The sequence below is a fragment of the Kitasatospora sp. SC0581 genome (genome assembly GCF_048159585.1).
Taxonomy (GTDB): domain Bacteria; phylum Actinomycetota; class Actinomycetes; order Streptomycetales; family Streptomycetaceae; genus Kitasatospora.
Map to the genome: position 1 here is coordinate 1 of NZ_JBLRWA010000005.1, position 57671 is coordinate 57671.

Here is a 57671-nt window from a genome sequence, read left to right on the forward strand (position 1 = left end):
TGCATCGAGGTAGCCCCCGGATTCCCCGGTCTCGTCCCCGTGCGTGACTCCAAGGACCCGCGCGGCCCGGCGCTCGTCTTCCCCTCCGCTGCCTGGGGCTCCTTCATTGCCGCGATTCAGGAGGGTAAGTTCCCTGCATGAGTCTGGTCTGGCGCAAGAGCAGCTACAGCGGGGGCAACGGCGGCGACTGCATCGAGGTAGCCCCCGGATTCCCCGGTCTCGTCCCCGTGCGTGACTCCAAGGACCCGCGCGGCCCGGCGCTCGTTTTCCGGGCTGCCGCTTGGGAAGCCTTCGTGGTGGCTGTCCGTTCGTGCGAGTTTCCGGCGTAGACCTCTTCAGGGAGTTGGCCGTGTTGATCTGGCGCAAGAGCAGCTACAGCGGGGACGACGGGGCCGAGTGCATCGAGGTGGCCCCTGGCTTCCTCCCCGGCACCGTCCCGGTGCGTGACTCCAAGGACCCGCACGGCCCGGCCCTCCTCTTTCCGTCCGCCGCCTGGGGCTCCTTCATCGCCGCGATCCGTTCCGGTGACTTCCCTGAGTGAACCCGCTGTGGCGCCTCCGGGGGCCGTCGGGGTCGGGGCCCTGCCCAGGTCGTAGCTGCCTTGTCCAAGGGGTCCGACCTGGTAACGAGAAGGGGTCGATCCCAGGGTCGACGCTCCGCCGCCACTTGGCTGGAACAGTGTCAACCACCTGACCAAGAGCGGGAGTTGGCGACAACTTCCGATGGGATCGCGGAGGTTGCCATGGTGGGTGCATCGATGCACGGATTTGTCCGCATAGCGACGGTCGTGCTGGCGGGAGCGGGCCTGGTGACGGGCGTGGCCCCTTCGGCGGGTGCGGATCCGGCGCGGCGGGTCGACCGGGCGGCGCTGGACGCCGGCCTGCGGGCCGTGGTGGCGCCGGGCGGTGCCACCGCCGCGCTCGGCCTGGTGCGCGAGGACGGCCGCACCCTCTGGAAGGGTGCGGCCGGAACCGCCAACCTCGCTACCGGGGAGCCCGCCGCACCCCGTGACCGCTACCGGATCGGCAGCTCGACCAAGACCTTCGTCGCCACCGTCGTCCTCCAACTCGTCGCGGAGCAGCGGATCAGCCTGGACGACCCGGTCGAGAAGCACCTGCCAGGCGTTCTGCGCAACGGCGCCGCCATCAGCATCCGCCAACTGCTCAACCACACCGGCGGCCTCTACAACTACACCTCGGACCCTGCCTTCTCCTACGACGACGACGCCTCGTTCCAGACCTGGCTCAGCACCGACCGCTGGAAGTCGCGGACGATGGCGGAACTCGTCGCCGTCGCCGAGAGCCACCCGCCGTACTTCCCGCCCGGGCAGGACTGGTACTACTCCAACACCGACTACATCCTGCTCGGCATGCTCATCGAGCGGACCACCGGCCGCAGTTGGCAGCAGGAGGTCGAACGCCGCATCATCCGGCCGCTCGGCCTGCACGAGACCACCATGCCGGAGAACGACCCCACCGTCCCCGGCCGCCACACCCGCGCCTATGCCAGCACGCCCGGCGGCCCGGTGGACATCACGCAGTTCAACCCGACCATCGCCGGCCCGTCCGGCGCCGGCATCTCCACCACCGCCGACCTCGCCACCTTCCTCTCCGCCCTGCTCGGCGGACGACTCCTCGGGCCTGCCGAACTCGCCGAGATGAAGCACACCACAGGCCTCGGACGCGGCGCCGACTACGGCCTCGGCCTGGAGCGCACCCTCACCCCGTGCGGAGACTTCTGGGGCCACCGCGGCGACAGCATCGGCTACAGCAGCACCATGCTCACCGACGACACCGGACAGCGCCAGGTCGTGCTCTCCCGCAATCCGTACGACCCTGCCGGGATGCCCGCCTCCGCGGCTGCCTTCAATGCCCTCGTCACTGCCGCGGCCTGCGCCGGCCGGACGGCCCAGGATTCCTGACCGGGCGTCGGGCCCCGACGGTCCTCACATCCGGGCTTTCAGCGCGTCGACCTCGCAGCCCGGCGCGAAGGGGTCGAAGCCGTGCTCGATCAGCCAGCGGACCGCCAGCAGGCTCCGCAGCGACCACCACGCGTGGATCACGTCGAGGTCGACGTCGACATCGGTGCCATAGCCGGCGATGACGTCGTCGAGGTGCTCCTCGTGGCCGAGCGTGAAGGTGGCGAGGTCGTACAGGGCGTCGCCCTGCCCGGCCTCGGACCAGTCGATGATGCCCGTGACCTCGTCGCCGTCGACGAAGACGTGCGCGATCTGCAGGTCGCCGTGCGTGAAAGCCGGGGTCCACGGCCGGAACGCGGCCTCGGCGACCTGGCGGTTGCGGGTGACCAGGTCGACGGGCAGGATGCCGTTCGTCACCAACACCCCGCACTCCTCGTCGAGTTCAGCCTCCAGCGCGGCGACGCTCCGGCCCGCCCGGCCGGGCCGGGGCGGCAGTGGCGCGTCGTGCAGCTTCCGGATGGCGGCGCCCGCCGCCGCCCACGCGGCCGGTGACCCGGTCGACGGCCCGCCGAGGCGCCCGAGCGTCGTCCCGGGGACCGCGGCGAGCGCGAGTACGGGCGGCTTGCGCCACAGCACCTCGGGCGTCGGGACCGGCGCGAGGGACATCGCCTCGACCTCGCGGTCGATGCGCGTCTGATCGGCGTCCACCTTCAGGAACACGTCGCCGACGCGCAGGGTCGCGCGTTCGGAATGGGCGACGACGACTTCGACCTCATCCATGGGCGACCAGTATTCCGGGGATCACCGCCGCCGTCGCCGGATTTACCACGTCGGCTCGGCCAACGTCCGCCCTGGTGCCCGAGTGTGACGAGCCGTCCGGGAGATGCTCCGGACGGTGCATGCGGGTCGGACCTCGATCCCTGTCGGCCTCCCGCGAGCGCCGAGACGAGCGCGAACACGATCAACGCCGGGAACGGCCCCCGGCGAACCGGGACGGCCGGTCGATCTTCGGATCGACCGGCCGTTTCGTCTTCCGTGGACGCCGGTCAGGTGGCGACGACGGTCGCCGCGGCCCCGCCGCGGTCGAGCTCGGCGTCGTAGATGTGCACGACCACGTTCACCGAGGACCTGATCCAGGTGTCACCGGGCGAGGTGACGCCCACGGGAATGCTCACGGTCTCCCCGCCGGTGCAGGGGAGCTGGACCGAGCCGACGCCCGACACGGCGGATTGCGTGGCCTGGACGGTGATCTTGACCCAGTCGAATATCGGGAGGCACCGGTAGGTGACGGAGACGTTCAGCGTCCGCCCGGCATCCGCGACGGTGGCGCCGTTGACGCCTATGGAGAGTCCTCCGGCGCTCGCGGGTGCGGCTGCGAGGACCGTGCTCGCCATGGCAAGGGCGGGGACGGCCAGGAAACGGGCGAACTTGGTACGGGTAGGTGCGCTCATGACAACCTTCTCTCCGGCAGTGGCAACGGACGGGATGGGGTGATCCAGGGGAGCTTCCGAGCCCCCCATGCTGCGGTTCGCCACTGACCCGGGAGCCAGAAGAGTTGTGGATGTCCGGAATGACACCGCGATGTGGCGTGGAGCCGCCCACACGCTCAGGATGACTCGATGAACGTCCGTTGCTCGTCGGCGAGTTGATCACGGCATCAGACGGCCTGAGCCTCGATCGGTGCGGCCGACCTGGCGGCCTGCTCGATCTTCGCGAAGTAGGCCGCACGGGCTTGCCCGTCGATCCGCTTCGCGTGTTCGGGGCGCATGCCGGTCCGGCCGTCGAGGCTCTCGCGGAGGATGTCGGCGTGCCCGGCATGGCGGTTGGACTCGCCGAGGACATGGACCATGACGGCGAACAGGTTCGTGCCGGCATGAGGCTCCGGCCACCACGGCACGTGGCCCGGGGCGTCGAGGGGGAGTTCGTTGATCGTCGCGTCCGAGTGTTCCCATGTGCGCTGGTAGAACCCGGTGATCTGCTCGCGGGTCTCGTCCTCGGTCGCCCACAGGTCGCTGCCGTCGGAGTCCTGCCACCGGGGCAGCGGTTCCGGGGAAGGGCGGTCGAAGACCTCGCCGAAGTACCTGGCCTCGACGGTGGCCACGTGTTTGACCAGGCCGAGGAGGTTGGTCCCGGACGCTGTCAGAGGTCGGCGGGCGTCGTATTCGGACAGGCCGTCGAGTTTCCAGAGCAGTGCCTCGCGGTCCCGCCGCAGTCGCCCGTGCAGGTTGTCCTTCGCGAATTCATCGATCATGCGCCATGAGGCTGCCATGGACTGCTCGTGGTCTCAAGATCCCGTACGCCCGGCAGCGCCGAGGCCTGGCCCTGGCCGCGGCCCTGACCTGCTGCAAGAAGCCTGCGAGACGTGCCACCTGAGATAATGTCCGTACACCCGGGACGGTCGTCGAACAGGCGGCGCGGAACGGCCGAGTCGGAACACCGAAGGCGCGTCCCGCTGTTAGCTTGCTGCCATGGCTCTCAACAGTGCGTACGAAGAACTCGGTACACGGTTCGTGCAGCAGTACTACGACTACTTCGACAAGCGAAGCTCGTCCAGTGCCGAGCTGGCCGCGCTGTACGCGGACGAAGCGATGCTCACCTTCGACGGCGAGCTGCGCCTGGGGCGGCAGGCCATCATGACGAAGCTCCTGGGGCTTTCCTTCACCACGGACGCTCGTCTCCTGACCAGCGTCGACAGCCAGCCCTTGCCCGACGAGGGAGTCCTCGTCACCGTCATCGGCAAGCTCTCGGTCGACGACTCGGTCATCAACTACAGCGACACCTTCGTACTGGCGTACGTCGGAAAGGGTCTCGCCATCACCCAGCACATCTTCCGCACCGTCACGGCCTGAGACGATGCGCGACGGACGACGAGCCGGCGGGGCCCGGCCCGCCCCGGCTACCCCCCGCTGACGTACACCGTCAGCGGGAGCGACCTGCTGCCGCCCGTCTGACCGTGAGGGGAGCATCGGGGGTGAGTCGGTCGGCGAGTCGGCGGCGGGTGGGGAAACCGGGCACCGGCGTGGCGATGAGTTTTCCGGCCCCGGAAGGTCTACATCTCGACCGGGACGACCACCTCACCCCCCACCGGGAGCACAGACATGGGCCTCATCCAGATCGAACTGTTCGCGACCCTCGACCTCGTCGGGCAGGCGCCCGGCGGACCCGACGAGGATCCGGAGGGGTTCCCGTACGGCGGCTGGCAGGCACCCCTGCTGAACGAGGTCACCGGCGCGCAGATCCTCGCCGCGTACGAGGGCACGGACGCCCTCCTGCTCGGCCGGCGGACGTACGACCTCTTCGCCTCGTACTGGCCGCAGCAGAAGGAGGGCGAGATCGCCGAACTCTTCAACCGCGTCCCGAAGTACGTGGCCTCCCGGGGCACCCCCGAGCTCCCGTGGGCCGGATCCACGCTGCTCGGCCCGGACCTGGCCGGCGCGGTGCGCGAGGTCCGCGACCGGCACCGGAACGTGAAGGTCGTCGGGAGCCTGAACCTGGTGCAGACCCTCCTGCGCGAGAAGCTCTTCGACCGGCTCGACCTGTGGGTGCACCCCATCGTGCTCGGCGTCGGGAAGAAGGTCTTCGACGACGGCGCGGTGCCCACCAACCTCACGCTCCTCGAACCGCCGGTGGCGGGCGCGCAGGGCACCGTGTACCTGCGCTACGGGCTCGCCGACGGCACGCCGAGGACCGGCGACATGAGCCTGCCCGACCGGGGCCTCGGGCACGACGACGACGCCCGGTGACCCGGGATGGCCACCGTCTCCGTCAACGGGACCGCCCTGGGCGTCGAGTCGTTCGGTGACGAGGGCGCGCCGCTCGTCCTGCTCGCGGGCGGGCCGACGATGCTCTCCTGGCCCGACGCGCTCTGCGAACGCCTCGCCGCCGGCGGGCGCCGCGCCGTGCGCTACGACCTGCGCGACAGCGGGGAGTCGACGACGACCGACCCGCGGGCACCCGGCTACACCCTGCGCGACCTCGCCGCCGATGCCGCGGCCCTCGCCGAGGCGCTCGGCGGGGCGCCCGCGCACCTCGCCGGGACCGGCGTCGGCGGGATGGTCGCCCAGGTGGCCGCGCTCGACCACCCGGGCGTGTTCTCCGCGCTCACCCTGGTCAACACCCGCGCCGTCGCCCCCGGCCCGCCCGACGACGACCTCCCCGACCACGACCGGGCGACGATGAGCCGCCTGTTCGCCCGCCCGGCGCCCGACTGGACCGACCGTACGGCGGTCGCGGAGTTCGCCGCCACCGGCGCGGAGATCCTCGGCGACGACCCGATCACGGCACGCGCCGTCGCCGCGCGTATCTGGGACCGCACGCCCGGCACCGCGCCCCCGGTCCAGACGGCCAACCACCTGGGCACCGTGTTCGCCGGGCTGGACTGCACACCCCGCTGGCGCGAGCGCCTGCCCGGGATCGGGGTACCCACCCTCGTCGTCCACGGCCGCCGCAACCGGTTCTTCCCCGTCGGCAACGGCGAGGCGATCGCGCGCGCCGTCCCCGGGGCGCGGCTGCTCGTCCTCGACGGGGCCGCCACCGCGATCCCCGACGCGGCGGTCGCCTCGGTCGCCGAGGCGATGCTCGCGCTCGGGTAGCGGATAGCGGATAGCGGGTAGCGGACGGCGGTTGGTGGGCGGTGCCCCCGCGGAGCGGCTGCGCCAGGCGCGGGAGGGGACCGGCGGGCCGATCGGCCGAGGCGGGCCGGAGGATCCGTACGGGCGCGCGTGGACGGCGGGCGCCGGAGCGATCATCCCGGGCGGAAGGGCGGGATGACGGTCCATCGGGGGTGCTAGAACCGTCGACGGCTGTGAACGCCCACCGGCGAACGCCGCCCCCCGTACCGTGCAACTCCTCGACGAGGGAGAAGACATGTCCGTCGCACGAACCGTACGTACCGCACGCACCGCGCTGCTCGCCGCCTTCGCCGCGCTCACCCTGCTGCTCAGCGGGGCCGTCACCGCGGCACCGGCCACCGCCGCCACCACGGGGCTCGACGACACCTGGGCCTGCTCCGTCCCCTCCGGCTACGTCTACGAGGGGGTCGTCTTCAGCCGGACGTGTAGCGGCGGCGGCAGCTGGAACTCGCCGCAGTACCACCTGCGCACGCCCGTCGACGGCCTCACCGCCTGCTCGACCGCCCCGGGCTTCACCTACGACGCCGCCGGCTCGTCCACCACGTGCAGCCTGACCCAGGGCGTCCCGTCCACCACCTTCCACCTGCGCGTCCCGGTCAGCGGCATGTGGGCGTGCAGCGTCCCGAGCGGCTTCACCTACAGCGCCACCACGTCGAGCCTGGACTGCGCCACCGTCCGCAACGTGCCGACCACCAAGTTCCTCCTGGCCCGCTGACCCCAGGCCCGCCGACCGGCTGACCGGCTGACCCGCTGACCCGGACCGTCCGTGGGTGGCGGTCCGTGCCGCACGTGCACGAGGTGATCCGGTCGGCGAGGACGTGCTCTCGCCGACCGGATCACCTCAGTGGTCCGTGCTCAGGGGGCCGTGCTCGGTGCGGGGGCGGTCAGAAGATGAGCTTCCAGCCGTCGAGGTGGCCGGAGTCGCCGCGGTACGTGTCCTGCATGCGGAGGCGCCAGGTGCCCTTGGCGGGCTGGGCGGAGGCGTCCACCGTGTAGGTCTCGATGACGTTCTCGCCCGAGTCGCTGAAGCTGCCCTTCTTCAGCGAGTACACCGTGCCGTCCGGGCCGACCAGGTCGATGACCAGGTCGCCGCGCCAGGTGTGCTTGATGTCCACGCTCACCTTGAGGTCGCTCGGCGCCTGGCCCTGGAGCCGGTCGACGACGATGTCGGAGAAGACCGCCGGGCCGCCGTCCGGGATCGGCAGGGAGGTGCTGTTCGCGAAGATGCCCGGGGAGACCCGCCAGGTGAACGTCGTCGACGTCCTGCCGCGGTGGGAGCTCTGGGCGGTCACGGTGACCGTGTAGGTGCCCGGGAGGGCCGGGACGCCGGTGACGCGGCCGGTGACCGGGTGGAGCGTCAGGCCCAGCGGGAGGCCGGTCGCGTGGTAGGTGACGATGCCGGGGTTGAGGTTCGAGGCCTCGATCCCGAGGTCGGCGGAGGTGCCGATCGCGGTGATCTGGTTGGTGACGGGCTCCAGCAGGAGGCCGTCGACGACGCGCGGGCCGACGTTGATGGCCGCCCAGGCGTTGGCGGTGTTCTGGTACGTCGTGCTGTTCTTCCCGTACAGGTCGGAGGCGGCCTGGAGGGTGGCGGTGCGGGCGGCCGCGTAGTTGGTCGACGAGGTCATGTAGGTGGTGAGCGCCCGGTACCAGATCTTGGCCGCCGCGTCCCGGCCGATGCCGGTCACCGGCAGGCCGTCGGAGGTCGGGGAGTCGTAGGCCACGCCGTTGACGGTCTTGGCGCCGCTGCCCTCGGAGGCCAGGTAGAACCAGTGGTTGGCCGGGCCGGAGGAGTAGTGGACGTCGACGGAGCCGACGTCGGCCGACCAGTAGTCCCTGGAGCGGCCGTCCTTGGAGGGCTTGTCCATGTAGCGCAGCGGGCTGCCGTCGCCCCGGATGTCGATCTTCTCGCCGACCAGGTAGTCGCCCTTGTCCTCGGGGTTGTCGGCCCAGAACTCGATCGCGGCGGCCATGATGTCGGAGGTGGCCTCGTTCAGGCCGCCGGACTCGCCGCTGTAGACCAGCTTCGCGGTGGCGGAGGTGACGCCGTGGGTCATCTCGTGGGCGCCGACGTCGATCGAGGTCAGCGGCTTGACGTTGCCCGCGCCGTCGCCGTAGGTCATGCAGAAGCAGGCGTCGGACCAGAACGCGTTGACGTAGTTCTTGCCGTAGTGGACCCGGGTGTAGGCGCCTACGCCGTCGTCCTTGATGCCGTTGCGGCCGTGGACGTTCTTGTAGTAGTCCCAGGTGAGTTGGGCGCCGTAGGCGGCGTCGACGGCCGCGGTCTGCCGGTTGGCGACGGTGCCGTCGCCCCAGGTGTCGGTCGGGTTGGTGAACAGCGTCCTGGTGCCGCTGGTGCCGTTCAGGTCGTAGGTGCTGTGGCCGCCGCGGGTGTTGTCGGTCATCGCGAAGCCGCCGGCGACCGCCGAGGTGCCGATGGTGACCTGGCCCGAGTACTTGCTGGTGCCGACGCCGGTCTCGATGCCCTGGTACTCGAAGATCTTCTTGCCCGTGTCGGCGTCGGTGATGACGTGCAGTTCGGACGGCGTGCCGTCCTCCTGCGTACCGGTGACCACCGTCTCCCAGGCGAGCCGCGGGGTGCCGGACGCGGCCCAGACCACCTTGCGGGCGTCGTCGGCCGCCGCCTCCGTGACCTTCGCGCTCCCGGCGCTGTCGAGCGCGAGGCCCTTCGCCGCGTCGGCGCTCTCCTTGGGGGTGGTGTCGACGGCGATGTCCGCCTCGGTGGCCTTGGTGACGCCCCTGGTGGTGCCGTCGGGGGCGGTGTGGACGACCAGGTCGCCGCCGAGCACCGGGAGTCCGTCGAAGGTCCGCTCGTAGCGGGTGTGCAGGCTGCCGTCCGCGTCCTTGGTGACGCCCTTGACGACCAGCGCCTCCTTCGCGTCCAGGTTCAGCGACCTCGCGGTCTTCGCCAGGGACGCGTCCGCGGAGGCCAGCAGCTCGCCGCGCTGCTCGGGCGACAGCTGCACCGGCATCGCGCCGGCGAAGGCCTGGACCCCGGCGGGGGCCTCGGCGGGAGTCCCGGCAGGAGTGTCGGCGGCGGCGACGCCGGGCGTCAGAGCGGCCACGACCATCGCGGCGCCGACTAGCAACGCGCCCGCGGCGGTGGACTTTCGGGGGGATCGAGTCACACGGAACTCCTTCTGCGACGGCCCGGGTTCGGGGGCCGGAGTCAGCCGGGCGGCCTGGGGTGACGCCGCCCGGTAGAGCTGGTGGTTCGAATGAGATGGGAAGGAACAGTGTCATTTTTGGTCTGAACGCGTCACCCTTTGTGCAACAAGTTGGCCGAATACCTTCGCCAATGACGTAATGGGGAGGTAATTCTTCGCCAGAAGGCGAGCAATGCGGGGGGAAAACCGGTGCACCGCGCTGTCGTGGGTACCGGCACGACGCCGTGGCAGACTCGGCCCATGACGATCTCCCTGCCCGAGCCCGACCAGCAACTCTCCGACCCCAGTGAGCTGTTGCTCGACTACCTCGACTACTACCGCTCCGTGATCGGCGCCAAGACCGAGGGGATGTCCGACGCGGAGCTGCGTGCCAGCCGGCTCCCCTCCGGATGGACCATGCTCGAACTGCTGAAGCACCTCGTCCACATGGAGCAGCGCTGGCTGCGCTGGGGCTTCCGCGCCGAGCAGGTCCCGGCGCCCTGGGGCGACCGGGGCCCGGAGGACCGCTGGTACGTCGGACCGGAGGAAACGGCCGCCGAACTCCTCGCCGCGCTGCACGCGGGCGGCGAGCACACCCGGGCCGTGGTGTCGGGCACGCCCCTGTCCACCGTCGCCGCACCCGGCGGCCGCTTCCCCGACGACGGCACCCCGCGGCCCACCCTGGGCTGGATCCTGTTCCACGTCCTCCAGGAGTACGCCCGCCACGCGGGGCACCTGGACATCGTCCGCGAGCTCACCGACGGGGCCACCGGCTGACGCCCGCCACCGGCTGACAGTCGCAGCCGGCGGGCGGGGTGCGCCCGCCGGCTCAGCCGGCCAGGTGGGCGAGCAGCGCGTCGCCCGCCGGGTAGGGGCGTTCGGCGGGGAGGAGCTGCCGGGCGGCCTCCAACTCCCCCTCCCGCACCCGGTCGTGGACCGCGTGCGCGAGCGCGGTGACGTCCTCGACCGCGACGATCCACTCCTCCGCGTACCGCGCGGCCGCCTCCCCGGTCAGGCCGAGCTGGAGCGACCGGTGGGGCAGTGGCCGAAGGTGCAGATCGCGCTCCGGATCCCACTGCACCCGCGCCGGGGACCTCTGTGTCAGCGATTTTCCCAGCTCGGCGGGGGTGTGTGCCCGTCAACCGCCCGCCGCGTACGGCCAGTTCGCAAACTGATCTCTGGACGCAATCGGTTTGTCATGCAAACCTGGTCCTCATGGCGACTCAACCCGTTCAGCCCTCAAGCGACCCCCGGCACCTCCTGGCAGCGACCGGGGCCGTGATCCAGCGCGTCCGCCGTGAGCAACGCGGCGCGTGGTTCCCGCTCCTGGCCTTCGCCGCCGTGAGGTTCGGCGCGATACCGGTCGTGCGGTACGGCCAGGGCCCCTGCGACGCGCCCCGCTACGGCCTGGGCGGAGTCTGCGTCAACTCCCTTCCCCCTGCCATGTGGTACTGGCCGGTGACGCTGCTGCTCGCCTACGCCGCGATCAGCTGGTTCTACCTCCGCCGGTCCGCCCGGCTCGGCCTGGGCACCCGGATCCGGCCGTACCTGGTGCTGGGCGTCGTCCTCGCCCTGCTCATGACCGCCGACCAGGTGTGGACGGTGTCCCACCCGGGCTTCCTCGCCGACCTCTACGGGCAGCCGGGACCGCTCTCCGCGGTCGCCGACACGCTGATGAGCCCGGCCGGCACGATCGGTCTGGCGCTGCTGCTGCTCGCCTGGATCGAGCGCAGCCGGCCGCTCCTCGCCGTGACCTGCGGATACCTGATCGCCATGCTCTCCTCCGACGACCTTCCCGGCCTGTCCCCGTGGTCCTTCCTCCCCGGCGTGCTGCTGGAAGGCGGCGTGCTGCTGCTCGGCGGCGTCGCCCTCGCCCTGCTGCACCACCGGGCCCAGGGACGGTCGGCCGAATGACCGAGCACCCCACCAGCGGCCTCGACGACGTCGTCCACCAGCGCGTCCGCCTGGGCATCCTCGCCGTGGCCAAAGAGGCCCGGAAGGTGGAGTTCACCTTCCTGCGCACCACCCTCGGCCTCACCGCCGGCAACCTCTCCCAGCACCTCGGCGTCCTGGAGAAGGCCGGCCTGGTCACGATCGACAAGGGCTACGAGGGCAAACGCGCCCGCACCTGGATCCAGCTCACCAAGGCCGGCAAGAAGGCCCTGCACGACGAGATCGCGGCACTCCGGAGCCTGATCCACCGCCTCGAAGGAGCCGAGGAACCCGACGGGGGAGCCACCGGGACGACCGACCCCGGCCCCGTGGCCGCCCCGGCGCCCCACTGAGATCACCCCGGGAGGACCCCCGGACATGCCGCAGGGCGGCAGCACCGGCCGAACCGGTGCTGCCGCCCTGTGTGTTCCCGTCCGGTCAGCCGAGCGGGGTCAGCTCCACCTCGTAGCGGTAGAGCCGGTCGTTCACCCAGCACGCCAGGTCGGCGCCGGCGGTGTGCCGGGCGAGTTCGGCGAGCAGGCGCTCGGTGAACCCGTCCAGCTGCCGGGCGTCGACCGGGGCGGCGCCGGAGCGGGCCCCTGCGGCGAAGGGGAGTTCCTCCGCACGGGACGACACGGTGTAGGTCACCGAGTCACCCGCGTCCTCCGACGGGGCGAGGTGCCGGCCGGGCTCGTCCTCGGCGAAGACCAGCCCGGTGCCCGAGGCGGCGCGGTTGGCCGCCTCGACCAGGGAGAAGCCCGGTGCGGTCAGTGGAGCCTCGCTCCCGAGCCGCAGGTCGACTACGGCCTCCGACAGCCCCGGCGGATCGATCCGGTAGCTGTAGTTCCCGTCGGCGTCGATGTAGGAGGCCGTCTCCAGGCCGCCCAGTGCCGCGTGCAGCCGGGCGGTCGCGAAGCGGCAGTAGGAGCGGAGCGCGGTGACCTCGTCCTCGCCTGCCAGATCCGCGACGCCGACGTGGAGTTGGCAGTCGTACAGGCGCTCCGCGTACCCGATGTCGTGGGTCACGCCCACGGCCGGGCCCGACACGTCACCGGGTTCGGCGGTCAGCCAGAGAGTGAGCCGTGAACCGTCCGGTCCCACCGTCTCGTGCCAGGTTCGCGCCGCCGGACCGCCCGGGAGGCCGAGGGTCGAGGCGATCTCCTCCGCCGTGAGGGAGGGCTCGTCAAGGCGTCGGATGGAGACCACCGCATTGACCGACATGCTCAGCACCCCCCGCCACGGCACTTGGGTTCACTGCCGATCTTACCGCTGATCACCCAGCCGCCCCGGAGGTCGCCCCGGGCCCAGATCTGGTACTCCTGGAAGTGGGCCGTGTTGTTGGTCAGGAACTTGTTGAGACTGGCCATGGCCGTCTTGGCGCTGTATCCATCCGCGACGGTCACATAGGCCCGGACGGCTCCCTTGCCTTCCGTCACGCCCCTGAGCTGGTCCCTGACGACGTCATCGCTCTTACCGGTAGATGCCTTGAACTCTGAGGGCACGCCGTCCACGTAGGCGTCCGATGTCTTGCCCGCTGCCTCGGGGATCGCCACCACCTTGTGGCCTCCCTGCGCCAGGTCGAACGCGATCCGGTACTCGCCGAGACTGAATCCGCCCTGGGAGATCTTGCCCTTCGCCAGCCGCGTGAAGGTCTTGGGGTCGAACGGGGAGGCGCTTTCGTCGATCCGGCCGGCGGCCTCCTCGACCATGTTCTTGTCGAGGATGTCCTGGGCCATGTTGGCGAACTGGCAGCCGTCCTTGGCGGAGGGGCGGCAGTACTTCTTGTTGATCTCCCGGATCTTGTTCAGGTACTCGCCGATGATCGGGTTGTCCTTCTGCATCAGCCAGGCCACCCGGGCCTCGTACCACAGCTTGCGGTTCTCGGGGGTGCCCACGGTGGTCTTGCTCGGGGTCGGCTTCGATCCGCCGCCGCCGCCACCGCCGCCGCCGCCACCACCGCCACCGCCACCGTCGCCGTCGCCGTCATCGGCGGGGGTGTCCGTGACACAGCTGGTGACGCACTGGGGGCCCTTGGTCGGCTCGTGGAACGTGCCGTTCATGCCGACCCAGCCGTGCAACGCCATGTCGTTGCCCGAGCAGTCGTCGGCGCACATCTTGCGGCCGTCGGGGTCGCTGGTGCTGGTCGGGTTGCCGCCCGAGTAGGCGTACCCGTTCAGCTCCTTGGGGCTGGTCGGGTTGAACTCCGGGTCGATGCTGAGGAACCGGCCCAGGGACGGGTCGTAGTCGCGTGCCCCGAGGTGGACCACCCCGGTCGGCTCGTTGACGCCGCCGAGGAAGCCCCGGCTGCCCGCCCACGAGGCCGGCGCGGCGCCGCGCTGCTCGCCGTACGGGGTTGTCCGGCGCTGCGCCGCCGTGCCGGTGGAGGCGTCGACGTTGAGCTCGGAGGTGCCGTGGTGGTCGGTGACCTGGAAGCCGACCTTGTTGTCGTCCGTGCGGACGCCGACCGCCGAGCCCAGCGAGTAGTAGCGCGTGGCGGCGGGCTTGGCGGCGCCCTTGGCCAGGGTCAGCTCGGTGGCGCCGAGGTAGAGCGTCCAGTTCTCGGCGCCCGGGTTGGCGCTGTCCAGGACGTGCGAGGTCAGCCGGCTGCCGCTGGGGTCGTAGAGGTACTCCGTCGTCTTCGTGCTGGTGACGGGCCCGTTCTTGACGGTGTCGACGACCTTGCCGAGCTTGCCCTCGGCGTCCCAGGTCAGCGCCTGGTCGCTGGTGGCTCCGGCGGCGAGGTCCCGGTGGCGGGCGATGGTGTTGCCCGCCGGGTCGTAGCCGGCGGTCTCGGCGAGGACGCCGGTGCCGCTGGTGCCCTTCAGGGTGTGCGGCTGGGCGGCCGTCGCGCCGGGGTAGTTGTACTTGGTGGTGACGTCCTTGGCGGGGTCTCCGGTGGTGTCGTGCCGGGTCTGGGTGTCCCGGGTGCTGTCGGGGTTGAACTGCCAGCTGGTCCAGTACGGGGCCGGGCCGCCGAGCGCCTTGGCGTCGGGCGTGGCCGGGCAGCCGGTGCCGCTCGGGGTGAACGCCTCGGTGAGCCGGGCCAGGTAGTCGTACTGGAAGCACTGCCGGTCGGTGCCGGCGCGCGAGGTGTCGGTGATCGACGTGACGTTGCCGACCTGGTCGTAGGTGTAGGCGGCCGCGCGCAGCGGGCTCGCCACGCCGTACTGGTCGGTGCGGCTGGACGCCAGCCGCTGGGTGCCCCACTCGTAGGCGTTGGTGAGGTAGAGCTGCTTGTTCGCCGTCCCGTCGGACAGCGTGCTCTGCAGCGGCTTGCTGGTCAGGCTGTAGGTCTGGCCGGTGAGGTAGCTGCTCAGACCCTGGGCCGTGGTCATCCGGGTGAGGGCGTCGTAGCCGTAGGCCACCGACTCGGCGGCGAGGTTGCCGGCCGCCGGGTAGCTGGTGCTCTGCGGCTTGCCGTCGAGCCGGTAGACGGTGCCGTTGACGTAGTTCCCGGCGAGCGCCTCCTGGCCCGGGACGGACGGAACGCTGAGCGTGGTCCGGGTCGCGCGGCCCAGCGCGTCGTACAGCGACCAGGTGGTCGTGTACGGGTACGCGGTGCCTCCGACGGTGGAGTACCGGGTCGCCGAGGAGATCAGGCCCTTGTTGCCGGACGGGTCCCAGGTCTGCGAGGTGAGCAGCGGGCCCGACACGGAGCCGGAGCGCAGCTCGGTCTGCCGGTCGAGGTTGTCGTAGACGTACGCCAGGGTCTGGTTGTTGCCGTCCCGGCTGGTGGCCAGCCGGCCGCGGTCGTCGTAGGTCTTGACCGCCGTGCCGGAGTCCGGGTCGACGGTCTTGACCTGGTGGCCCTGCTGGTCGTACGTCCAGCTCCACTGGGTGCCGGACTGGTCCGTCAGCCGGGTGGTGTGCCCGGCCGCGTCGTGGGCGTAGGTGGTGCGGTCGTAGTCACCGGCGGGGGAGCCCCCGCGGTACTGGCGGATCTCGGTGGTCCGGCCGCGGGCGTCGCTGATGGTCGTCGCCGGGGTGCCGCCGGTGGGCGGGGTGACGGTGACCCGGTCGCCGCCGTACTCGGTGAGCGTGGTGGAGATCGGGGTGCCGACGCCGTTGCCCGCCAGGGTGGTGGACTTGACGACGCGGCCGAGGCCGTCATAGCTGTTGGCGGTCTGGGTCTCGACGCCGGTGGCGTCCTCGACCTTGAACAAGGTGGTGGAGGGCGCGCCCGTCGCGTAGTACGGGGCGTAGGCGAGCGCGGCCTGGCCGTGCTCGTCGAAGAAGGAGTCGGTCAGGACGCGGCCGCCGTTGTCGCCCGGGTCCTGGGTCTGCCGGATCCGGCCGAAGCCGTCGTACAAGGTGTACGCGGTGGCCTGGGAGCCGTCGGCGTTGAGCTCCTTCGTCGAGATGACGCGGATCTGGCCGTCGTTGTCGATGTACCCGAACTCGTGGTTCGGGGTCTGGCCGGTCCCCTTGGACCGGTTGGGCAGCCAGACCTTGAGGGTGCGGCCGAGCGCGTCGTACTGGGAGTCGGTGCGGCGGTTGTTGGCGTCGACGGTGTCGACGGCCTGGCCGCGCAGCAGGTCGAGGTCGGTGACGGAGACCATGGCGGTGGCGGGGTTGCCCGCGACCACCGGAGGCCCGGTCGTGGTGACCTTGGTCGGCCGGCCGTTCGCCGGGGCGAAGCCGGTGGTGGTGGTCTGCGCCAGCGGGCTGGCGGTGGTCACCGGTCCCGTGGCGCCCGTGGTGTCGAACACCGTGGTGGACGCCAGCTTGGTGGTGCTGTCGGCACGGCCGTAGGCGTCGTAGTGGGTCGTCCCGTCCAGGTAGGTGGCGCGGTTGCCGGAGCGGGACTTCAGGGTGTGCACGGTGGTGGCGTCGCCCTTGACGGGAGCCGCGCCGTAGGCCTGGCCGTCGTAGCGGGTGCGGATGTCCGACAGGACCGCGGAGGTGCCGTCCGCCTGGGTGTCGCGGTTCATGGCCGCCGAGCAGTTGGCGGCGACCATCTCGATCTGGATGCTGCCGGTGAGGATCCAGGCCGCGGTGTTGTCCGCGTACGTCGTGCGGGTGCAGGTGTCGTCGGTGCCGACCGCGACGTCGCCCAGGTCCTCGCTCTGCGTCGTACGGCCGTAGCCGTCGAACGAGGTCGCGGTGCGGGTCTCGCGCCAGGAGGCTCCGGCGCCCTTGTCGAGGGAGGTGAAGGACCGGGTCGCCTGGGTGCCGGTGAGGTTGGCGGTGGTGGTGCCCCAGTCGTTGGAGCGCTTGGCGGTCTCCTTCTTCCACGGGGTGCTGACGGACTTGGAGAGGATCACGCCGCCGGGCTTGTCGTACTGCTCGCTGCGGTACTCGTAGCCGGCCCAGGCCTGGTCGTCGGTCAGGACGGTGCCCTGGCCGTCGTCCACGGTGACGCCGCGCTTGCTGTTCTTGTCACCGGGGTTGTCGCGGTCCTGGTCCATGCCGCGCAGGAAGTAGTGGTCGGCCTGGGTGGTCATGCCGGTGACGCCGCCGGTCTCGACCCGGGCGTGGGCGTAGCCGCGCCACTGGGACCAGGTCTTGAGCTTGGCCGGGGTCAGGCCGTCCTCGTCGTCGAAGTGCCAGGCGGCGTCGCCGAGGTAGCTGTAGTGGGTGACCATGTCGGGCGCGCCGCCGGTGCGGTCGGTGGCGATGACCGCTTCGACGACGTACTTGTTGAACCACTCCGTGGTGACCGGCACGTCGTTGGACGGCTGGTACATCTGCGGGAAGCAGCGGGTGGTGTTGGACTGCGGCGTGGGCAGGGCGTTCCAGTCGCAGGCCGCGGCCGAGTAGTTGACGTCGAGCTGGCCGCCCTGCTCGTCGGTGATGGTGCCCAGGCGCTGCTTGATGAACGGCATGCGGCCGTCACCGACCTTGTCGAGCCGGTTCGCCAACTGCTTGTAGGCGAAGCCGGTCTTCGGCAGGGTGATCGCCGGGGCGGCGGACGACCCGGTGTGCTGGATGGAGTCCAGCAGCAGCTGGTAGTCGAAGTCGGCGGTGCCCCACTTGTGGTTCAGGGTCCACGTGTCGACCGCGGCGTAGTTCCCGTCGGCTTGGAGCGTCCTGGCGGTGACGGAGGTCAGCCGGGTCCGGGTGAAGTAGGTCGGCGAGGACTGGCCGGTGCAGTCGGTGCCGTCCTTGCAGTTCTGGTCCCACGGGGTGTCGTACCAGTACTGCCGGTTGGCGTCGATCTTCGCCGGGTCGCAGAGCGCGGCGTTGGTCTCCAGGCAGCGTTCGGCGGTGCCGAAGTCGACCCGGCCCATCGGCTTGACGGTGGCCGAGTAGACGTCCTGCTGCTGCTGGCCGTACTCGATGTGGTCCAGACGGCCGCCCCGGATGTACGGGGTGCGGTCGGAGGCCTTCAGGTTGCGGCCGTAGTTGTTGGTCTCGGGGGTGTACCAGTAGGTGATGTCGTTGCCGTGGGCGTCGACCACCAGGTCCAGGTTCCACCGCCAGCCCTGCTGGCACCAGGAGGACGCGAAGTCGGCGCCGTTGCACGGCTCGCCCGCGTTGTTGCCGTACACCGGCACGGTGTAGACGGACTTGGTCTCCGGCTTGCCCGCCGACCAGTTCGGCAGGCGGTTGTAGCCGAAGTAGTAGTTCGTGCCGTCGGCGGTGGTGGCGCGGAAGTACTCGCCGTCGTTGTCGCCGTTGCCCCGGCCGGTGTCGCGCAGGCGGGTGACCTTGGTGTTGTCGTCGCCCTTGATCCGCCACTCGTCGCCGGAGACCGGGATCAGCTCGCCGGAGTGGCCGCCGAAGCTGATGGTGCCGTTGTCGGTGCCCCAGCACAGGTCGCCCGGGCTGTTGGTGCCGGTCTTGGGCGCCCCGTCGTCCGCGCAGGCCTTGTAGCTGCGCTCGACGAAGCCGGGGGAGAGCTCGAAGCCGTCGCCGGCCCAGGAGGCCTGGTTGTTGCTGTTGGCCGTCCGGCCGTCGATCGCGCCGGAGTTGTAGGACAGCCCGATCTTCGGGGTCAGCCCGCCGGGCATCGTGGTCAGCGGCATGTCGTACGACCAGCTGAACGACCCGCTGTTCAGCGAGGTCGACCAGGAGGACGCCGGGGTCAGCGGCGTCGCCTTGTAGTCGCCGCTCGGACCGGCGCTGCCGGCCGTGGCGGCCAGCACCATCGCGCCCGGCGCGGACGCCAGCCGCATCGACCCGGCCGGCGCCGTGGTCAGGGAGTCCGCGGCGACGGTCTGCTTCGCCACGTCGTTGCCGCCCGGCAGCGGGGTCTGCACCCGGCACTCGGGCAGGTCGGGCGTGGTCAGCGCGCACTCGGGCAGGCGGACCAGCTTCAGCCGGGAGCCGAAGCCGGCGCCGGCGGCCTGGGCGAAGGACGAGTAGTCGACGGCCAGGCCGCTGTTCTCGTCGGCGCCGGAGACGGTCAGCAGCAGGCCGTTGATCCCGGCCTTCGCGGCGGCGTCCTGGCCGAGCAGCTCGACCTTCGCCTTGCCCGCCGCGCCGGCGGAGGAGAGGGCGACGGGCAGCTTGCCGGCCTTGACGGCCCTGCCCTTCTCGCCGGGGACGTCGACGGTGGCGCTGCCCGCGCCGGGCAGGGCGCCGTGCTTGCCGTCGACCGTGCTGACGGTGGTGTCGGCCTTGCGGCCCTTGGCCTTCGCGTCCGAGCCCTTGACCGGCTTCTCGGGCGAGACCGCCGAGGGCCTGGTGTACGGTTCCGCGGCCGCCGCGACGGCGGCCAGCGGCAGTGCCGGCAGCAGCGACCCGACCAGCGTGCCCGCGATGATCGCGGACACTCTGGTGCGGGTCGGCCTCGGCACCGACCTCTTCCTGCTCATGTGGGGAACAACTCCTCAGGGGAAAACGGGTGTGACGGACCGTGGGCCGGGCGGCAGGAAGCCGCCCGGCCCACGGAAGGTTGGGGAATCAGACGCCGGTGGAGGTGCCCAGCTCGACGTTGTAGTCGGCCAGCTTGGCGATCTGCGCGGGGCTCAGCACGCCCTGGTACAGCCAGACGTCGTCCAGCTCACCGGAGAAGTACTCGCCCCAGGCGCCGGACGCCCTGGTACGGCCGAACTGCACGCCGCCGCCCGCCTCGTAGGGCTGCGGAGCGCCCGTCCAGGAGATGTGCGGGGTGCAGGACTTGTCACCGTCCGCGCAGCCCTGGTTCTCGACCTGGCCGTTGACGTACAGGGCGAGCCGGTCCGCGAAGGCGTCGTAGCTGACCGCCAGGTGCGTCCAGTTCTCCATGACGGAGGTGGCCGGAGTGTGGGTCGTCAGGGTGCGCGCCGCGCCGTTGGCGTCGGAGTCGCGGACCTCGGCCTGCCACTGACCGGTCGGCTGGCCGTTGGCGTCGTTGCCCAGCGGGTGCCAGCGCAGGGTGACCGCGCTGTTGTTGGCGCCGGCCACGGACAGCACCGTCATGTCCCGGGTCGGGACGCCCGCCGTGTTCGCCCAGCCGGCCAGGGTGAAGCTCTGGCCGGTGTGCAGCGGGACGGAGCCGGTGGCCGCGTAGCCGGTGGAGCCGTTCAGCAGCAGGGTGCCGGGGGTCTGGAACAGGCCGCCGTCGGCCTTGATCGAGGCGCCGCCGCCGAGCTGGGCGCCGGCCTTGGCCGGGCCCTCGTCGGGGGTGACGGCCGGGGCATCGGCCGGGGTGCTGGTGGCGGTGTTGAGCTTCCAGCGGCCGGCCAGCTGCGGGCGCTGCTGGACCATGGCGCCGGCCTCGGGGCCGGTGACGACGCGGTCGTAGATCCGCACGTCGTCGATCTCGCCGCCGAAGAACTCGCCGTTGACGCCCTCGCGGTTGACGGCGCCGATCTGGATCGGGCCGGGGTTGGCCCACGGCGCGTTCTGGGTGTAGTCGGACTGGCCGACGAGGAAGCCGTTGATGTAGAAGCGCAGCTTCTTCGCGGCGGTGTCGGAGACGCCCAGCAGGTGGGTCCACTCACCGGTGGTGCCGGTGAAGCACGGCACGCCGTTGATCTGGCTGCCCGCGGTGCAGGCGTCCTGCCAGGTGCGCACCAGGGTGTCGGCGGAGCTGTCCTCCTTGTAGCGCCCGAAGATCCAGCGGCCCCAGTAGGGCGAGTAGTACAGCGAGAACTCGTTGTTGTGCTGGCCGATCTGGGTGACCGCCATCTTCGGGGTGGTGTCGCCCGGCGTCGGCGCGGGCAGCTTCACCCACGCGGAGACCGAGAAGTCCCGGCTGCCGTCGACCTGCGGGCGGGTGCCGCGCAGGTAGTCGTCCGCGCCGTCCAGGTGGATCGCCTTGTCGGCGATGCCGGGGCGGCCGAGCGCGACGCCGTTGTAGGCGGTCAGGTTGTCGGTCTCGGTGGTGCCGACGGGCTTGGCGGAGCTGCCGTCCAGGTGCCAGACCGCCTTCGCGGGGCGGCCGGTGGCGAGCTGCTTGTCGGCGGCCACGTCGGCGGCCTCGGCCTTGCTCAGGGAGCGGTCCCAGAGCCGGACCTCGTCGACCGAGCCCGTCCACGGGTCGGTCCAGTTGCCGTGCCACTTGGAGCGGCCGAACTCCAGCGGGCCGCGCGCGTCCCAGGCGGCGGTGACGGCCACCGGGGTGCCGGGCACGCCGTTGACGTACAGGGTGCTGGTCCTGGCGGTCGGGTCGTAGACGCCGACCAGGTGGGTCCACTGGCCGAGCACGACCGGGGTGTCCGAGCTCGCGGGCTCCAGGGTGTAGACGGCGTTGGTGTCCTGGGTGGAGGTCCACATCGTCCACTTGCCGTTCATCAGCCCGAGGGCGAAGCGGGCGGCCCAGTTGCCGTTCTCACTGACCGCGACCCGGTTGCGGGTGGTGTCGCCGGTGAGGTTGACCCAGGCGGAGACGGCGAAGCCGCGGGTGGTGTCCAGCACGTTGCCCTGGGTCTCGGCGTAGCCGTTGGCGGTGCCGTCGAGGGCGAGGCCCTCGGCGAGGTGGCCGGGGGCCCCCGCGGTGGCGCCGGAGCCGAGGGTGGCCTCGAAGCCGCCGCCGGTGCCGGTGACGCTGGTGCCGCTCGGGTCGTCCATCGACCAGCCGGTGCGCTGGGCCTGCCCGGTGAGCACGTTGAAGTAGTACGTCTCGGGCTGGGAGGCGTTGCCCGCGCCGTCGACGGCCCGGGCGGAGATGAAGTGGACGCCGGCGGTCTGCGGCTGGATGCGGACGGTCTGTCCGGCGCCGCCGCTGGTGGCGACCTCGTTCGCCGCGGACGGCGAGGTGTCCAGGCCCCACTGGTACTTGACCACATCGGTGGCGGCGGACTTCAGGGTGAACTGGCCGCTCTTGCCGACGCCGTCGGTCCACGGGAGCGCCGCGGTGGCGTCCTTGGAGCCGGGGTAGGCGTCCGAGGTGATCGCCGGGCCGTCCGGTGCGGAGGTGTCGACGATGAAGTAGCAGCCGGTCGGGTCACCGTCGGAGGACCACGGCCCCCACTGCGCGCCGTCCCAGGCGCGGGCCTCCCAGTCGAGCTGGAGGTTCTTCGGCAGGTCGGTCGGCAGCGGCCAGGAGAAGATCGAGCCGGAGGCCTTGAAGGTGTTGCCCCCCGGTGCGGCGTCCTCGGAGCCGGTGGACCACCAGCGCCGGCGCAGGCCGGTGCCGTCGTCCCAGCCGACCGCGAACTGCACGCCGATGGCCTCGCCGTCCGGGTCGGTGGCCCGGGTGGTGACCTGCGGCATCTTGTTGATCTTGATGCCCGGGTACTGGCAGACCGAGCCCGGCGACATCGTCATGTCGGACATCGGGATCTGGTTCGGCCGCAGGTTGTAGTACACCTGCAGGTAGGCGTCGTCGGTGAAGCGCTTCCAGGCGAGGGTGTCGCCCTCGTTCTGGGCCTTCAGGCCGAAGGTGATGGTCGGCCAGCCCCAGTTGGCGGCGTCCTGGACGAGGTTCTTCACCGCGCCGGTCTCGCCGTACTCCAGCCAGCCGCCGGGGCAGTTGCCGCTCCAGCCCTTGGCGGTGTTGATGGTCTGCAGGTAGCGGCTCCAGAACCCGGAGGCGTTCTGGGCGTTCCAGTTCAGGCCGGGGGAGATGTAGCCGGTGCTCCACAGCTCGACGGGCCGGGCGTCGCAGGAGTACGACCAGCTCTCGTAGGTGCCGAAGGTGGCGCCGAGGATCTGCTTGCCGACGAACGGGTTGGACACCTGGAAGAAGGCGCGCTTCACGTCGGTCGGCGCGCAGCGGGAGGTGTCGCCGCAGTAGCCGACGCCCCAGTCGTGGACGTAGCTGCTGTTGTACGTGAAGTGCCAGTACGCCTGGTTCGGGTAGGTGCGCGAGACGCCCGCCCAGTCGCCGGCGTGCGGGGTGTTCCACGCCGGGTCGATCATCACCGGGTAGACCGTGTCCGGCGCGTCCAGCATCGCCTGGTCGGGCGAGAGCAGCAGGGCGTCCTTGGGCAGCTCGACCTTGAGGCGGGTCATCTTGGCGCCCTCGCCGGGCAGGTCGCCGTAGCCGGCGACGGCCGGGTCGGTCGGCGCGGGGGCGGCGGGAGCAGCGGGAGCGGCGGGAGCGGCGGGGGCCGCGGCCTCGGCTTGCGGTGCCGCCTGCGGGGCGGCCTTGAACGCCTTCGGCGCGGCGGGCGCGGCAGGCGCGGTAGGCGCGGCGGCCGGGGCACTCGGAGCGGGCGCGGCGCCGGCCGGCTTGGAGGAGTCCCACATCACCGGGACGGGCGCCTCGAAGACGGTGCCGCCGCCGGAGGGGTCCTTGGCCTTGAGGGTGCCGTCCGCCTCCTGGCTGACCGTCAGGCCGTTGCCCTGGAGGCCGAGCCGGAGCTGGTCCAGCTCGGGGTTCTTGGCGGCCTCTGCGGTGTGCACCACGATGACCTGGGTGAACCCGGTCTTGGTGGCGGACAGCCTCAGGTCGACGTCCGGCAGGATCGACGCGTACTCGGCGGTCGCGCCGTTGACGGTCGGCTTGGGCAGCGGCTTGGGCCAGCTGAGCTTCAGCTCCTTGCCGGCCCGGGCCATGGTGACCAGCGGTGCGGTGCCGCCTCCGGAGAACGTCAGGTCGGCGGTGGAGCCCTTGGGGGCGATCGCGCCGCCGGGCAGCGTCCGGAGGGTGGGGTCGAGGTCGACCCAGGCGCCGTTCTTGCGCACCCGCTTGGGCTGGACGTAGGTGGTGGTCTTCAGCTTGCCGTCGGGCTGGGCGACGGTGTCGCTGGTCTCGCCGCGCTTGGCGAGCACCTCGACCGGCTTGCCGGTGCGGGCGGCCTCCTGGACGGCCAGGGTCTCGGCGGTGTCCTGGGGCTCCGTCACGCCGGGGGGAGGTGTCCCTCCGGCGGCGGCGGCGGGCACCACCGCGGTCGCGGCGAGCGCGACCGCGGCGAGTGCCGCGGCGAGCATGCTGCCCGACCGTCTTGCTGCTGTTCTCACTGTGCGTAAGCTCCGACTTCCGGAATGTGGGCGAAGTTTGAGCGGATCTTTATGGACACCTAAAAGAGCTGTCAACGCTTCATCAGAAATGCATGAGAAAAGAGCCCTTGCTGCGGCCCTGTCAGACGGGGGGCAGCTCGGGTGAAAACGGATGAACCGACCACTAGGGTGTGAGGTAAATCACGCCCCGAAGGGCGGTCGCCAGCCTGCCTCCGAGGCACGTCCGGCGGTCGCGAACGGTGACGCACGGCACCGGGGCGCCGCTCCGGCCGCCGGATCGACGACGCTCCGCCGGGCAATCTCCGCTGGTCACCATGGGTTTCGCGGCGGGATCCGGGCGGCGGGCGCGAGGCGGGACGCTCGGCGGGGCCGTACGGTTCCCGGGATCCGAAAGGTCGTTCTTGCGAGGTTCGGCGCGGGAAATCCGATTCCTGCTGGCTGGCCGTCAGGTCGGATAACCAGGCTTCACCGCAGTCGAGTTGTCGGGAAAATGGGCAGCAGAATTGCCAACTCCGGCTTTCCGAAAGCACAGAGGTGCCCCCGGAGTATCGAACACCCGGGGGCACCTGAGGAGTTGATCGCGGCAATTCGGCCGTCGCGGCGCTACACGGCCCTCACTCGTGCAGCGCCCGCGCGCTGCCGTCGACCCGGACGCTGCCCGGCAGGGCGATGAGTTCGGGCTTGAACAGCGGCTGGGTGTCCATCGCGGGCTCCCAGGTCGCCAGCTTCTCGTCCTGGGGCACCTCGATCCGCCGGTCGGCGGCGAGGTCGTCGACCACCTTGAGCAGCAGTCGCACGCCGAGCGGCGCCAGATGGTCGCGCCACAGGCTCTGCGCGGTCGAGCCCGGGGGTACGAGCAGGTGCTCCTGGGCGGCGAGCGGGCCGCCGTCGGTGCGCTCGGTGAGGTGGTAGACGCTCCCGCCCGTCACCTTGTCGCCGTCGCGGATGGTCCACCGGATCGCGTCCCGGCCGCGGTGCAGCGGCAGCAGGCTGGGGTGGTAGCCGATGGTGGCGAGGCCGGCCCGGGCGCGCGTCCGCCGGCCGAGGAAGGCGTGCGAGTGCGCGGCGAGGATGACGTCCACCCCGTCCGGGATGTGCATCGCCCGCAGTTCGAGCGAGTCCGTCCAGGGGATGTCCCGGGGGAACGCCCAGGCGCGCAGGCGGTCCCAGGACATCGCGTCGCTCTCGTCGGTCCTGCCCTTGCGCAGCCGGGGCGCGGCCGCGCCGACGATCTTGTGCCCCTTGTCCAGGAGGGCTTCCGCGACCTGGACCGCGAACGCCCCCTGTCCTGACATGTAGATGTTCATCCGCACTCTCTCAGTCCGGAGTGGTCGGGCGTGAAGCGCACCGGCATGGTGGAGAACCCGGTCAGGAAGTTGGACCGGATCGGCAGCGCCTCCTCGGTCTGCTCGAACCCGAGGGTGAAGTCCCGCAGGGCCTTGAGCAGTTCGGCGATCTCCACCTTGGCCAGGTACGAGCCGACGCAGAAGTGCGGGCCGTAGCCGAAGGCCAGGTGCTTGTTGGGGGTGCGGCCGAGGTCGAACTCCCCGGGCCGGGCGAAGACCCGTTCGTCCCGGTTGCCGGAGGCGTGCCAGAGCGTGACGATGTCGCCCGGCCGCAGCCGTACGCCGTGCAGTTCGGTCTCCCGCTCGACGCTGCGCCCGAAGTGCATGGTGGGCGACGCCCAGCGCAGCACCTCGTCCACGGCCGTCTCGATCGCGACCTCGCCCCGCTTGAGCCGGCGCCACTGCCCGGGGTGGGCCGCGAGGGTGCGGACGCAGTCGATCATCGTCAGCCGGCTGGTCTCGTCGCCCCCGATGATCAGGCTGTAGCAGTTGAGCACGACGTCCTCGTCGGACAGCGGCACACCGTCGACGGCGCTGCCGATCAGCATGCTGATCACGTCGTCGCCGGGTGCCTCGCGCCGCTCCTCGACGATGTCCATGAAGTACATCAGGATCTCGTTGCGGGCCATCTCGGAGTCGACCTCGTCGACGTCCTCGTCGTCCGCGGACAGCGCGGTCTTGGTGAGGCTGAGCAGGTAGTCCCGGTCCCGCTCGGGGACGCCGAGCAGGTTGGAGATGGTGGTCATCGGGATCCGCGAGGCGATCCGCTCCGCGAAGTCGCAGCCGCCGGAGCCGACGGCCTCGCGGATCCACTGCCGGGTGTTGACCCGGACGGTCCGCGCGACCTCGTCGAGCACCCGCGGCGAGAGCACGCGCTGGAGGATCTTGCGCAGCTCCAGGTGCCGGGGCCCGTCGGTGACGGCCAGCATCCGGCCGGCCCCGGCGTCGCCGCCCTCCAGGAGGGTGACGAGCACGTTGCCGCGCTGGGACGTGAAGTTCACGTTGTCCCGGTAGGTGGCCATGATGTCGTCGTAGCGGGAGAGCACCCAGAACCCCCGGCGGCCGTCGACCGGCGGGTTCCAGTGCATCGGCGCGGTGTCCCGCAGGGTGCGCCAGAACCCGTCGAGGTCGTGGTCGGCGAAGGTGGCCGGGTCGCCCAGGTCCACGGTGTCCAGTGCCGGTGTGCTCATGCCTACCAGTCCGTCCGCCAGAACCGGCGGGGCTGGAAGGGGTAGGCGGGCAGCGGCACGCGGCGGCCGGCCCCGTCCCGGTGCAGGGCGTCGAAGTCCACCTGCAGGCCGGTCACCCAGGCGGCGGCCAGGCCGGTCAGGGCCGGCGCGTCCTGGCCGGACGGCACGATCCCGGTGTTGGTGCGGGAGAAGGAGCCCGGGTCCGTCCGCGGGGCGGCGGCGGTCGAGGCGACCGGGCCGCGGGCGTCGTCGGACAGCGCCGCGATCAGCTCCTCGCGGCTGCGGACCACGGCCGCCCAGCGGCGGCCCATCACCTTGCGGCCGAGGTTGAGGGTGAAGCAGACGTCGTCCAGGCGCAGTTCCGGGCGGGCCTCCAGCCATTCCCGGAGCCGGGTGCGCTGACGGGCCAGCGCGTCGTCGTCCATCGCGGACAGGGTGGCCAGCCGGGGGCGGCCCGCCTCCTCGGGGGCGCGTCCGGCCGGTGTCGGCGGCTCCTCCAGCACCAGGTGGGCGTTGTAGCCGCCGCCGCCGAGGGAGGTGATGCCCGCGCGGCGGATGCCGGCCTCCGGCTCCCAGGCCGCGCCCTCGATCTGCGGGACGAAGGGGGTGCTGGGGAAGTCGAGGTCCTGGTTGACCTCGGTCAGGTTGATGGTGGCCGGGAGCGTCCGGTGGTACAGCGCCAGCGCGGCCTTGACCGCGCCGAAGCCGCCGGACACCACGCCGCCGTGGCCGACGTTGCCCTTGACCCCGCCGATCGAGGCGGTCGCGGTCTGCTTCCCGAACGCCATGGTCGCCGCGTGGACTTCGAGCTCGTCGGTCACCGGCAGGCCGAGGCCGTTGGCCTCGTACATGGACACGGTGTCCGGGCTGACGCCGCCCACCTCCATCGCCGCGGCGATGCACGCGCTCAGCCGCTCGGGCTGGGCCAGGCCGTACGCCATCGCGCTGACGCCGTTGTTGTTGACGGCCGAGCCCCGGACGACGGCGTAGACGTGGTCGCGGTCGGCGACGGCCCGGCCGAGCGGCTTCAGCAGCAGGGTGACGACACCGCTGGACAGCGCGCTGCCGGTGCCGTTGGCGTCGAACGGACGGCAGTGGCCGTCCTTCGACAGGATGCGGTTCTCCTCCCACAGGTGCCCGCGCGGGTGCGGCAGGCGGACCATCGCGCCGCCGGCGATCGCCATGTCGCTCTGGCCGAGCAGCAGCGACTGGCAGGCCAGGTGCACCGCGTAGTGGAAGCCCGCGCAGACGGCGGCGACCGTGACGGCCTCGCCGGTGAGCCCCATGTAGTACAGGGCGTTGGAGGTCATGCTGTCCGGCGACCACGCCAGGCTGGCCTCGATCGCCTCGGGGCCGACCGACGCCCGGTCCGGCGGGGAGCTGTAGAGCGCGGCGGTCTGCGGGTTGTTGGCGCCGTACATGCCGATCTCGGCGGTGAGCCGGTCCGGGTCGTAGCCGCCGTCCTCCAGGGACTCCCAGGCGCTCTCCAGGTAGAGCCGGTTCTCCGGGGTCATCGCGGCGGCCATCCGGTCGCTGATGCCGAACACCGACGGGTCGAACCTGTCGTACGTGTCGAGGACGCCGCAGGCCCGGACGTAGGACGGGTTGTGGATCAGGGTCTCGTCGACGTGGATGTCCTCCTTGGCCAGGAACGACACGGTCTCCCGGCCGTGGACGAGGACGTCCCAGAACTGCTCCTTGGTGCGGGCGCCGGGCGCCCGCAGGGACATGCCGATGACGGCCACGTCACCCGGGTCGTACTCCTGCTCGGGGCTGTCGGTCATGGAAGGCTCCTGCTTCGTGTGCTTCGTGTCGGGTGGAGGTGACTCGGGTGGCTATCGGCCGGTGCCGCCGGCGCCGCGGCCGCGCAGGGCGGCGCGGCGGGCGCCGGCGCGCTGGCGGGCCGACTCGACCACCTCGGGGGTGGCGCCGCTGTCGTCGTCGAGCCAGCGGGCGAGGGAGGCGATGTCGCGGAAGCTGAAGAGGTCGGGCACCCGGACGCGGCGGTCGAAGCGACGGGTCATCAGCCGGGCGAGACGGATCAGCAGCAGCGAGTCGCCGCCGAGGTCGTAGAAGGCGGACTGCACGTCGATGCCCGACGGATCGAGGTCGAGCAGCTCGCCCCAGATCTCCGCCAGCGCCACCTCGGTCGGCGTGCCGGCGGCCGACCGCGGCCCGTCGGTGCCGGCGGCCGGCGGCTCGGGCAGCGCGTCGCGGTCGAGCTTGCCGCCCGGGCCCAGCGGGAGGGCGGGCAGGAAGACGAGCGTCGCGGGCACCAGGTAGTCGGGCACCTCGGCGGCGAGCCGGCCGGTGATCGCGCCCTGGAGGGCCGGGTCCAGCCGGGGGCCGTCCTGCGGCGCGCCCTCGCCGGCGGGGACGACGTAGCCGACCAGCCGGTTGCCCCGGACGGCGGCGGCGGCCTCCCGGACCTCGGGGCAGCCGGTCAGCCGGGCCTCGACCTCCTCCAGCTCGATCCGGTAGCCGCGCAGCTTGACCTGGTGGTCGGAGCGGCCGAGGAACCGGAGTTCGCCGTCCTCGGTGAACCTGACGACGTCCCCGGTGCGGTACATCCGCTCGCCGTCGCGGAACGGGTCCGGCACGAACCGCTCGGCGGTGGTGCCGGGCCGGTTGACGTAGCCGTGCGCGAGGCCGACGCCGCCGAGGTAGAGCTCGCCGGACTCGCCGGCCGGGAGCGGCCGCAGCTCGTCGTCGAGCACGTAGACCAGGTCGGTGGTGGTCGGCGGGCCGATGGTCGGCTCGTCCGTCCCGTCCTCGGGTACCAGCCCGAACGAGCAGAAGACGGTGCCCTCGGTGGGGCCGTAGGCGTTGAACACCCGGGTGGCGCCGGTCTCCCGGTAGGCCCGGTCGGCCAACTTGCGGCGCAGCGCCTCGCCGCCGAAGACGATCGACCGCACGTTCGGGGGCAGGGCGCCGGCGTCGAGCAGGCCGTTCATGACCGACGGGACGACGGACAGGTGGGTGATCCGGTCCGCGTACCGGCTCTCCGTCAGGTGGACGGCGCTCTCGACGAGCACGACGGCGCCGCCGCGGCACAGCGCGTTGAAGACCTCCATCACGGACAGGTCGAAGCAGACCGAGCTGGCCGCCGAGACGCCGCTCAGGTCGCAGCCCTCCAGGACCCGGTCCATCTCGGCGAGCATCGCCACGGCGCCGGCGTGCCGGACGGCCACGCCCTTGGGCGTGCCGGTGGAGCCCGAGGTGTAGATGACGTACGCGGTGTCCTCGGGCACGACCGCCACGGGCTCGGCGCCGGGCTCGGTGATCGTGGTCCCGCCGAGCACGACCACGGTCGGGCCGGGCGGGCAACTGGCCCGGGACGCGGGCGTGGTGAGCAGCAGCCGGGTCCCGCTGTCCCGGACCATGAAGGCCAGCCGGTCGGCGGGGTAGTTCGGGTCCAGCGGCAGGTAGCAGGAGCCGGTGCGCAGGGCCGCCAGGACGGCGACGAGCAGGTCGGGGGTGCGCTCGACGCAGATGCCGACCGGGACGCCCGGGCCCGCGCCGTCGGCGAGGAGCCGCTCGGCCAGCTCGCGGGACCGCTCGTTCAGCTCGCCGTAGGTCAGCACGCCGGCGTCGGAGTAGACCGCGGTCGCGTCGGGGTTCTTGACCGCCTGGGCGATGAACTCGGAGTGCAGGGTTTCGGTCACTGCTCTGTCTCCTTGGGGAGGCCGGCCGGCGCGATGTCGCCGAGGGCCTGGTCGGGTCGGGCGATCGAGTCGAAGAGCACGGTGCGGTACAGCGCGAGCAGGGCCGTCACGGTCTGCCTCTCCAGGTAGCCCGGTTTGAACTGGACGTGGCCGGCCACCCGGCCGTCGATGTCGGCCATCGAGATCTCCAGGTCGAACTTGGCGAGGTGCCTGCGCACCTGGAGCGGCTCGAGCGGCAGCGCGGCGTCCGGGGAGAGGGTCTCGCCGACGCCGTGGAAGAGCTTGACGGAGCGGGGGAAGGCGTCCGAGGAGAGCCAGTTCACCACCACGTCGAACCACGGGGAGCGGCCCTCGGCGCGCGGCGGCTTCAGCTGGGCGGCCAGCAGGTCCAGGGGGTAGTTCATGTGCTCCAGGAGGCCGAGCGAGAAGGCGTGGACCTCGCGCAGCAGCTCGCGGAAGCTGCGGTCGCCGGCGGGGTTCGCCCGGACCAGCACGGTGTTGAGGTAGTAGCCGATCGCGGACTCCCAGCCGGGCTCGGCCCGTTGGGCGATCGCGGTGGCCAGCACCGAGTCCTCCGTCCCGGCCGCGCGGTTGAGCGTGGCGAAGAAGCCGGCCAGCACGACGGTGCTGATCGACACGCCCTCGCGCACCGCGAACTCCCGCAGCAGGCGGGTCTCCTCGGCGCTCCAGCGGAACGCGAGGTCGCGGCCCTCGTAGGTGACGCCCGGCGGCCGCTCCTTGCTGGACAGGTCCAGGTGGGCGGGCGGGTCGGCGAGCTTCTCCGACCACCAGTCCAGCGCCGCCTCCGCGGCCGGCCCGGCCAGCCACTGCCGCTCCCACTCGACGAACTCGGTGTACGGGGCGACCGGCGTGCGGCCGGCCGGGTCGGCGCCCTCGTAGAACTCCTGGAGCTCACGGATCATGATGTCGGCCGAGGCCGCGTCCGAGGCGATGTGGTGGACCAGCACCATCAGGAAGTGGTCGGACGGGCCGCGCCGCATCAGGACGACCCGCACCAGCGGACCGTTGTCCATGTCCAGCGGCTCGTGCCCGTACCGGGCCAGTTCCTCGCGGGCCTCCTCGTCGTCCAGGTCGGCGGTGTCCACCACGAGGAACTCGTACACCGGCTCGTCCAGGACGACCTGGTACGGGCGGCCGCCCGCCTCCACGTAGAGGGTGCGCAGCGCGGGGTGCCGGTCGAGCACGGCCAGGACGGCGCGCTCCAGGGCGTCCTCGTCGACCGCCGTCCGGATCCGGGCGGTCACCATGTAGTTGTAGGGCACGGCGTCCGGCGCGATCATCTGCATGAACCAGAGCGAGGCCTGGCCGTGCGAGGCCGGCGCCAGTTCGAGGCCGAGGCCTTCGGCGCGCAGCTGCTCCGACGCCGGCGCGTCGGTGGCCTCCAGCAGGCCGCGCGCGTCCAGCTCCTCCAGCAGCTCCTCGGCGTCCAGTTCGGACAGGTCCTCCAGGAAGGACCGTGCCGGCTCGGGCGTGGGCGTCGAAGCTTGGGGCGCCTGGACCGCCTGGGGCGGCTGCGGGGCGGGGGCGGGAGCGGCCGGTCCGTCGGCGAGCCCGACGAAGTGGCCGACCACCTCGGCGATGGAGCGCCCGTCCAGGAACACCACCGGCGAGACCCGGTGCCCGAGGACCGCCTGCATCCGGTTGACGAGGCGGATCGCGAGCATCGAGTCGAGGCCGAAGTCGCGCAGGCCGGCGCCGGCGTCGAACCGGCCCGCCGGTACGCCCAGCGCGTCGGCGAGTTCGGCGAGGACGACCTCCGCCACCGGCCGCTCCGCCATCGTGGCCTGCGCCGGCCGCGCCGCGACCGGTTCGGCGACGGCGGCGGCCGGGGCCGGGGCGGGCTCGCGGCGGGGCTCGGAGTCGATCCAGTAGCGCTCCTTCTGCCACTGGACGAGCGGGGTCTCCACCACCTCGACGTCGTCGCCGAACAGCGGGTCGAAGGTCAGCGGCAGGCCCCTGACGAACAGTTCGGCGGCGGCGCCCAGCAGGCAGCGGAGGTCGCTCTCCCCGCGCCGCATCGAGTTGACCGCGTGCACCCGGACGCCCCGGGACAGCCCGGTCTCCTCGACCGCGCCGCGCAGCGTCTCGTGCGGGCCGATCTCGATGAAGGTGGAGACGCCCCGGTCGACGAGCGCGGCGGTCGCCTCGGCGAACCGGACCCGGTCGCGCAGGTTGCGCACCCAGTAGTCGGCGTCGACGAGCGGGTTCACCGCGCCGGCCAGGGCGGTGGAGTGGAAGTCGAGGCCGGGCGCCAGCGGGGTGATGTCCTTGAGGCGCTCACGCAGCGGGCCGGTCAGCGCGTCCATGCCGGGGCTGTGCATCGGCCGTTCGACCCGGAGCCTCCTGGCCGTGATCCCGTCCCGGCCGAGGTCGGCCGCCAGGGCGTCGAGGGCCTCGCGCGGGCCGGAGACCACCGTGCTGGTGGGGCTGTTGACCGCCGCGACGGCCGCCTGCCCGGCGTAGGCGGCGAGCCGGGGCAGCAGCTCCGCCTCCGGCAGGTCGACCGAGAGCATCGCACCCGCGGCGGCCTCGTGTTCGAGCAGCTGCGAGCGGGCGACCACGACCTTGGCGGCGTCCTCCAGGGACAGCACGCCGGCCACGCAGGCGGCCGCGACCTCGCCCAGGCTGTGCCCGACCACGGCGGCCGGCTCGACGCCGAGTCCGAGCCAGACCTTCGCCAGCGAGACCTGGAGGGCGAACAGCACCGGCTGCTGGACGTCCAGTTCCTCGTACCGGGCCTGCCCGTCCGGGGCGGTGAGCCGGTCGAGCACCGAGCCGCCGCCAGCCGCGCGCACGGCGTCGTCGCAGGCGTGCATCCACCGCCGGAAGCCGGCGTGCGAGCGCAGCAGTTCGCGGCCCATGCCGGCCCAGTGGGTGCCGGTGCCGGAGAACACCAGCGCCACCCGCCGGTCGGCGGTGCCGGAGACCGTGCCGGTGACGACGTCGGGGTGCGGCCGGCCGTCGGCGATCCGGGCGAGCCCGTCCAGGACGTCCTGCCGGTCGCGGGCGAACAGGGCGATCCGGTGGGCGTGGTGGGTGCGCCGGGCGGCGAGGGTGTAGGCGAGGTCGGAGACCCGCAGGGCCGGGTCGCGTTCGACATGGTTGGACAGCGCGCGGCAGGTGTCGGCCAGCGCGTCCGCGGTCCGGGCCGTGACGGGGACCAGGTGCACCCGGTCGGCCGCCGGGGCCTCGCCGCCGCCCGGCACGGCGTGCCGTCCGCGGTCGCCCGCGAGGAAGGGGTGGGCGGCGACGGGGAGTCCGGCCGCGTAGAGGGCGCCGAGCGAGCCGAGCAGGGTGGCGGCCTCGTCGGCGCCGCGCCGCAGCGAGGGCAGGGTGGTGACGGCCGGCAGGATCTCCGACACCGACTTGAGCAGCAGGGGGTGGGGGCTGAGCTCGACCACCGCGTCGACGTCGTGGTCGCGCAGCCTGGTCAGGGCGTCGACCACCCGGATCTCCCGGCGCAGGTTGTCCGCCCAGTAGTCCGGCCCGAGCTCCGCGCCGTCGACCGGCTCGCCGGTGACCGTCGAGATCATCGGGACACGGGCGGTGCGCGGCCTGATGCCGTCCAGCTCGGCCTTCAGCGGGGCGAGGACGTGGTCGACCAGCGGCGAGTGCGGGGCGTGGCCCATCCGCACCCGGTGGTTGACGACGCCCGCGTCGGTCAGCCGCCGGACGAGGTCGTCGATCTCCTGCGGGGTGCCGGTGACCAGGGTGGAGCTCAGGCCGTTGTGGCCGGAGAGGGTGAGCCCGCCGGTCAGGTGCGGCCGGACCTCGTCCGCCGGGGTCATCACCACGATGCCCTCGCCGCGGCCGACGGCCAGCTGCTGGAGGAGCCGGCCGTGGTGGGCGGCCAGCCGGGAGGCGTCCTCGAAGTCGAGCGCGCCGGCGATGTGCGCGGCGGCGAACTCGCCGACGCTCTGCCCCACCACGACGTCCGGCTCCACGCCCAGCGAGCGCCAGGTCTCGGCCAGCGCGACCTGGAGGGAGAACAGCAGCGGCTGGAAGACGTCCATGTCGTCGAGGCGGCCGTCCGGGTCCATCAGCTGTTCCACGAGCGAGAAGCCCAGCAGCTCCCGCATCCGCCGGTCGGACCTCGTCATGGAGCGGCGGAACTCGGGCCGGCCGGCGAGCAGTTGGCGGCCCATGCCGACCCACTGCGAGCCGTTGCCGGAGAACAGGAACGCCACCCGCGGCCGGCCGGGCCGCTCCCCGACCTCCCCGACGCTCAGGCCGGGGGCCGTGGTGCCGGCGGCGAAGGCGTCCAGGCTGCTGCGGAGTTCGGCCATGTCGCGGGCGGTGGCCGCGAGCCGGAACGGGCCGTCGCCGGGCGTGCGGCGGCAGAGCGCGCGCAGGTCGGTCGCGTCCCGCGACTCCAGGGCCCGCTCGGCCAGCTCCGCGGGGGAGTCCGCGGCCAGCAGCAGCAGCGAGGCCTCGGGGCGCGGCAGTTCCTCGACGGCGATGTGGCAGATCGCGCCGCCGAAGCCGAAGGAGCTGACGCCGCCCCGGCGGGCGTCGGAGCGGCGCGGCCACGGCGTCAGCCGGTCCTGGACGGTGAGGTTGTACGCGTCGAACAGGATCTGTGGGTTGGGTGCGCTGTAGTGCAGGCTCGGCGGCAGGACGCCGTTGCGCATCGACAGCGCGAGCTTGGCCAGGCCGACGATGCCGGCCGCCGCCTCCAGGTGCCCGACGTTGGACTTGACGGAGCCGATCCTCAGCGGCGCCGCGCGGTCGGCGCCGCCCAGGACCGCGCCGACGGCGTTGGCCTCGATCGGGTCGCCGAGGGGCGTCGCGGTGCCGTGGCACTCGATGTAGTCGACGAGGTCCGGCGCGATGCCCGCCCGCTGGTACGCGGTGCGGAGCATCTTCTCCTGCGCCTGCGGGTTGGGCGCCGTCATCCCGTTGCTGGGACCGTCGTTGTTGGAGGAGCTGCCCTTGATGAGGCAGTACACCGGCAGGTCGCGCTCCAGCGCCACGCTCAGCGGGGCGAGCACGACGACGCCGGCGCCCTCGCCGCGGGTGGTGCCGTTGGCCCGGGCGTCGAAGGTCTTGCAGCGGCCGTCGGGGGAGATCGCGCCCAGCTGGTCCATGGCGGTGTAGTAGTCGGGGACGAAGCTGAGGTTGACGCCGCCGGCCAGCACCAGGTCGCTCTCGCCCAGCTGGATCGACTGGCACCCCACGTGCACCGAGACCAGGGATCCGGCGCAGGCGGCGTCGATCGCCATGCTGGGGCCCTGGAGGCCGAGGACGTAGGAGACGCGGTTGGCGATGATGCCGTCGTGGATGCCGGTCGCGGTGTGCGGGGTGATCTGGGCGTCGGGGCCGCGGTAGTGCGCCAGCGCGGCGTAGTCGTTCCAGCAGGAGGCCATGAACACGCCGGTGTCGGTGCCGACGAGGCTGTCCGGCGCGATGCCCGCGTCCTCCAGCGCCTCCCAGCACAGCTCCAGGACGAGGCGCTGCTGCGGGTCCATCTGGACGGCCTCGCGGGGCGAGATGCCGAAGAACAGCGGGTCGAACCGGTCGATGCCGTCGATGAACCCGCCCCAGCGCACCCGATCGCCCAGCAGCTCGCGGCGGGCGGCCGGCACCGGTCCGACGGCGTCGCCGCCCTCGACCAGCAGCCGCCAGAACGAGGACGGGTCCGGTCCGCCGGGGAAGCGGCAGCCGATGCCCACGACCGCGACCGGCTCGTGCGCGGGCTTGCGGCGCTCGGCGCCGGGGGCGGGCCCGGCGGCGCGCGGGCCGTCGACGAGGGCGCGGGCCAGTCCGTCCAGGGTCGGGTACTGCCACATCCAGGTGGCCGGGACCTGCCAGCCGAGGTACTCGGACAGGGAGGCCGCGAGGTTCACCGACTTCAACGAGTCCAGCCCGTACCGGTGCATGGGCGCCCGGAGGTCCACCGAGGCCGCGGACACGTCCGACAGCTCGGCGAAGCGGGACAGCAGGAAATCCGTGACGTCGGTGATGTCTCGCGCTGCGCGCTCGTGGGGCATGGCGACTCCCTCAGCAGGGCGGATGGAATGGAGGACGGGGCTTCGCGGCCGGCCGGTCGGGGGGGACGCCGATTTCAGGGCAGCCGGGAGCAGGGGGGCGGGGCACGGCGGGATCCGTCCTCCGCGCCGGGGGCCGTCGCGGAATCGGCGGGGCGGCGTGCGGACGGGGCCGGTGTTTCCGGAGTTCGCGCTCGACGTGAACGGGAAGTCCGGTGAAGTGAACGGGAAATCCGGTGGAGCGAACGAAAAGCGGGGCGGGGCGGAGTGGAGGGTGGGCGGCGTCGGGGCAGCGCCGGTCAGCCTGCCGGCACGGTAGTAGGTCTGTACATGACATGCATGGACGTACGGTCGGGCAGCGCTGCTCCTCTCGCGACAGGAGGAAGGACTCGGGGTGCCGACCGCGCGGCGCGGCAGGACGGGGTGAGGGTCGGGTCTTCGGGGGTGCTTGAGTGGTCGCCGTTCAGCGGCTCACTGATCAGCGGCACACTGTGGAATTCTGGCCGACGCGTTCGGCTCCTGCCGGTCGGGCTGCCGGCCACTTCCGCTGCTGAGAATTCCGCAGCGCGGGTATGTTCATCCGCCCTCGGGGTGCGGAGAGATGTGTCGACTACGCGTTCATCGATTCAAGGATCGCGTATTTCGACGGCCGGATGAAGCGCTGGCGGGATTTGATCGACAAAGTGTCCGATTCGATCTCCTCGATGCAACAGATGTACGAATGTGTGATGGATGCCGCCGTCGGGTAGAGGTCGACGGAAATCGAATGACCTGGGGAAGGGCCGACTGCCGGTACCATGCGCGCCGGGCGGGGTGGACAGCGGATGAGCGATCAATGCAAGCTGACCGCATGGCAGTTGAGAATCTTGATGCATCGTCAGCCAGTGCCGACAGCTCCTTAGTAAGGTCCCTCCCGCGGCGCCGTGCGCTCGGCCGGGAGCTCCCGGGCGGGCCCGCATGACCGCCACCGTGGTCGAGTCGGCCCGTCGGCCGGGGCTGGCGCTCGGCGTGCTGGCCGGGGCGTTCGCCCTGGACGTGAGCGGTCTCGGCGTGCTCAACGCCGCCCTGCCGTCCGTCGGAGAGCGCTTCGACCTGGGGGAGACCACGCTCCAGTGGGTGATGACCGCCTACGCCGTCACCTTCGCCGGCTTCCTGCTGGTGGGCGGCCGGCTCGCCGACGTCCTCGGGCGGCGGCGGGTGTTCGAGGTCGGCGTCGCCCTGTTCACCGTGTCCGCGCTGGTCGGGGCGGTGGCCCCGAACACCGTCACGCTGCTGGGCGCGCGCGCCGTCCAGGGGATCGGCGCCGCCCTGTCGGGGCCGGCCGCGCTGGGCCTGCTCACCGCGCTCTTCCCGGTCGGCCCGGCCCGCAATCGGGCGATCAGCGTGTACACGGCCGTCGGCGCCGTGAGCTTCAGCGGCGGGGTGCTGCTGGGCGGCGTCCTGACCCAGTTCTTCGGCTGGCGTTCGGTGCTCTGGTTCTCGGTGCTGATCGGGGTCGGCGTGCTGGCCGCGACCCGCGTCGGACTGCCCGACGGCGCCGGTCACCGCGGCCGGCTGGACCTGCCCGGCGCGATCACCGGCACCCTCGGCCTCACCCTGCTCGTGGTCGGCGTGAGCAGCAGCGGCGCGACGGCGTGGACCGTCCTGGCCGCGGCGGCGGTCTCCCTGGTGCTGTTCGTCGTCCGGGAGCACCGCACCGCCGACCCGGTGCTCCCGCTCGGCCTCTTCCGGATCGCCTCGGTGCGGGACGCGAGCCTGTCGGCGTTCCTCCAGTACACGGGCTCGATCGGGATGCTGTTCTTCGCCCCGCTGTACCTCCAGGGGATGCTGCACTACTCGCCCTCCGAGTCCGGCCTGGCGCTGGTGCCGATGTCCCTGGCGGTGTTCCTCACCGCCAACTTCGTCACCGGCCGGCTGCTGGCCACGTACTCCCCGCGGACGCTGATGGCCGTCGGCCTGGTCCTGATCGGCGTCGGCACCGGGCTGTGGCTGGGCACGCCGCAGGACGGGAACTACGTGCTGCACGTGCTGCCCGGCCTGGTGGTCAGCGGCATCGGCCAGGGGCTGAACTTCCCCTCGATGACCACGGCCGGGCTCTCCGGCGTCCCGGAGCAGCAGCACGCCGTCGCGGGCGCGGTGAACGTCGTGACGCAGCAGATCGGCGCCAGCGCGGGTGTCGCGGTGATGGTCCTGGTCGCGGGGACCAGCTCGGACCAGCTCGGCGGCTACCACCTCGCCTACGTCACCGCCGCCGCCGCCTGCGTGCTGGGCGCGGCCGTCATCGCCGTACGGCGGAAGGCCTGAGGGGTCCCGCCCGGTCGAAGGCCGGAGCGGTTCGCCGAGAGGCGGCCCCGGGGTGCGCGCCGCACACCGGGGCCGCCTCTCGCCCGCTCAGGCGTCGGCGTCCGTGGAGGAGCGCACCACCAGCTGCGGCGCGAAGCGCTCCACCCGCTCCGACCGTTCACGGGCCGGGGACTGAAGGAGGGTCAGGGCGCGCTCGGCCATGGCGGTGAGCGGGTGGCGGATCGAGGTGATGGGCGGGTCGAGGAGTTCGAGCATCTCGGTGTCGTCGAAGCCGGTGACGGCGATCCGGCCGGGGACGGGGATCGCCGAGCGTTGCAGGGTGCTGACCAGCCCGACCGCGAGGACGTCCGCGCCGCAGACCACGGCGTCGATCCCGGCGTGCCGCTCGGCGATCCGGCGGCCCGCGGTGCGCCCGGCGTCGGTGGTGAAGCTGGGCAGCAGGACGGTGGTGGCGTCGGCGCCGCGGGCCCCGGTGAAGGCGGCGAGGCGCTCCGCGCCGGAGGAGGACGCCTGGTCGGCGGCGACCAGGGCGATCCGGTGGCGGCCGAGGCCTTCGAGGTGGTCGAGGAGCAGCCGCATCGCGGCGGTGTTGTCGAGGGTGACGGCCACGGTGCCGGAGCCGGTGGCCCAGCGGTCGAACAGGACGACCGGGGTGCGCTGGGCGGCGGCCCGGACGGCGGGGCCGGACGCGCCGGCGGAGACCGGGACGACGAGCAGCCCGTCGACCCGGCCGCCGAGCAGGGTCTCGATCTGCTCGGCCTCGACGGCGGTGTCGTTGGCGGCGTCGGAGACCACCAACTGCCCGCCGGCGGCGCGGACTTGCTGGGCGAGGGCGTCGGCGAGCTGGACGAAGTACGGGTTGGCGAGCGAGGGGACGACCACGCCGATGGTGCCCGTGGTTCCGGTGCGCAGCGCCCGGGCGGAGTGGTTGGTGCGGTAGCCGAGGTGCCGGGCGGCCTCCTCGACGCGGCGGGCGAGTTCGGGGTCGACGTTGCGCTGGGTGCCGGCCAGGACGCGTGAGGCGGTCGCGCGGGAGACACCGGCGGCCGCGGCCACGTCGAGGAGTCGGGGCGCTGTCACGTGGGGCGGTCCTTCGCGGTCGGGAACGGGCTCGGCTGAGCTCGCGGAATACGCAGCACGAGGGTACTTGACGGTTCCGGGGGCCTGGTCCACAGTGTGGGAGATCGATCTCCCAAGGAGTGCAGATGCCGCCCATCACCGTCGTCGGTTCGATCAACCGCGACCTCGTCCTGACCGTCGAGGACCTGCCGCGACCCGGCGAGACCGTGCTCGCGCGAGGCTTCGTGGAGGGCGTCGGCGGCAAGGGCGCCAACCAGGCCGTCGCGGCGGCCCGGCTCGGCTCGCGGGTGCGGATGGTCGCCCGGGTCGGCTCGGACGCCGACGCCATCCTGTGGGCGCTCGCCGCCGAAGGGGTGGACGTCGGGGCGGTGCGCCCGGCACCGGAGAGCACCACCGGGATCGCCTCGGTGGTGGTCGACCGGGCCGGCGAGAACACCATCGTGGTCAACCCGGGCGCCAACGCCGAGCTGTCCGTCGCGGACCTGCCGCAGCGGCTGGCCCGGTCCGCGGGCGAGGTGGTCCTGGTGCAGCACGAGATCTCCGCCGAGGTGGTCGCCGCCGCCGTGCTGCGGGCCCGGGAGCAGGGCGGCACCGTCGTCCTCAACCCGGCCCCGGCCCGCCCGGTCGCCCCGGAGGTGCTCGCCGCCGTCGACGTCCTCGTCCCCAACCTCGGCGAACTCGCCACCCTGCTCGGCGCGGAGCCGCCCGCCGGCCCCGACGGGGCGCGCGAACTGCTGGAGCGGGCCGCCCTGCCCTGCCGGGCGGTCGTGGTGACGCTCGGCGCGGACGGGGCGCTGGTCAAACAGCCCGGCCGTCCCGCCGTGCACCTGCCGGCCCCCGTCGTGGACGCCGTCGACACCGTCGGCGCCGGCGACACCTTCTGCGGAGCCCTCGCCGACTCCCTCGCCCGGGGCGCCGACCTGCTCGCCGCCGCCGAACGGGCCGTCCGCGCGGCCTCGTTGGCCGTCACCGGGCTCGGCGCCCAGTCCGCCATGCCCTCCGCGGCGCAGCTCGACGCGGCCGCCGGCCCCCTCGGCGCACCCGCCCCGCTCCCCGACGCGACCAGCGCGGTCCTCGACGCCCCCGCCGTTCCCGTAGCACCCTGACGGTCCCCGGCCCCCACGCCCGGTCCGCTCAGCACCCCGGTTCCCCCGCACCACCAGTTCAACGGAGAACACCCCATGCGCAACCTCAAGCTCGGACTGTTCGAGAACGCCCAGACCAACGCGAGCGGCACCGCCACCTGGCGCCACCCCGACAGCCGCCGGCACCTGTTCGACACCCTCGGGTACTGGCGCGACATCGCGCGGATCTGCGAGGACGCCAAGCTTGACTTCCTGTTCCTGGCCGACGCCTGGGGCTGGTCGGAGATCGGCGGGGTGCGCCCGCCGATCGCCACCGAGGAGACCCTCGACCTGCCGCGCCTGGACCCGTTCGTGATCGCCTCGGCCCTGCTGGCCAGCACCACCGACCTCGGCCTGGTGGTGACCGGCTCGGTGCTGGTCGAGCCGCCGTACGCCTTCGCCCGCCGACTCGCCACCCTGGACCAGCTCTCCGGCGGCCGGCTCGGCTGGAACATCGTCACCACCGGCACCGCCGACACCGCCGTCAAGGCCTTCGGGATGGACATGGTGGCGCACGACGACCGGTACCGGATGGCCGAGGACTTCCTCGACCTGGTCTACAAGTACTGGGAGGGCTCCTGGGAGCCCGACGCCCTGGAGAAGGACAAGGCCGGCCGCTTCGCCGACCCGGCCAAGGTCCACCTGGTCGAGCACGACGGCCCGTACTTCCGCTCGCAGGGCTACGGCAACACCGCCCGCTCCCCGCAGGGCACCCCGGTGCTGTTCCAGGCCGGCGCCTCCCCGGCCGGGCGCCGAGTCGGCGGGCGGCACGGCGAGTGCATGTTCGTCGGCAGCGGCACCGTCCAACAGCTCGCCGGGCACACCGCGGCGATCCGCGAGGAGGCCGTCCGGGCCGGCCGCGGCGCCGACGAGGTCAAGGTGATGTCGGCCTTCTCCTGCGTGATCGGTGCCACCACCGCCGACGCCGAACGCCGCTGGCAGCGCGTCCTGGACGCCCAGCGCCCGGAGGTCACCGTCGCCAGCTACGCCATGTTCACCGGCCTCGACCTGTCCTCGTACGCGCCGGACACCCCGATGGCGGAGCTGTCCACCGAGATGTCGCAGACCCAGGTCGCCCGGTTCGCCGACAAGACCGTCGGCGACGTGCTCGCCGACTGGCACACCCACGGCGTCGGCGCCCGCCCGGTGGTCGGCACCGCCGAGGAGATCGCCGACGAGATCTGCGCCCTGGCGGAGGGCGCCGACCTGGACGGCTTCCTGCTCTCGCCGACCGTCCAGCCCGCCTCCACCGTCGAGTTCGTCGAGTCGGTGCTGCCGATCCTGCGCGCCCGCGGCGTCTTCCGCGGCGAGTACGCGCAGGGCGATTCGCTGCGCGAGCGGCTGACCGGCGCGTCCGACCGGGCCCTGCCGGCCAGCCACCCGGCCGCGCGGTACCGGCACTGACCCCCCGCACCGGCGACGAGAGGACGGCGACGACCATGGTCACTCCCGCCCACCACCCGACCGCGGCCGCGGCGACCGCCGCGGAGCGGCCCGACCGGGCCGAGCTGGACGGCGCGGCGCTGCGCCAGGCGTTCGGGGCCTACCCCACCGGGGTGGTCGCGCTCGGCGCGCTGCGCGACGGCGAACCGGTCGGGCTCGCGGTCAGCTCCTTCGTGTCGATCTCGCTGGAGCCGCCGATGGTCGCGGTCAGCGTGGCCCGCACCTCCACCACCTGGCCCCGGCTGACGGAGGCTCCGGAGCTGGGGCTGAGCGTGCTCAGCCGCGGCCAGGGCGCGCTCTGCCGGCGGCTCGCCTCCCGCGCGGGCGACCGCTTCGACGGCACCGGCTGGCAGGCCACGCCGGGCGGCGCGGTGCTGATCCACGACGCGGCGCTCTGGCTGACCGCCCGGGTGCACGCGGTGTACGACGGCGGCGACCACGAGATCGTCCTGCTGGAACTGCTCACCGTCGAGCTGTTCCCCGGGGTGGAGCCGCTGGTCTTCCACACCAGCCAGTTCCGTGAGCTCACCCCCCATGGCTGACACCCCGACGGCCCCCCTGTCCGGCACCGTGGTGCACGGTGCCGGCCGGGGGAGGGGGCTGGGCTTCCCCACCGCCAACATCGCCCCCGACCCCGGCACACCCGCCCCGCCGCCCGCGATCTACAGCGGCTGGCTGGCCCGCCGCGCGAGCGGCACCGTGCACCGCGCGACGATCAGCGTCGGCACCAACCCCACCTTCTGCGACACCTCCGAGATCCACACCGAGGTGTACTGCCACGACACCCCGGGTGACCTGTACGGCGAGCGCGTCGAGCTCTGGTTCGTCGCCCGGATCCGGGGCACCGAGCGGTTCGCCTCCGTCGACGAGCTGCTGCTCGCCGCCCGGGAAGACGTCCGCCGCTCCGAGGCCCTGCTGGACTCCGAGCACGGACGGCACGTGCTCGCCGTCCTCTCCTGAACCGTTCTCTCCTGAACCGTTCTCTTCTGAACCGTTCTCTTCTGATCCGCCCGCACCACCTCTTCGCACCGTCCCTCACCTGCCCGGCGCGCGCCCCCGCTTCCCCCGCGACCCCGCGTCCCGCGCCACGAGCCCGGTCGGCCCCGCACCCCCCGCTTCGGCGGGGCCGACCGCCCCTTCCCCCACCTCGCTCCGCACGAACAAAGGTGTGAGTCATGAGCGCGTTCCACTGGTTGAACGAGCAGTTCGACTTCTTCGGCCTCCCCGTCTACTGGTCCGACTTCCTGGGCAACATCCTGGCGCTCGCCACCGTCTGGCTCGCCCTGCGGCGCTCGCTGGTGGCCTGGCCGGTGCAGATCCTCGGCTCGGTGCTGCTGCTGATCGCCAGCCTGAACGTGCACCTCGGCGGCAACGCCGCCCGGCAGATCGTCATCATCGTCTCGGCCTCCTGGGGCTGGGCGACCTGGAAGCGCAGCCGCGAGCAGGAAGGCACCATCAACGTCCGCTGGGCGTCGTGGCAGGAACGCGCCGTGCTGGCGGCCGCGATGGTGGCGGGGACGGCCGCGTTCGGCGCGGTGCTGAAGGGGACGGACGCCTCGTTCTACCCCGGGGCGCCGTGGTGGATGGTCCTCGCGGACGCCTGGATCTTCGTCGGCTCGATCCTCGCCATGTACAGCCAGGCCCGCCGCTACGTGGAGTTCTGGTTCGTCTGGCTGGCCGTCGACCTGGTGGGCGTGCCGCTCGCGGTCCACTCCGAGCTGTACTTCTCCGGCATCGTCTACGGGATCTTCTTCGTGATGGTGGTGCTCGGCATCCGCGACTGGGCATCCCGCAGCAGGCCGCAGGAGATCGCCTCGCCGCTGGAGCCCGCCGTCCTGGTCGAGGGCCGGGACGAAGCCCGCGCGGGTGAAGGCGCCAACTCCCGGGTCACCAAGACCAACTGATGATTCGTCATGAACCTGTACGCGACCGCCCGGCCCGGGCTGCACCCCGCGAGGTGCGACCCGGGCCGGGCAGTCGACGGTCAGGCGCCGGCGGAGGCCAGGCGGGCGTGGCGGCGGGCGGTCGCCTCGGCCGGGTCCAGGACCGGGACGGCGGCCAACAGGCCCTTGGTGTAGGCGTGCTGGGGGGAGTCGTACACCGTGTCGGCGTCGCCCTGTTCCACGATCCGCCCGGCCCGCATCACCGCGACCCGGTCGCTCACCTGCCGGACCACGGCGAGGTCGTGGGCGATGAAGACCAGCGCGAGGCCGAGGTCGCGCTGCAACTCGCCCAGCAGCTCGACCACCTGGGCCTGGGTGGTGACGTCCAGCGCGGAGACCGGTTCGTCGCAGACGATCAGCCGCGGTCGGGGCGCCAGCGCGCGGGCGATGCCGACCCGCTGCCGCTGCCCGCCGGAGAACTCGTGCGGATAGCGGTGGTACCAGTCGGCGTCGAGCCCCACGCGTTCGAGGAGTTCGCCGACCCGGCTGCGGATGCGGCGCTCGTCGCTCTCCCCGGCGATGCGCAGCGGGTCGGCGATGGACTCGCCGATGCTGCGACGCGGGTTGAGCGAGGACACCGGGTCCTGGAAGACCATCTGCAACTCCCGCCGGATCGGGCGCAGTTCCTTCTCCCCGAGCGCTCCGATGTCCCGGCCGCGGTAGTGCAGCCGGCCGCCGGTCGGCTCCAGCAGCCGGACGAGCATCCGCCCGAGCGTGGTCTTCCCGGAGCCGGACTCGCCGACCACGCCCAGCGTCTCGCCGGCCCGTACGGTGAGCGAGACGCCGTCCACGGCGGTCACCGGGCCGGTGCGCCGGGTGAGGCCGCCGCGGGTGGCGAACTCCCGGCGCAGGTCGACGGCTTCGAGTAGCACGTCATCCCCGACGGGCCCGGTCGACCCGGCCGACCTGGCCGTCTCGGCCGGCTCGGCGGGCGCGTCGACCCGGGGCACCGCCGACAGCAGCGCGCGGGTGTACGGCTCGCGCGGAGCGCCGAGCACCTCGGCGACCGGCCCGTGCTCCACCGCCCGGCCGTCCTTCATCACCAGTACCCGGTCGACGCTCCCGGCGACCACGCCCAGGTCGTGGGTGACCAGGACCAGCCCGGCGCCGGTCTCGGCCCGCAACTCGTGCAGCAGGTCGAGGATCTGGGCCTGGACGGTGACGTCCAGCGCGGTCGTCGGCTCGTCGGCGACCAGCAGCCGCGGCTCGCAGGCCAGGGCCATCGCGATCAGCACCCGCTGGCGCATGCCGCCGCTGAACTCGTGCGGACGCGACCGCGAGCGCCGCGCCGCGTCGGCGATGCCCACGCGGTCGAGCACCTCGACGGCCCGGGCCCGGGCGGCCCGGCGGGAGACGTCCCGGTGCACCCGCACGACCTCGGCGATCTGGTCGCCCACCGCGTAGTACGGGTCGAGGGCGGAGAGCGGGTCCTGGAACACCATGGCGGCCAACCCGCCGCGCAGGCGCCGGAGTTCGTCGCCCTCGGCGGTGACGGCGTCGACCCCGGCGACCCGCACCGAGCCGCCGATCCGGGCGCCGGTGCCGCGGTGCAGGCCGAGCAGCCCGTAGGCGACGGTGCTCTTGCCGGAGCCGGACTCGCCGACGATGCCGAGCGCCTGCCCGGCCTCCAGGGTGAAGCCCACGCCGTCGACGGCGCGGACGTGGCCGTCGCCGACCGGGAAGTCGACGACCAGGTCCCGGACGTCGACCAGGGCCTCGCCCCGGGCTTCGGCGGCCAGGGGTTCGGAGCCCCGGGGCTCGGGGCTCAGGGTACCGGCGCTCACGTCAGGACCACCCTTCGGTCGGTCACCGCGTAGAGCACGTCCGCGATGACGTTGGCGAGGACCACGAAGAACCCGGTGACGAGGGTGAGGCCGACGACGGTCGGCAGGTCGATCAGGCCCACCGAGGTGACCAGCAGCTTGCCGAGCCCCGGGAGGCCGAAGAGCGACTCGGTCAGCACGGCGGACCCGAACATCGTCCCGAGGTCGATGGCGGTCAGCGCGATCACCGGGGTGAGCGCGCCGCGCAGCGCGTGCCTGGTCACCAGGTGCCGCTCGCTGACGCCGTACGCCCGGAAGGTCCGGATGTGGTCGTCGGCGAGGGTCTCCAGCATGGAGGAGCGGGTCAGCCGGGCGTACTTCGCGGACTCGATGAGCGCGAGCGAGACCCAGGGCAGCAGCAGTCCCCAGAACCACTGCTGCGGGTCCTCGGTGAGGGGCACGTAGCTCGGGAACGGCAGCCACTGGAGCTGGGCGCACAGGACGATGAGCAGCACCAGGCCGATGACGAAGACCGGGATGGAGCTGCCGGCCAGCGTCAGCGCGGTCAGCAGCCGCTCGCTGAGCCGGCCCCGGCGCAGCGCGGAGACCAGCCCGGTGCCGACCCCGAGGACCAGCCAGAGCACCATCGCGCCGAGCGCCAGCGAGGCCGTCACCGGGAGCCGGGCGGTGATCATGTCGGTGACCTGCTCGCCGCTGCGGTAGGAGATGCCCAGGCAGGGCGCCTGGCAGTGCAGCAGGCCCGTCCCGGCGCTGAAGTCGCGGCCGGCGACGACGCCCTGGAGGAAGTGGGCGTACTGGAGGTAGACGGGCGCGTCGAGGCCGAGCCGTTCGCGCACCTGGGCGACCTGGGCGGGGCTGCACTTCTCGCCGCAGGCGAGCTGGGCCGGGTCGCCGGGGGCGATGTAGAAGACCGCGTAGACGACCAGGGAGAGGACGAGCAGGACGCCGAGCATGCCGACGGCCTTGCGGAGCAGGAAGCGGGTCATGCGGTGGCCTCCTCGGAGGGGCCCCGGCCCGTGCTCGACGGACCGGCGCTCGACGGAACGGCACCCGAGGGGCCGGCCTTCGACGGACCGGAGCCGCCGCGCGCCGTACCGACCCGCAGCCGGGAGGCCGCACGGGGGTCGAGCTCGGTGCGGACGGCGTCGCCGAGCACGGTGAAGGCGAGCACGGTGGTGAACAGCAGCGCGGAGGGGAGCAGCACGTACATCGGGTCCGCGCGGAACCAGGTGGTCGCCCCGGAGAGCATCTGGCCCCACGAGGAGGTCGGCGGCTTGACGCCCACGCCGAGGAAGGACAGCCCGGCCTCGGCGACCACGTTGGACGGCAGCAGCACCGCCGCGTAGGTGATGACCGGCGCGGCCAGGGACGGCAGCAGCTCCCGGCGGGCGATCCGCCACCGGGTGGCGCCGGCGAGCCGGGCCGCGGCCACGTAGTCGAGCTGCCGGAGGCTGAGCGTCTGCGCCCGGACCACCCGTGCGGTGCCGGCCCAGCCCAGCAGCCCGATGACCAGGGTCAGCAGCAGCGGGCGGGGGAAGCCGGGGGGCACGACCGCCATCAGCGAGATGGCGAAGACCAGCGTGGGCAGCGCGAGCATCACCTCGGTGGTGTTGCCGATCAGCTGGTCGAGCCACCGGTTGCCGAGGCCCGCGGCGAGGCCGAGCAGGACGCCGATCGCGACCTGGACGAGGGTGGCGCCGACGGCGACGAGCAGCGAGATCCGGGCGCCGTGCACCAGTCGGGCGAACACGTCCCGCCCGGTGCCGGGTTCGACGCCGAGCCAGTGCTCGGCGCTGACGCCGCCGAAGGAGCCGGTGGGCACCCCGCCGGCCGCCGAGTCGAGCAGGTCGTTGTGGTAACTGGTGGGGTCCTGGCCCTCGATCGCGCTGAGCAGCGGTGCCGCCGCGGCGATCAGGACGAGCAGGACGATGACGAGGCCGGCGGTGAGGGCGGCGCGCCGCGCGAGCAGCCGCCGCCACACCTGTGGTCCCCCGGCGGCCGGGGAGGCCGCGGGGGCCTCCCCGGCTCGGGGTTGCTGTGGAGCCATGGTTGTCCGATCGATCCGTCCGGTCCCGTCCGTTACTTGACCGCGACCTGGGAGATGTCGAGGACGCCGGTCCAGTCGCTGATGACGATGTTGCGGACGTCCTTGCCGGACAGCCGCTTGTAGACGGGGTGGAACAGCGGGACGGTGAGGGCCTGGTCGCCGATCCGCTTGTCCAGGGCGCCCCAGCGCTTGGCGGCCTCGGCGTGGTCGGTGATCTTGTTGATCTGGTCGATCTCGTCGTTCACCGAAGGGTCGTCCAGCTGCGCGGAGTTGAAGTTGTAGCCGTCGGTGACGATCTGCCGGCCGTCGAAGATCGGGGCCAGGAACGGGCCGCCGGACGGCCAGTCGGCGCCCCATCCGGAGAGGAAGAGGCCGGGCTCGGTGCCGACGGTGTGGATCGTCTTGGAGTACCGGGTGGAGTCCAGGGCCTCCAGCTGGACGGTGATCCCGGCGGCCTTCAGACCGTCCTGGACGGCGGCGGCCAGGTCCGGGCCGTAGCCCTTGCCGGTGGCGCTGGAGTGGGTGAGCGTGATGGTCAGGCCGTCCGGGTAACCGGCCTCCTTCAGCAGCTCCCTGGCCTTCGCCGGGTTGCCCGTGGCACCGGCCGGGAACGGGTCGTACGGCGTGTACCCGAAGGTCTCCTGGGCGGGCAGGTAGGTGGTGGCGGCCTCGGCGAGCGAGGAGCCGCCGGCCGCGTTGACGACCGAGGTGCGGTTGATCGCGTAGGCGACGGCCTGCCGGACCTTGGGGTCGTCGAAGGGCTTGACCTTCGGGTTGAACGCCAGGTAGTTGACGTAGCCGAAGTGGCCGGTGCCGACGCGCGCGGCGAGCGACTTGTCGTCCTTCACCTGGGCGAGCTCGGAGGGGCCGAGGTTGGTGTCGGTGGTGACGGCGGCCGCGTCGGCGCCGGTGCCGGCGGAGAGCCGCTGGTTGATCACCGCCGGGTCGAGCCCGGACTGCACGTCGATGGTGTCCGGGTACGCCTTGCGCTGGTCGTCCGTCGCCGCCGACCAGTTGGGGTTGCGCTTGAGGACGAGGTGGGCGCCGTCGTTCTCGTTCTTGACGACCTGGTAGGGGCCGGAGGAGACGGGGTGCTCCTGGTACTTCGTCCCGGTGTCCTTGGCCTTCGGGACGGGGGCGAACTGCGTCTGGGTGGCGAGGTACGGGAAGTCGCCCTCGGGCTTGTTGAGGCGGAAGACGATGGTCTTCTCGTCCGGCGTCTCGATGGCGTCCAGACCGCGCGCGTCCTTGTACGGGCCCTGGTAGTCCGCGGCGCCGACCAGCCAGTCCCTCAGGAACGGTGCGCCGCCCGAGAGTTCGGGGGCGAATGACCTTTCGATGCCGTACTTGATATCGGCCGTGGTGATCGGCGAACCGTCCTCGAACGTCAGGCCGTCCTTGAGGTGGTACGTCCACACCGTCGCGCCCTCCGAGGGGGTGCCGGTGTCGGTGGCGAGGTCCGGGACGACCTTGGTGCCGGCCGCGCCGTCGGCCCGGTTGCGGGTGGTGAGGGTGCGGAAGACCAGGGAGGGGACGTTGCCGCCGCCGGACGTGTAGAGCCGCGCGGGGTCGAACTGGTCCTGCGGGTTCTGGTTGAGGACGGTGAGGGTGCCGCCCTGCTGCGGCGCGGCGTCCTTGCCGGAGCCTCCACCGCCGTCGGCCTTCGGTCCGCACGCCGCCAGCCCGACGACCAGTGCGACGGTGACGGTCGCCGTGGCGAGGCGGCGAGGGGTGAAGGTGGTGGTTCGAGACATCGGAAAGGGGGCCTTTCGCTACCGATGGTGTACGGAGGAAGGCGGGCGACAGTGAGGCCTGGGGAAGTGAGCGGCACCGCGCCCGCAGCAGGGGGCGACGCCCCGACGCGGCGATCACCGCTAAACGCGTCGGGACAGGGCGGATTCAGCGACAGAGATTGTCGGAAACGCAGTGCGCGGCCACGCCGATCAGCGCCAGCTCGATGGCGGCGCACGTGATCGGGTGACGGTCAGACATGCCGAGAAGAATGTATGACGATAAGGAGGATGTCAAAAAGCCCGACCACCATTCGGACAACACGTGAACACCGCGAACACCGGGGGTACCGGAAGCACCACGAACACCGCGAACACCGGGAATGTCCGCGACGTATCGGTGGGGTGACCGATGTGCGCGGGTGGGGGGCGTGGCCGGTTCCCATTTCGCCGTCGACGCCCCCACCCGGGCCCGCGGCCCTCGGCTCGAGGACGCCGACGGCCCTGCCGCGCCCGCCGTCGCGCCCCGGCCGATCAGATCTCGGAGCGGGCGGTGGCCGTCAGCGGGGCGAAGGTCTGGCGGAGGTCGACGACGGTGGTCGGGCCCTTCACCCAGGCGAGCGGGGCGTGGTGCACCCGGACCCCGGCCGGCTCTTGGAGCAGCGCCTCCCCGGCCGCGTTCCGCGGCCACTCCACCGACCCGGTGGCGGTCCGGGCGGGGACCAGCCAGTAGTCCCCCCGGGTGTAGGCGCCGCCGGGCCGGAAGTACACCTGGACGCCGTCCTCCAGGTCGAGCCAGGCGCCCTCCGCGAGCTGCAGGGCGCCGCCGGCCAGGGGCAGGGTGTCCCGGCCGCGGGCCTCCCGGTGGTCCCAGCGGCGCAGAAAGGGGTGGAGCTCGGCCAGCCGCCCGACCCCCGGGACCGGCTCGGCGGACAGCCGCACCCGGCGGCCCGGCAGGTCGATCTCCTCCACCTGGAGCAGGTTCGCCGCCTCGTCCCGGCTGACGTACGCGCTGTCCGCGACCTCGACCCGGTCGCCCACCGAGAGGCCGAGCTTGTCGTCGTCGCCCAGCGTGTCCAGGGCGACCCAGACGCCCTCGACCGAGGCGATCGGGAGGACGACCGAGCCGTTCTCCCGGGACCACTTGAAGGTGGCGCCGCCCTCGGCCGATCCGCCGTGGTGGACCTCCACCCGGTACAGCTGGTTCTCCGGGCCCCGGTAGCCGGCCTCGGGGTGCGCCAGGCACGGGTCCTCGCCGGCCCGCTCCGGCCGCCGGGCCCGCGCGGCCAGCCAGGAGGAGGGCCGCTCGCGGGGCTCGGCCCAGGCGTCGAAGGCCTCCAGCACCCGGGACGGACCGCCGTCCGGCACGTTCAACTCCGAGGCGGGAAGGGCCAGTACCTGCCAGACGACCTTGGCCCGGGCCGCCGTGTCGGGCATCGCCGCGCCGAGCGCGACCTCGCGGATCTCCGGGTCCTCCATGGCGGTGACACTGCGCTCCCAGACCTTCAGGTAGACCAGGAACGGGAACGCGTCGGGCAGCCGGTCGCCGGGGCGCTCCTGGTCCCGGTAGGCGTCCGGCTGGTCCCAGTACGTCCAGCCGGCGGGCTCCTCCCGGGCCTCGGCGCCCCAGACGCCGTCGTCGGGCACGGCGGTGCCGGGCCCGGGCCGGTCGGCCTCGCACAGGACGCCGTCCACGTAGTACCGGCCGCCGCCGATGGCGAGGTCGTCCAGGTCGTGGTTGCCCGGCAGGTAGCCGATCGCGAACCCGGCCGCGCCGGCGGGCCCGCCGCGCCGGCCGATCAGGTCGGTGGCGAGCGTGCGCAGCTGGTAGCGCTCGATCGCGGCCTGCTCGTTGGCGTCGGCGTCGAGCTGGACCCGGCCCTGCTGGGTCAGCACCGCGGAGTAGTGCCTGCCGGGCCGGAAGGTCAGGCGCGAGAAGTCTGCGTGCACGGGGTCCCTCTCACAGTCAACGGTCTTCAGTCGGTTGGGAGTCGGTCAGGGGTCGGTCAGGTGGCGAAGAAGAGGCCGGCGTCGGTGCCGGCCGGGGTGTACTCGGCCAGCCGCGCCCGCAGGTTGTCCTCGCGCTGGGGCTGGAACAGGTCGTGGAAGGCGCCCAGTTCGGAGCGGTCCTCGGCGCCGCGGGTGATCTCCGGCGCGCAGCCGGCGGCCGGCCGGCCGTAGCCGGGCGTGCCGTACCGGAGGCTGGTGAAGAGCGGGCGCACCCGCTGGGCCTCGGTCTCGCGCAGCCGCTCGGCCCGCGCCGGGTCCAGCTCGCCGCGTTCGACCAGCTCGGTCACCGCCGAGCGCACCCGGTCGGGCTGGCACTCGTACCGGCGGGGGGTGCGCGAGCCCGGGGGCACGTAGCAGAACCGCAGGCAGCCGAGCGAGCGGCGGGCCACCCGCATCCGGCCGGTGAAGACGCTGTCCTCGGCGATCCGCACCGCGTGGGTGTGCACCTCGCCGACCACCGTGGAGCGGTGCGCGTGCAGCACCGCGTAGGCGTGCTCGCAGTCGGGCCCGGAGAGCGCCGGGCGGTCCGGGCCGGTGGCGTCCAGGATGCTGTCGGCCAGGTGGATCTCCAGCGGGTCGTCGTCCACCTCGTCGCCGACGACCTGGATCGTGCCCAGGATGCTGCGCTCGATCCGCACGCAGGCCGTGGTGTGGTCCAGCACCAGGCTGGGCTCCTGCGGCGCGTGCGGTTCGCAGTGCGGCTCCAGGGACCAGCCCGGCACCAGGGTGCAGTGCCGCAGGGTGACGGAGGCGAGCGGCCCGGTGACGTTGACCCCGCGACCGGTGACCAGCAGGCCGTCCAGGACGAGCCGCCCGCCCGCGCAGGTGCCCCGGACGTTGAGCGCGTCCGGCCGGTTGCTGTACCAGTCGAGCAGCCGGATCACCGGCCGGGTGCCCTCGGCGGCGCGCAGTTCGAGCCGGTCGTCGGCCTCCAGGTCGAAGTCCAACTGCTCCTGGTAGGCGCCGCTGTGGGTGATCTCGATGACGGCGGAGCCGCCCGCGGTGCCGTCCCGCTGGTCGGCGCGCCACTGCTCGTACGCGTCGTTGATCCGCTCGAACGGCCGGCCGGGGCCGACCTGGTAGAGCGTCCGGTGCCGGGACTCCGGGCGGTCGCGCGGGTACTCGCCGCCGCCGGTGTCGTCGCCGAACGCGTAGTGGTAGTCGACCCAGACGCCGCGGCGCGGGGCGGAGCGGGCGCCGAAGGCGATCCGGCCGAGCAGCGGGTCGACGGCGACCTGGCCGCGCTTGGGCCGGTACGTCCAGTCGGTCAGGTCGGCCACCACGATCTCGGCGGGCGGGACGGGCTCCTGGGAGCCGTCGCGCCAGATGGCGAAGCTCTTGCCGGGCCCGTAGTAGTCGGCCGTGCGCTCGGCCAGCTGCCGGCGCCGGATCGGGGCCGGCACGGTGTCGGCCGTCGCGGGGTGCGCGCCGGCCGGCCCCGGCTCGGGCCGGGTGACCAGCGGGGCGTCGTTGCCGAGGACGGAGAAGGTGAAGAGGTTCCTGGCCCGGTCGACGCAGTAGGCCGGCGCCCGGGTCACCGGGTACGGCTTCAGCCGCCACACGGACAGGGCGACGCCGGCCGGGGTGTAGCCGCCCTGGCGGCGCGGGGAGGCGGCCCGGCGGACGTCGACGGTGTGCGCCTGGCCGTCGAAGGGCCCGCCGAGCAGGTCCAGCGCCGCGCCGCGCCGGACGTCGACCAGCCGGCCCCGGCCCAGCCGCTGCCGGTCGGCCGGCTCCTCGTCCGGGCGCAGCAGCCGCACCGGCTGGGTGCCGGCGAGCAGCCGGGACAGCTCCACGGCGCGGGCCGGCCAGTCGGCGACCGAGGCGGACAGCTCCTCCAGCAGGGCGAGGGTGCCCTTGCGGCGGCGGTTGGCGACCGTGTTCGCGACGTCCTGGCGGGGCGCCAGCCGGGCGGCGAGCCGATCGCGGGCCGCGATCCGCTCGGCGGAGGCCTCGCCGTGCAGGCCGGTGGCGAGCACCTCCTCGTAGCCGGGCAGGATCCGGTAGCCGACCAGGTCGCCGAGGTAGGCGACGGCCCAGTCGGCGGCGGTCTCCACGAACCAGTCCTGGTAGCCCTGGTCGACGCCGCCGCGGACGACGTCGACCTGTTCGGCGATGACGGCCAGCAGGGCGCGCAGCGGCTCGCCCGCGTCGGCGTCCCGCAGCCGGTGCCACTGGGGCAGCAGCTCCAGCAGCCCGTCCGGGTCCCTGGTCATGCCCACCTCCGATGGATGCGCTGGTTCATCCGCGGATCTCCTTGAGGATCAACGTGTCGGGCAGGTCCGGTGCCAGTACGGCGAGTTGGGCCGGTCGGATGCCGCGGAACACCGTCACCACGCGGCCGGCCGGCAGCGGGCGGGTGTCGGTGACGGCCGGGTTGAGGCGCAGCAGCTCCGCGAGCGGGACGCCGTTGCGGGCGGCGATGTCGGTGAGCGTCTCGCCGGCGGGGTCCCGCACCCGGTAGCGCTGCTCCTCGTAGCGGGCGAGCCGGGCCGGGACCGTCGGCTGCGGCCGCGCGAGTTGGGCGGCGAGGTTCTCCAGGCCGTCCGGGGTGAGGCTGCCGGGCACGCCGGTGAAGGCGTCGACGTCCACCCGGTCCACGCCGGGGACGGCCTGGGCGGCGGCGAGCACCTCGGACAGGTGGGCGGGCTGGCCGAGTTGGCGTCCGGCGTAGCCGAGCCGGTCGAGCAGGGCGCGGCGCACGGCCGGTTCGACGAGGTCCCAGGAGTGGTCCGGGGCGACCTTGACGCCCGCGGCGACGACCAGCAGGACGAGCTCGCGCACGGCGACCCGGACGGGCAGCCGCGGGTCGCCGTAGGCGGTGAGCGAGGACCGCAGGGTGCGGAGCAGGTCGGAGTCGGCGGCGAGCGGGATGTCGTCCACCCCGGCGACCGTGACGTGGACGAGCTCCCGCCGGCCGTCCGAGAGCCGGGTGGCGCTGGCGCGCCCGATGCCGGCCCGGGCGCGGGTGAAGTCCTCGTAGTCGGGCACCGAGACCAGCCGGTCCAGGGCGGTGACGGCGAGCGGGATGGTGCGCCTGGCCAGGCCCGGTCCGTCCGGTCCGGCGCCGCCGGTGGCGGGCAGCGGGTTGACGACGGCGGAGACGCCGAGCGGGCGGGTGGTGAGCTGGGTGATCCGGCCGGCGCCGACGTTGCCGCTCTCGCCGATGCCGATCCGGTAGCGGGCGCGGACGTTCTCCCGGCCGGTGGTCAGGCGCGAGCCGTGCACGCCGTCGCCGAAGGTGACGGTGGTGCGGCCGTCGGCGGCGGTCGCGGTGACGTAGACCCGTTCGTCCGGGCCGCGTCCGGTGAGGCTGTCGACCTCGTGCCAGAGCACCCCGTCGACCCGGACCTCCAGGGTGCTGCGCGCGCCCCCGGGGGTGTCGGCGGCCAGCCAGGTGAGCGGCGACTGCCAGAGGGTGAAGCGCTGGCCGGGGACGCCCGCGTCGCCGCTGCCGATCGCCTCGTCGCGGGTGGCGCCCTGGGTGGCGCGGACGACGTTGCCGAGGACCTGGACGGTGTCGCGCCGGTAGCGGAAGGCGAGCGGGGCGCTGAGCGTGACGGTGGTGCGGACGGTGTCCCCGGGCAGGAGCGGGTCGACGCCCTGCTCGACGCCGGCGATCATGGCCAGCTCGGTGCCGCGGACGCCGGTGGTGTGCGGGAGGTCGGTCCGCTCGCCGCTGACCGCGATCCACCGGCCGGGGGTCAACCCGTCGTAGAGCCGGGCGAGTTCGATCCGGTCGCCGCGGACGTCCTCGGTGACGGGCTCGTCGGCGAGCCGCAGCGCCTCGCCGCGGGCGTAGACGGTGGCGTCCCGCAGGTGCGAGAGCTGGGTGTCCTGGTCGTCCAACCAGGGCTGCTGGAGGGAGAGTTCGGTGACCTTGCCGGTGATGCCGAAGTCGGCGCGGGAGACCACGCGCACGTCGGTGACCCGGGTGATGACCTCGGCGAGGTCGCGGCTGCCCGGGATGCCGCCGTCGAGGCCCTTGCGGGGGCGCTGGATCACCACCCAACTGCCGGGCGCGATCTGGTCGTACACGGCGTCGAGGGTGAGCACCGTGCCGGAGACCGGCTGCAGCTTGGTGGTGAGGGCCACCTCGACGGCCGGTGCCGACTGGTCGGTGCCGGCGTAGCGGTGCACCCGGACGTTCAGCTCGCCGGACTCGCCGGTCCGCTCCTGGCCCGGGTCGAGCTGGTAGTCGAGCGCGGGGCCGGGCCCGCCCTCGACCTTCACGTGCACGCGGCCGTCGGCCTGGGGGCGGGACACGAAGACCGTGCGCTCGGGCAGTTCGGCCAGCAGCTGGGCGCTGACGCCGGGCTCCGGGGCGGGCGCGGGTACGGCGGTCCGCAGGGCGGACGGCGGCGGTACGGGCGGTGCCGTCGGCTCGGTGGTGACGATCTTGACCTGGCCGGGCCCGAACGGGAAGGTGTGGTCCCACGGCAGCGAGAAGCCGCTGTGCACCAGGCTGCCCGCCTCGACGTACGTGAAGTCGGCGGTCTTCGGGACGGTGCCGGCGTCGTCGAAGGCGATCCGGACGCTGACCAGCGTGCTGCCGGAGAGCGGCCAGTCCACGTAGCGGTCGATCCGGCCGTCGGTGCCGTAGACGGGCTTGAGCGGCGCGGTGGCGCCGAACGGGGTGGCGACCACCCGCATCGCCTGGATCTCGTGCACGGCAAGCGGCGCCGTCAGGTCGACCTGCCGCCAGGCGGGGTAGAGGCCGTCGCGCAGCCGGGGGTCGAGCGCGGACAGCAGCTGCGCGCCGAGGTCCGAGCCGGGCGCGAACAGGCGCTGCGGGTCGCGGGCGAGGTCCCGCGCGCTGAGCGGGGGCCGGGTGGGGGCGGTGCGCAGCGCGGCCAGCAGCGAGCCGAGTCCGCGGACGGCCGGGTCGGCGGTGCCGGGGCCGGGGGGCCCGGGCTTGTCGGGGGCCTGCGGCGGCTCCAGCTGGTGGGCGCGGTCCCGCAGGCCGGTCAGTTCCTCGCCGAGGTGCCCGAACCAGTCGGCCACCGGCTGCTGGGCGTGGGCCAGTTCGGCGGCCTCGGCGGCCCGGGCGACCACCGGGGCGAGCCGGTCGGCGAACTCGGCCGGGGTGCCCAGCGGGCCGGACGGCCGGTCGAGGTCGGCGCGCAGCGGGGCGAGCACCTGCTCGTCGAAGTCCCGGACGATCCGGCTGTGCCCGGGCCTCGGGTTCGGGGCGGACTCGGAGACGGTGATCCAGTCGGCGAGTTCGGCGCGCAGGTCCTTGAGGGTGCGCAGGTCCCGGGGCAGCCCGATCACCGTGACGTCGTTGTCGCGGTCGAGCCGCACCTCGGGCACCAGCCGCAGCATCCGGTGGACCGGGTCGGCGGCCTTGTCGGCGCTGAAGACGAACAGCAGCCGGTCCCCGGGCCGCAGGTTGTTCGCGGTGCCGGCGGCGAAGAGCTCGGCGCGTCCGCCGGGGTTCAGCTGGCCGGGCGTCAGCTGGTACGGGCGGCGGCGCAGCACGGCCAGTTCGTTCCAGGCCGAGCGGGCGGCGAGGTCCTCGGCGGTCTCGAAGGACTGCGGGTCCTCGCCGGGGCCGGGGACGCTCTGGCTGCGGGCGCCGCGCGGGATCACCACGGTCGGGTCCTCGGCCGCCCTCGGGTCGTGGTCGAGGGAGTAGGCGAGGTAGGTGTCGGCGGCCACGCCGGGCCGGGGCCGGTGCCCGACCAGCCGGCCGAGCAGGGCGAGCGAGTCCTCCTCGGTGGCGGTGCGCAGGTAGCCCTCGTTGGCGATCCGCTCCGAGTAGAAGGTGAGCAGGTCGGCGAGCACGGCCCAGGCGTCCAGCAGCGCGATCGCCGGGTCGTCCGGGGTGCGGACGGTCAGGTCGCGCAGCGCCGGGTAGGCGGGGCCGGACAGCCGGGCGAGCAGGCTGTCGAGGAACTCCCCGTAGCGGCCGACCCGGTAGCCGATGGCGTCCAGTCCGGGCGGGTTGAACATCGGGACCGGGGTCGCGGTGGCGGTGCCCGCGCAGCCGCAGGTGCACTGGCCGCTCATCGGCCACCTCCGAGGACGATCGAGAGCCGGCCGTTCTCCGGCCGGTCGGGGTCGTTGTCGC

The 57671-nt window shown here is 72.9% G+C and carries 39 protein-coding genes and 1 pseudogene (1 of these 40 running past the window's edge); 17 read left to right on the plus strand and 23 right to left on the minus strand.

Annotation, left to right across the window (positions count from 1 at the left end):
- Positions 1 to 3 precede the first annotated feature (3 nt).
- The 4 genes from ACLWS4_RS11140 (at position 4) to ACLWS4_RS11155 (ending at position 1921) form a co-directional block, all read left to right on the plus strand.
- Positions 4 to 141 carry a DUF397 domain-containing protein gene (locus tag ACLWS4_RS11140; RefSeq protein ID WP_369808269.1) on the plus strand — a complete coding sequence of 46 codons (138 nt, stop codon included), beginning with the start codon at positions 4 to 6 and terminating at the stop codon, positions 139 to 141.
- The gene (locus tag ACLWS4_RS11145; protein ID WP_375873525.1) at positions 138 to 329 is read left to right on the plus strand and encodes a DUF397 domain-containing protein; all 192 of its coding nucleotides are present in this window, start codon (positions 138 to 140) and stop codon (positions 327 to 329) included. The genes ACLWS4_RS11140 and ACLWS4_RS11145 overlap by 4 nt, the downstream gene beginning before the upstream one ends.
- Positions 330 to 349: 20 nt before the next feature.
- Positions 350 to 541 carry a DUF397 domain-containing protein gene (locus ACLWS4_RS11150; RefSeq protein ID WP_416873967.1) on the plus strand — a complete coding sequence of 64 codons (192 nt, stop codon included), beginning with the start codon at positions 350 to 352 and terminating at the stop codon, positions 539 to 541.
- 216 nt (positions 542 to 757) lie between these two features.
- Positions 758 to 1921, plus strand: a complete 1164-nt coding sequence (locus ACLWS4_RS11155) for a serine hydrolase domain-containing protein (protein ID WP_416873968.1) — start codon at positions 758 to 760, stop codon at positions 1919 to 1921.
- A gap of 24 nt (positions 1922 to 1945) precedes the next feature.
- On the opposite strand, the gene ACLWS4_RS11160 is transcribed toward ACLWS4_RS11155, so the two are convergent.
- The 3 genes from ACLWS4_RS11160 to ACLWS4_RS11170 all read right to left on the minus strand — a co-directional run bounded on the left by ACLWS4_RS11160 (position 1946) and on the right by ACLWS4_RS11170 (position 4169).
- Positions 1946 to 2698 carry a phosphotransferase family protein gene (locus ACLWS4_RS11160; RefSeq protein ID WP_416873969.1) on the minus strand — a complete coding sequence of 251 codons (753 nt, stop codon included), beginning with the start codon at positions 2696 to 2698 and terminating at the stop codon, positions 1946 to 1948.
- A gap of 266 nt (positions 2699 to 2964) precedes the next feature.
- On the minus strand, positions 2965 to 3369 hold the full coding sequence (locus tag ACLWS4_RS11165) for a hypothetical protein (protein WP_416873970.1): 405 nt from the start codon (positions 3367 to 3369) through the stop codon (positions 2965 to 2967).
- 206 nt (positions 3370 to 3575) lie between these two features.
- Positions 3576 to 4169, minus strand: a complete 594-nt coding sequence (locus ACLWS4_RS11170) for a DinB family protein (protein WP_416873971.1) — start codon at positions 4167 to 4169, stop codon at positions 3576 to 3578.
- A gap of 217 nt (positions 4170 to 4386) precedes the next feature.
- Between ACLWS4_RS11170 and ACLWS4_RS11175 the strand changes: the two genes are divergently transcribed.
- The 4 genes from ACLWS4_RS11175 (at position 4387) to ACLWS4_RS11190 (ending at position 7264) form a co-directional block, all read left to right on the plus strand.
- On the plus strand, positions 4387 to 4767 hold the full coding sequence (locus ACLWS4_RS11175; RefSeq protein ID WP_416873972.1) for a nuclear transport factor 2 family protein: 381 nt from the start codon (positions 4387 to 4389) through the stop codon (positions 4765 to 4767).
- Between the two features lie 249 nt (positions 4768 to 5016).
- Positions 5017 to 5661 carry a dihydrofolate reductase family protein gene (locus tag ACLWS4_RS11180; RefSeq protein ID WP_416873973.1) on the plus strand — a complete coding sequence of 215 codons (645 nt, stop codon included), beginning with the start codon at positions 5017 to 5019 and terminating at the stop codon, positions 5659 to 5661.
- Positions 5662 to 5667: 6 nt separating this feature from the next.
- Positions 5668 to 6510 (plus strand): alpha/beta fold hydrolase, encoded by an 843-nt coding sequence (locus ACLWS4_RS11185; protein WP_416873974.1) that lies wholly within the window; start codon positions 5668 to 5670, stop codon positions 6508 to 6510.
- Between the two features lie 274 nt (positions 6511 to 6784).
- A complete protein-coding gene (locus tag ACLWS4_RS11190; RefSeq protein ID WP_380782682.1) occupies positions 6785 to 7264 on the plus strand; it encodes a hypothetical protein in 480 nt (159 codons plus the stop codon).
- Between the two features lie 169 nt (positions 7265 to 7433).
- Here ACLWS4_RS11190 and ACLWS4_RS11195 read toward each other — a convergent pair whose 3' ends face one another.
- Positions 7434 to 9641 (minus strand): M4 family metallopeptidase, encoded by a 2208-nt coding sequence (locus tag ACLWS4_RS11195; protein WP_416874131.1) that lies wholly within the window; start codon positions 9639 to 9641, stop codon positions 7434 to 7436.
- Positions 9642 to 9977: 336 nt separating this feature from the next.
- Between ACLWS4_RS11195 and ACLWS4_RS11200 the strand changes: the two genes are divergently transcribed.
- Complete coding sequence (locus ACLWS4_RS11200; protein WP_074006049.1) at positions 9978 to 10493, plus strand: DinB family protein; 516 nt, start codon at positions 9978 to 9980, stop codon at positions 10491 to 10493.
- Between the two features lie 52 nt (positions 10494 to 10545).
- Here the strand turns inward: ACLWS4_RS11200 and ACLWS4_RS11205 are convergent.
- Positions 10546 to 10815, minus strand: a pseudogene (locus ACLWS4_RS11205) (DUF4291 family protein); the annotation flags it as partial.
- A 179-nt stretch (positions 10816 to 10994) separates the two neighbouring features.
- Here ACLWS4_RS11205 and ACLWS4_RS11210 point away from each other — a divergent pair.
- Positions 10995 to 11630: a hypothetical protein gene (locus ACLWS4_RS11210; protein ID WP_416873975.1), complete on the plus strand. Its 636-nt coding sequence runs from the start codon at positions 10995 to 10997 to the stop codon at positions 11628 to 11630.
- Complete coding sequence (locus tag ACLWS4_RS11215) at positions 11627 to 12001, plus strand: winged helix-turn-helix domain-containing protein (protein ID WP_416873976.1); 375 nt, start codon at positions 11627 to 11629, stop codon at positions 11999 to 12001. Before ACLWS4_RS11210 ends, ACLWS4_RS11215 begins: the two co-directional genes overlap by 4 nt.
- An 85-nt stretch (positions 12002 to 12086) precedes the next feature.
- Here the strand turns inward: ACLWS4_RS11215 and ACLWS4_RS11220 are convergent, their stop codons facing one another.
- The 8 genes from ACLWS4_RS11220 to ACLWS4_RS11255 all read right to left on the minus strand — a co-directional run bounded on the left by ACLWS4_RS11220 (position 12087) and on the right by ACLWS4_RS11255 (position 36136).
- Positions 12087 to 12869 (minus strand): hypothetical protein, encoded by a 783-nt coding sequence (locus ACLWS4_RS11220; RefSeq protein ID WP_416873977.1) that lies wholly within the window; start codon positions 12867 to 12869, stop codon positions 12087 to 12089.
- A gap of 2 nt (positions 12870 to 12871) precedes the next feature.
- Positions 12872 to 19408: an RHS repeat domain-containing protein gene (locus ACLWS4_RS11225; RefSeq protein ID WP_416873978.1), complete on the minus strand. Its 6537-nt coding sequence runs from the start codon at positions 19406 to 19408 to the stop codon at positions 12872 to 12874.
- A gap of 88 nt (positions 19409 to 19496) precedes the next feature.
- On the minus strand, positions 19497 to 23894 hold the full coding sequence (locus tag ACLWS4_RS11230; protein ID WP_416873979.1) for a LamG-like jellyroll fold domain-containing protein: 4398 nt from the start codon (positions 23892 to 23894) through the stop codon (positions 19497 to 19499).
- A gap of 644 nt (positions 23895 to 24538) precedes the next feature.
- Complete coding sequence (locus tag ACLWS4_RS11235) at positions 24539 to 25231, minus strand: formyltransferase family protein (protein ID WP_049651695.1); 693 nt, start codon at positions 25229 to 25231, stop codon at positions 24539 to 24541.
- Entirely contained in the window at positions 25228 to 26460 is a 1233-nt protein-coding gene (locus ACLWS4_RS11240; RefSeq protein WP_416873980.1) for a cytochrome P450, read from the minus strand. Before ACLWS4_RS11240 ends, ACLWS4_RS11235 begins: the two co-directional genes overlap by 4 nt.
- Before the next feature lie 2 nt (positions 26461 to 26462).
- Entirely contained in the window at positions 26463 to 28244 is a 1782-nt protein-coding gene (locus ACLWS4_RS11245; RefSeq protein ID WP_416873981.1) for a beta-ketoacyl synthase N-terminal-like domain-containing protein, read from the minus strand.
- A gap of 51 nt (positions 28245 to 28295) precedes the next feature.
- Positions 28296 to 30125, minus strand: coding sequence for a non-ribosomal peptide synthetase (locus tag ACLWS4_RS11250; RefSeq protein WP_416873982.1), 1830 nt, complete (start codon positions 30123 to 30125; stop codon positions 28296 to 28298).
- A complete protein-coding gene (locus ACLWS4_RS11255; RefSeq protein WP_416873983.1) occupies positions 30122 to 36136 on the minus strand; it encodes an acyltransferase domain-containing protein in 6015 nt (2004 codons plus the stop codon). The genes ACLWS4_RS11250 and ACLWS4_RS11255 overlap by 4 nt, the downstream gene beginning before the upstream one ends.
- A gap of 954 nt (positions 36137 to 37090) precedes the next feature.
- On the opposite strand from ACLWS4_RS11255, the gene ACLWS4_RS11260 reads away from it, so the two are divergent.
- On the plus strand, positions 37091 to 38437 hold the full coding sequence (locus ACLWS4_RS11260; protein ID WP_416873984.1) for an MFS transporter: 1347 nt from the start codon (positions 37091 to 37093) through the stop codon (positions 38435 to 38437).
- A gap of 87 nt (positions 38438 to 38524) precedes the next feature.
- Here the strand turns inward: ACLWS4_RS11260 and ACLWS4_RS11265 are convergent, their stop codons facing one another.
- A complete protein-coding gene (locus ACLWS4_RS11265; protein WP_416873985.1) occupies positions 38525 to 39517 on the minus strand; it encodes a LacI family DNA-binding transcriptional regulator in 993 nt (330 codons plus the stop codon).
- Between the two features lie 125 nt (positions 39518 to 39642).
- On the opposite strand from ACLWS4_RS11265, the gene ACLWS4_RS11270 reads away from it, so the two are divergent.
- The 5 genes from ACLWS4_RS11270 to ACLWS4_RS11290 all read left to right on the plus strand — a co-directional run bounded on the left by ACLWS4_RS11270 (position 39643) and on the right by ACLWS4_RS11290 (position 43988).
- Complete coding sequence (locus ACLWS4_RS11270) at positions 39643 to 40623, plus strand: ribokinase (RefSeq protein ID WP_416873986.1); 981 nt, start codon at positions 39643 to 39645, stop codon at positions 40621 to 40623.
- Between the two features lie 75 nt (positions 40624 to 40698).
- Positions 40699 to 42045: an NtaA/DmoA family FMN-dependent monooxygenase gene (locus tag ACLWS4_RS11275; protein ID WP_416873987.1), complete on the plus strand. Its 1347-nt coding sequence runs from the start codon at positions 40699 to 40701 to the stop codon at positions 42043 to 42045.
- A 35-nt stretch (positions 42046 to 42080) separates the two neighbouring features.
- Complete coding sequence (locus ACLWS4_RS11280) at positions 42081 to 42626, plus strand: flavin reductase family protein (protein WP_416873988.1); 546 nt, start codon at positions 42081 to 42083, stop codon at positions 42624 to 42626.
- On the plus strand, positions 42619 to 43044 hold the full coding sequence (locus ACLWS4_RS11285) for a riboflavin kinase (RefSeq protein WP_074006036.1): 426 nt from the start codon (positions 42619 to 42621) through the stop codon (positions 43042 to 43044). Before ACLWS4_RS11280 ends, ACLWS4_RS11285 begins: the two co-directional genes overlap by 8 nt.
- Before the next feature lie 215 nt (positions 43045 to 43259).
- A complete protein-coding gene (locus ACLWS4_RS11290; RefSeq protein WP_416873989.1) occupies positions 43260 to 43988 on the plus strand; it encodes a nicotinamide mononucleotide transporter family protein in 729 nt (242 codons plus the stop codon).
- Between the two features lie 80 nt (positions 43989 to 44068).
- On the opposite strand, the gene ACLWS4_RS11295 is transcribed toward ACLWS4_RS11290, so the two are convergent.
- From ACLWS4_RS11295 to ACLWS4_RS11335, 9 genes are all read right to left on the minus strand, one after another.
- Positions 44069 to 45766: an ABC transporter ATP-binding protein gene (locus ACLWS4_RS11295; RefSeq protein WP_416874132.1), complete on the minus strand. Its 1698-nt coding sequence runs from the start codon at positions 45764 to 45766 to the stop codon at positions 44069 to 44071.
- A 41-nt stretch (positions 45767 to 45807) separates the two neighbouring features.
- A complete protein-coding gene (locus ACLWS4_RS11300) occupies positions 45808 to 46797 on the minus strand; it encodes an ABC transporter permease (RefSeq protein ID WP_049651523.1) in 990 nt (329 codons plus the stop codon).
- Entirely contained in the window at positions 46794 to 47858 is a 1065-nt protein-coding gene (locus tag ACLWS4_RS11305; protein WP_387823752.1) for an ABC transporter permease, read from the minus strand. The genes ACLWS4_RS11300 and ACLWS4_RS11305 overlap by 4 nt, the downstream gene beginning before the upstream one ends.
- Positions 47859 to 47890: 32 nt before the next feature.
- Positions 47891 to 49612 (minus strand): ABC transporter substrate-binding protein, encoded by a 1722-nt coding sequence (locus ACLWS4_RS11310; RefSeq protein WP_117486741.1) that lies wholly within the window; start codon positions 49610 to 49612, stop codon positions 47891 to 47893.
- Positions 49613 to 49757: 145 nt separating this feature from the next.
- Complete coding sequence (locus ACLWS4_RS11315) at positions 49758 to 49850, minus strand: Ms4533A family Cys-rich leader peptide (protein WP_310593099.1); 93 nt, start codon at positions 49848 to 49850, stop codon at positions 49758 to 49760.
- Positions 49851 to 50122: 272 nt separating this feature from the next.
- Positions 50123 to 51538 carry a DUF6519 domain-containing protein gene (locus tag ACLWS4_RS11320; protein ID WP_416873990.1) on the minus strand — a complete coding sequence of 472 codons (1416 nt, stop codon included), beginning with the start codon at positions 51536 to 51538 and terminating at the stop codon, positions 50123 to 50125.
- A gap of 56 nt (positions 51539 to 51594) precedes the next feature.
- A complete protein-coding gene (locus ACLWS4_RS11325; protein ID WP_416873991.1) occupies positions 51595 to 53814 on the minus strand; it encodes a hypothetical protein in 2220 nt (739 codons plus the stop codon).
- A gap of 25 nt (positions 53815 to 53839) precedes the next feature.
- Positions 53840 to 57610: a putative baseplate assembly protein gene (locus tag ACLWS4_RS11330; RefSeq protein WP_416873992.1), complete on the minus strand. Its 3771-nt coding sequence runs from the start codon at positions 57608 to 57610 to the stop codon at positions 53840 to 53842.
- Positions 57607 to 57671, minus strand: partial view of a putative baseplate assembly protein gene (locus ACLWS4_RS11335; protein ID WP_416873993.1) — the 3' end only. Its footprint extends 3250 nt past the window's final position; the window shows 65 of its 3315 coding nt (coding positions 3251–3315); its start codon lies beyond the right edge, outside the window; the stop codon is at positions 57607 to 57609. The genes ACLWS4_RS11330 and ACLWS4_RS11335 overlap by 4 nt, the downstream gene beginning before the upstream one ends.

Bases quoted from the DNA above. Each gene is read 5' to 3' on its own strand.
- ACLWS4_RS11145 (WP_375873525.1), top strand. From the start codon at position 138: ATGAGTCTGGTCTGGCGCAAGAGCAGCTACAGCGGGGGCAACGGCGGC.
- ACLWS4_RS11155 (WP_416873968.1), top strand. From the start codon at position 758: ATGCACGGATTTGTCCGCATAGCGACGGTCGTGCTGGCGGGAGCGGGC.
- ACLWS4_RS11160 (WP_416873969.1), bottom strand. From the start codon at position 2,698: ATGGATGAGGTCGAAGTCGTCGTCGCCCATTCCGAACGCGCGACCCTG.
- ACLWS4_RS11165 (WP_416873970.1), bottom strand. From the start codon at position 3,369: ATGAGCGCACCTACCCGTACCAAGTTCGCCCGTTTCCTGGCCGTCCCC.
- ACLWS4_RS11170 (WP_416873971.1), bottom strand. From the start codon at position 4,169: ATGATCGATGAATTCGCGAAGGACAACCTGCACGGGCGACTGCGGCGG.
- ACLWS4_RS11175 (WP_416873972.1), top strand. From the start codon at position 4,387: ATGGCTCTCAACAGTGCGTACGAAGAACTCGGTACACGGTTCGTGCAG.
- ACLWS4_RS11180 (WP_416873973.1), top strand. From the start codon at position 5,017: ATGGGCCTCATCCAGATCGAACTGTTCGCGACCCTCGACCTCGTCGGG.
- ACLWS4_RS11185 (WP_416873974.1), top strand. From the start codon at position 5,668: ATGGCCACCGTCTCCGTCAACGGGACCGCCCTGGGCGTCGAGTCGTTC.
- ACLWS4_RS11190 (WP_380782682.1), top strand. From the start codon at position 6,785: ATGTCCGTCGCACGAACCGTACGTACCGCACGCACCGCGCTGCTCGCC.
- ACLWS4_RS11195 (WP_416874131.1), bottom strand. From the start codon at position 9,641: ATGGTCGTGGCCGCTCTGACGCCCGGCGTCGCCGCCGCCGACACTCCT.
- ACLWS4_RS11200 (WP_074006049.1), top strand. From the start codon at position 9,978: ATGACGATCTCCCTGCCCGAGCCCGACCAGCAACTCTCCGACCCCAGT.
- ACLWS4_RS11215 (WP_416873976.1), top strand. From the start codon at position 11,627: ATGACCGAGCACCCCACCAGCGGCCTCGACGACGTCGTCCACCAGCGC.
- ACLWS4_RS11220 (WP_416873977.1), bottom strand. From the start codon at position 12,869: ATGTCGGTCAATGCGGTGGTCTCCATCCGACGCCTTGACGAGCCCTCC.
- ACLWS4_RS11225 (WP_416873978.1), bottom strand. From the start codon at position 19,408: ATGAGCAGGAAGAGGTCGGTGCCGAGGCCGACCCGCACCAGAGTGTCC.
- ACLWS4_RS11230 (WP_416873979.1), bottom strand. From the start codon at position 23,894: ATGCTCGCCGCGGCACTCGCCGCGGTCGCGCTCGCCGCGACCGCGGTG.
- ACLWS4_RS11235 (WP_049651695.1), bottom strand. From the start codon at position 25,231: ATGAACATCTACATGTCAGGACAGGGGGCGTTCGCGGTCCAGGTCGCG.
- ACLWS4_RS11240 (WP_416873980.1), bottom strand. From the start codon at position 26,460: ATGAGCACACCGGCACTGGACACCGTGGACCTGGGCGACCCGGCCACC.
- ACLWS4_RS11245 (WP_416873981.1), bottom strand. From the start codon at position 28,244: ATGACCGACAGCCCCGAGCAGGAGTACGACCCGGGTGACGTGGCCGTC.
- ACLWS4_RS11255 (WP_416873983.1), bottom strand. From the start codon at position 36,136: ATGCCCCACGAGCGCGCAGCGCGAGACATCACCGACGTCACGGATTTC.
- ACLWS4_RS11260 (WP_416873984.1), top strand. From the start codon at position 37,091: ATGACCGCCACCGTGGTCGAGTCGGCCCGTCGGCCGGGGCTGGCGCTC.
- ACLWS4_RS11270 (WP_416873986.1), top strand. From the start codon at position 39,643: ATGCCGCCCATCACCGTCGTCGGTTCGATCAACCGCGACCTCGTCCTG.
- ACLWS4_RS11275 (WP_416873987.1), top strand. From the start codon at position 40,699: ATGCGCAACCTCAAGCTCGGACTGTTCGAGAACGCCCAGACCAACGCG.
- ACLWS4_RS11280 (WP_416873988.1), top strand. From the start codon at position 42,081: ATGGTCACTCCCGCCCACCACCCGACCGCGGCCGCGGCGACCGCCGCG.
- ACLWS4_RS11285 (WP_074006036.1), top strand. From the start codon at position 42,619: ATGGCTGACACCCCGACGGCCCCCCTGTCCGGCACCGTGGTGCACGGT.
- ACLWS4_RS11290 (WP_416873989.1), top strand. From the start codon at position 43,260: ATGAGCGCGTTCCACTGGTTGAACGAGCAGTTCGACTTCTTCGGCCTC.
- ACLWS4_RS11300 (WP_049651523.1), bottom strand. From the start codon at position 46,797: ATGACCCGCTTCCTGCTCCGCAAGGCCGTCGGCATGCTCGGCGTCCTG.
- ACLWS4_RS11305 (WP_387823752.1), bottom strand. From the start codon at position 47,858: ATGGCTCCACAGCAACCCCGAGCCGGGGAGGCCCCCGCGGCCTCCCCG.
- ACLWS4_RS11310 (WP_117486741.1), bottom strand. From the start codon at position 49,612: ATGTCTCGAACCACCACCTTCACCCCTCGCCGCCTCGCCACGGCGACC.
- ACLWS4_RS11315 (WP_310593099.1), bottom strand. From the start codon at position 49,850: ATGTCTGACCGTCACCCGATCACGTGCGCCGCCATCGAGCTGGCGCTG.
- ACLWS4_RS11325 (WP_416873991.1), bottom strand. From the start codon at position 53,814: ATGACCAGGGACCCGGACGGGCTGCTGGAGCTGCTGCCCCAGTGGCAC.
- ACLWS4_RS11330 (WP_416873992.1), bottom strand. From the start codon at position 57,610: ATGAGCGGCCAGTGCACCTGCGGCTGCGCGGGCACCGCCACCGCGACC.